43 protein-coding genes (1 of these 43 running past the window's edge) are annotated in these 57,671 nt (G+C 71.2%); 20 read left to right on the plus strand and 23 right to left on the minus strand.

Translation table 11 applies throughout. The features are described 5' to 3' along the window. Position 1: 1 nt before the first annotated feature. The 3 genes from recB to JR065_RS16945 form a co-directional block, all read right to left on the minus strand. Entirely contained in the window at positions 2–3,898 is a 3,897-nt protein-coding gene (gene recB, locus JR065_RS16935) for an exodeoxyribonuclease V subunit beta (RefSeq protein WP_206235490.1), read from the minus strand. Then, positions 3,895–7,308, minus strand: a complete 3,414-nt coding sequence (gene recC, locus JR065_RS16940; RefSeq protein WP_206235491.1) for an exodeoxyribonuclease V subunit gamma — start codon at positions 7,306–7,308, stop codon at positions 3,895–3,897. The genes recB and recC overlap by 4 nt, the downstream gene beginning before the upstream one ends. A gap of 326 nt (positions 7,309–7,634) precedes the next feature. Further along, complete coding sequence (locus JR065_RS16945) at positions 7,635–12,161, minus strand: autotransporter domain-containing protein (RefSeq protein WP_206235492.1); 4,527 nt, start codon at positions 12,159–12,161, stop codon at positions 7,635–7,637. A 259-nt stretch (positions 12,162–12,420) separates the two neighbouring features. Here JR065_RS16945 and JR065_RS16950 point away from each other — a divergent pair, with 259 nt between their 5' ends. Genes JR065_RS16950 through JR065_RS16965 form a run of 4 tightly spaced genes read left to right on the plus strand, consistent with a single transcriptional unit; the run spans position 12,421 to position 14,730 of the window. Then, a complete protein-coding gene (locus tag JR065_RS16950; protein WP_206235493.1) occupies positions 12,421–12,966 on the plus strand; it encodes a phage tail protein in 546 nt (181 codons plus the stop codon). Positions 12,967–13,021: 55 nt separating this feature from the next. Continuing rightward, entirely contained in the window at positions 13,022–13,549 is a 528-nt protein-coding gene (locus tag JR065_RS16955; RefSeq protein ID WP_206235494.1) for a phage tail protein, read from the plus strand. A 58-nt stretch (positions 13,550–13,607) separates the two neighbouring features. Continuing rightward, positions 13,608–14,147: a phage tail protein gene (locus tag JR065_RS16960; protein WP_206235495.1), complete on the plus strand. Its 540-nt coding sequence runs from the start codon at positions 13,608–13,610 to the stop codon at positions 14,145–14,147. Positions 14,148–14,202: 55 nt separating this feature from the next. Continuing rightward, positions 14,203–14,730, plus strand: coding sequence for a GNAT family N-acetyltransferase (locus JR065_RS16965; protein ID WP_206235496.1), 528 nt, complete (start codon positions 14,203–14,205; stop codon positions 14,728–14,730). Here JR065_RS16965 and JR065_RS16970 read toward each other — a convergent pair. Next, on the minus strand, positions 14,723–15,010 hold the full coding sequence (locus tag JR065_RS16970; RefSeq protein WP_206235498.1) for a DUF6916 family protein: 288 nt from the start codon (positions 15,008–15,010) through the stop codon (positions 14,723–14,725). The two genes, JR065_RS16965 and JR065_RS16970, sit on opposite strands and share 8 nt — an antisense overlap. Before the next feature lie 460 nt (positions 15,011–15,470). Here JR065_RS16970 and JR065_RS16975 point away from each other — a divergent pair, with 460 nt between their 5' ends. The 6 genes from JR065_RS16975 (at position 15,471) to JR065_RS17000 (ending at position 19,701) form a co-directional block, all read left to right on the plus strand. Then, positions 15,471–16,262, plus strand: a complete 792-nt coding sequence (locus JR065_RS16975; RefSeq protein ID WP_206235499.1) for an ABC transporter ATP-binding protein — start codon at positions 15,471–15,473, stop codon at positions 16,260–16,262. Beyond that, a complete protein-coding gene (locus JR065_RS16980; RefSeq protein ID WP_206235500.1) occupies positions 16,262–17,011 on the plus strand; it encodes an MlaE family lipid ABC transporter permease subunit in 750 nt (249 codons plus the stop codon). Before JR065_RS16975 ends, JR065_RS16980 begins: the two co-directional genes overlap by 1 nt. A 110-nt stretch (positions 17,012–17,121) precedes the next feature. Continuing rightward, the gene (mlaD, locus tag JR065_RS16985; protein ID WP_206235501.1) at positions 17,122–17,658 is read left to right on the plus strand and encodes an outer membrane lipid asymmetry maintenance protein MlaD; all 537 of its coding nucleotides are present in this window, start codon (positions 17,122–17,124) and stop codon (positions 17,656–17,658) included. Continuing rightward, positions 17,655–18,326 carry an MlaC/ttg2D family ABC transporter substrate-binding protein gene (locus JR065_RS16990; protein WP_206235503.1) on the plus strand — a complete coding sequence of 224 codons (672 nt, stop codon included), beginning with the start codon at positions 17,655–17,657 and terminating at the stop codon, positions 18,324–18,326. The genes mlaD and JR065_RS16990 overlap by 4 nt, the downstream gene beginning before the upstream one ends. Next, positions 18,316–18,630 carry an STAS domain-containing protein gene (locus JR065_RS16995; RefSeq protein ID WP_206235504.1) on the plus strand — a complete coding sequence of 105 codons (315 nt, stop codon included), beginning with the start codon at positions 18,316–18,318 and terminating at the stop codon, positions 18,628–18,630. Before JR065_RS16990 ends, JR065_RS16995 begins: the two co-directional genes overlap by 11 nt. Positions 18,631–18,633: 3 nt before the next feature. Continuing rightward, positions 18,634–19,701, plus strand: coding sequence for an MlaA family lipoprotein (locus tag JR065_RS17000; RefSeq protein WP_206235505.1), 1,068 nt, complete (start codon positions 18,634–18,636; stop codon positions 19,699–19,701). 209 nt (positions 19,702–19,910) lie between these two features. Here JR065_RS17000 and JR065_RS17005 read toward each other — a convergent pair whose 3' ends face one another. The 3 genes from JR065_RS17005 to rmuC all read right to left on the minus strand — a co-directional run bounded on the left by JR065_RS17005 (position 19,911) and on the right by rmuC (position 22,578). After that, positions 19,911–20,453: a glutathione peroxidase gene (locus JR065_RS17005; RefSeq protein ID WP_206235507.1), complete on the minus strand. Its 543-nt coding sequence runs from the start codon at positions 20,451–20,453 to the stop codon at positions 19,911–19,913. A 61-nt stretch (positions 20,454–20,514) separates the two neighbouring features. After that, complete coding sequence (locus JR065_RS17010) at positions 20,515–20,898, minus strand: hypothetical protein (RefSeq protein WP_206235508.1); 384 nt, start codon at positions 20,896–20,898, stop codon at positions 20,515–20,517. A gap of 81 nt (positions 20,899–20,979) precedes the next feature. Continuing rightward, positions 20,980–22,578 carry a DNA recombination protein RmuC gene (gene rmuC / locus JR065_RS17015; RefSeq protein ID WP_206235509.1) on the minus strand — a complete coding sequence of 533 codons (1,599 nt, stop codon included), beginning with the start codon at positions 22,576–22,578 and terminating at the stop codon, positions 20,980–20,982. 209 nt (positions 22,579–22,787) lie between these two features. On the opposite strand from rmuC, the gene JR065_RS17020 reads away from it, so the two are divergent. The 5 genes from JR065_RS17020 to JR065_RS17040 all read left to right on the plus strand — a co-directional run bounded on the left by JR065_RS17020 (position 22,788) and on the right by JR065_RS17040 (position 28,191). Beyond that, positions 22,788–23,411, plus strand: a complete 624-nt coding sequence (locus tag JR065_RS17020; protein ID WP_206235510.1) for a glutathione S-transferase family protein — start codon at positions 22,788–22,790, stop codon at positions 23,409–23,411. A 51-nt stretch (positions 23,412–23,462) separates the two neighbouring features. Continuing rightward, positions 23,463–24,089, plus strand: a complete 627-nt coding sequence (leuE, locus tag JR065_RS17025) for a leucine efflux protein LeuE (RefSeq protein ID WP_206235512.1) — start codon at positions 23,463–23,465, stop codon at positions 24,087–24,089. A 194-nt stretch (positions 24,090–24,283) separates the two neighbouring features. Then, positions 24,284–25,726 (plus strand): amino acid permease, encoded by a 1,443-nt coding sequence (locus tag JR065_RS17030; RefSeq protein WP_206235513.1) that lies wholly within the window; start codon positions 24,284–24,286, stop codon positions 25,724–25,726. Beyond that, positions 25,723–25,878: a hypothetical protein gene (locus tag JR065_RS17035; RefSeq protein WP_206235514.1), complete on the plus strand. Its 156-nt coding sequence runs from the start codon at positions 25,723–25,725 to the stop codon at positions 25,876–25,878. Before JR065_RS17030 ends, JR065_RS17035 begins: the two co-directional genes overlap by 4 nt. A 384-nt stretch (positions 25,879–26,262) precedes the next feature. Then, on the plus strand, positions 26,263–28,191 hold the full coding sequence (locus JR065_RS17040) for an alpha-L-fucosidase (RefSeq protein WP_206235516.1): 1,929 nt from the start codon (positions 26,263–26,265) through the stop codon (positions 28,189–28,191). 768 nt (positions 28,192–28,959) lie between these two features. Here JR065_RS17040 and JR065_RS17045 read toward each other — a convergent pair. The 8 genes from JR065_RS17045 to JR065_RS17080 all read right to left on the minus strand — a co-directional run bounded on the left by JR065_RS17045 (position 28,960) and on the right by JR065_RS17080 (position 38,630). After that, positions 28,960–29,364, minus strand: a complete 405-nt coding sequence (locus JR065_RS17045; RefSeq protein WP_206235517.1) for a DUF2628 domain-containing protein — start codon at positions 29,362–29,364, stop codon at positions 28,960–28,962. An 81-nt stretch (positions 29,365–29,445) separates the two neighbouring features. Next, positions 29,446–31,488: an alpha/beta hydrolase family protein gene (locus JR065_RS17050; protein ID WP_206235518.1), complete on the minus strand. Its 2,043-nt coding sequence runs from the start codon at positions 31,486–31,488 to the stop codon at positions 29,446–29,448. Continuing rightward, complete coding sequence (locus JR065_RS17055; protein ID WP_206235519.1) at positions 31,485–32,486, minus strand: alpha/beta hydrolase; 1,002 nt, start codon at positions 32,484–32,486, stop codon at positions 31,485–31,487. The genes JR065_RS17050 and JR065_RS17055 overlap by 4 nt, the downstream gene beginning before the upstream one ends. Further along, the gene (locus JR065_RS17060; protein ID WP_206235520.1) at positions 32,483–33,130 is read right to left on the minus strand and encodes an FMN-binding negative transcriptional regulator; all 648 of its coding nucleotides are present in this window, start codon (positions 33,128–33,130) and stop codon (positions 32,483–32,485) included. The genes JR065_RS17055 and JR065_RS17060 overlap by 4 nt, the downstream gene beginning before the upstream one ends. After that, the gene (locus tag JR065_RS17065) at positions 33,130–34,581 is read right to left on the minus strand and encodes an amidase family protein (RefSeq protein WP_206235521.1); all 1,452 of its coding nucleotides are present in this window, start codon (positions 34,579–34,581) and stop codon (positions 33,130–33,132) included. The genes JR065_RS17060 and JR065_RS17065 overlap by 1 nt, the downstream gene beginning before the upstream one ends. Further along, positions 34,578–36,140, minus strand: a complete 1,563-nt coding sequence (locus tag JR065_RS17070; protein WP_206235522.1) for an amino acid permease — start codon at positions 36,138–36,140, stop codon at positions 34,578–34,580. Before JR065_RS17070 ends, JR065_RS17065 begins: the two co-directional genes overlap by 4 nt. Continuing rightward, entirely contained in the window at positions 36,137–36,379 is a 243-nt protein-coding gene (locus JR065_RS17075; RefSeq protein WP_206235523.1) for a hypothetical protein, read from the minus strand. The genes JR065_RS17070 and JR065_RS17075 overlap by 4 nt, the downstream gene beginning before the upstream one ends. A gap of 4 nt (positions 36,380–36,383) precedes the next feature. After that, entirely contained in the window at positions 36,384–38,630 is a 2,247-nt protein-coding gene (locus JR065_RS17080; RefSeq protein ID WP_206235524.1) for a TonB-dependent receptor, read from the minus strand. Positions 38,631–38,929: 299 nt separating this feature from the next. Here JR065_RS17080 and JR065_RS17085 point away from each other — a divergent pair, with 299 nt between their 5' ends. Continuing rightward, positions 38,930–39,442 carry an Lrp/AsnC family transcriptional regulator gene (locus tag JR065_RS17085; protein WP_206235525.1) on the plus strand — a complete coding sequence of 171 codons (513 nt, stop codon included), beginning with the start codon at positions 38,930–38,932 and terminating at the stop codon, positions 39,440–39,442. A gap of 66 nt (positions 39,443–39,508) precedes the next feature. Here JR065_RS17085 and JR065_RS17090 read toward each other — a convergent pair whose 3' ends face one another. From JR065_RS17090 to JR065_RS17120, 7 genes are all read right to left on the minus strand, one after another. Continuing rightward, positions 39,509–40,753: a dipeptidase gene (locus JR065_RS17090; protein WP_206235526.1), complete on the minus strand. Its 1,245-nt coding sequence runs from the start codon at positions 40,751–40,753 to the stop codon at positions 39,509–39,511. Between the two features lie 241 nt (positions 40,754–40,994). Continuing rightward, positions 40,995–41,318 carry a hypothetical protein gene (locus tag JR065_RS17095; protein ID WP_206235528.1) on the minus strand — a complete coding sequence of 108 codons (324 nt, stop codon included), beginning with the start codon at positions 41,316–41,318 and terminating at the stop codon, positions 40,995–40,997. Between the two features lie 70 nt (positions 41,319–41,388). Next, the gene (locus JR065_RS17100; RefSeq protein WP_206235529.1) at positions 41,389–42,918 is read right to left on the minus strand and encodes a tryptophan halogenase family protein; all 1,530 of its coding nucleotides are present in this window, start codon (positions 42,916–42,918) and stop codon (positions 41,389–41,391) included. Between the two features lie 49 nt (positions 42,919–42,967). Then, positions 42,968–43,981 carry a cupin-like domain-containing protein gene (locus JR065_RS17105; RefSeq protein WP_206235530.1) on the minus strand — a complete coding sequence of 338 codons (1,014 nt, stop codon included), beginning with the start codon at positions 43,979–43,981 and terminating at the stop codon, positions 42,968–42,970. Then, entirely contained in the window at positions 43,981–44,748 is a 768-nt protein-coding gene (locus JR065_RS17110; protein WP_206235532.1) for a SapC family protein, read from the minus strand. The genes JR065_RS17105 and JR065_RS17110 overlap by 1 nt, the downstream gene beginning before the upstream one ends. 188 nt (positions 44,749–44,936) lie before the next feature. Next, a complete protein-coding gene (locus tag JR065_RS17115) occupies positions 44,937–48,110 on the minus strand; it encodes a TonB-dependent receptor (RefSeq protein ID WP_206235533.1) in 3,174 nt (1,057 codons plus the stop codon). A 991-nt stretch (positions 48,111–49,101) separates the two neighbouring features. After that, the gene (locus tag JR065_RS17120) at positions 49,102–50,283 is read right to left on the minus strand and encodes a class I SAM-dependent rRNA methyltransferase (protein WP_206235535.1); all 1,182 of its coding nucleotides are present in this window, start codon (positions 50,281–50,283) and stop codon (positions 49,102–49,104) included. 256 nt (positions 50,284–50,539) lie between these two features. On the opposite strand from JR065_RS17120, the gene JR065_RS17125 reads away from it, so the two are divergent. The 4 genes from JR065_RS17125 to JR065_RS17140 all read left to right on the plus strand — a co-directional run bounded on the left by JR065_RS17125 (position 50,540) and on the right by JR065_RS17140 (position 54,582). Next, the gene (locus tag JR065_RS17125) at positions 50,540–51,493 is read left to right on the plus strand and encodes a TerC family protein (protein ID WP_206235536.1); all 954 of its coding nucleotides are present in this window, start codon (positions 50,540–50,542) and stop codon (positions 51,491–51,493) included. A 100-nt stretch (positions 51,494–51,593) separates the two neighbouring features. Further along, positions 51,594–52,379, plus strand: a complete 786-nt coding sequence (locus JR065_RS17130) for a rhomboid family intramembrane serine protease (protein ID WP_206235537.1) — start codon at positions 51,594–51,596, stop codon at positions 52,377–52,379. A 323-nt stretch (positions 52,380–52,702) separates the two neighbouring features. Beyond that, the gene (locus JR065_RS17135; protein ID WP_206235539.1) at positions 52,703–53,560 is read left to right on the plus strand and encodes an acid phosphatase; all 858 of its coding nucleotides are present in this window, start codon (positions 52,703–52,705) and stop codon (positions 53,558–53,560) included. Between the two features lie 173 nt (positions 53,561–53,733). Further along, a complete protein-coding gene (locus JR065_RS17140) occupies positions 53,734–54,582 on the plus strand; it encodes an acid phosphatase (RefSeq protein ID WP_206235540.1) in 849 nt (282 codons plus the stop codon). Positions 54,583–54,777: 195 nt separating this feature from the next. On the opposite strand, the gene JR065_RS17145 is transcribed toward JR065_RS17140, so the two are convergent. Further along, positions 54,778–57,671, minus strand: partial view of a TonB-dependent receptor plug domain-containing protein gene (locus JR065_RS17145; RefSeq protein ID WP_206235541.1) — the 3' portion only. It continues 235 nt past the right edge of the window; only the last 2,894 of its 3,129 coding nucleotides appear in the window; its start codon lies beyond the right edge, outside the window — the gene reads right to left on this strand; it ends in the stop codon at positions 54,778–54,780.

Consider the following 57,671-nt stretch of genomic DNA (forward strand, 5'->3'; position numbering starts at 1 on the left):
GTCATGGGGCGGGCGCTCCGTGGTCGGGGGCGCTGTAGGCGGACGTACCCTCACCCCAACCCCTCTCCCGGGGGGAGAGGGGCTCAGGCAGGGCACCGGCGAACAGGGCATCGACGGCTTCGACCAGCTTTGGGTCGAAGCGCCAGGCGTGCACGCCGGGCGACGGGTCGCGGGTGGCGTCCAGGCCGCGGCAGAACAGGTAGCGCACGCCGCCGAAGTCGCGGGCGTAGTCATAGGCCGTGCCCAGGCGGAAACGCAGCCAGCGGTGCAGGGCCACGGTGTAGATCAGCGCCTGCAGTTCGTATTCGCTGTGCGCCATCGCGCGCGCCAGCGCGTCGGCATCGTAGGCGGGCAGCCGATTGGACTTGTAGTCGAGCACGTACCAGCGCCCGTCGTGCTGGTAAGTGAGGTCGATCAGGCCGGTCATCAGGCCTTCCAGGCGCTGGCGCGCGCCGAACGCCTGGCGCTGCCCGACCACGCCGAAGCGGTGCAGCAGCGCCAGCAGCGCATCGACGCGGGTGGGGCGCATGGCGAAGTGGAATTCCATTTCGTTGCGGCGCTGCGGTGCGGGCACCGCGGCCAGACAGGTGCCTTCGGGCAGGGCGACGGTGAGGGTGTGGCCGACCAGCGCGGCGAGCATGGCGGCGCCGTCGTCCAGTTCGTCCTGGGCGTAGCCGCCACGCTGCAACGCTTCAACGATGGCCGCGGTCTGCCCGTCCGGTGCCGGCTGGCCGGGAACCCAATCGCGCCAGGCGGCGAAGTCGCAGCGTTCGAATACGTCGTGCATCGCCACGCCGAAGCGGTTGCCGGCGAAGCGGCGGTCGAAGGCTTCGACGTCCAGCGTCGTGGCGACGGCCTCGCTGGTGGACGGCTCGTCGCTGCCGCCGCTGCCGACGACGGTGGCGCTGGCCATCGGGTCGGTGGCGGCGCCGGCATCGGCATTGGCCAGCTGGGTGAAGCTGTACACCCACCAGTCCGGCGCGATGTGCCGCTGCGGCACGCGCGCCGGCGGCACCTGGATCTCGGCGGCCGGCGGCAGGCGCGGCACGTTGGCCGGCGGCGGCGTGGTGTCGACGACGATCGCGCCGGCGCCGGCGGCGGCCTGCAGCGCGTCCAGGTCGGCGACCATCGCCGCCAGCGCGGTGCGCTCGTGCTGGTGGAACGGCCCGGTGGCGATCCACAGCGCGTGCTCGGCGCGGGTCAGGCCGACGTAGAGCAGGCGCGCGTCCTCGGCGCGCTGTTCCTGTTTCCAGGCGGTCTCGGCCGCGCTCCAGGCCGGGTCGTCGTTGCCCGCGCTCCACTTCGACGTGTTCCAGTGCAGCTGGCGGCCGAGCGGCGGCGCATGCACGGCGCAATGCCGGCCCGCGCCGCGGTCGCTGCGGCCGATGCCGACGTAGGGCAGGAACACCAGCGGATACTCCAGGCCCTTGCTCTTGTGCAGGGTCACGATCTGCACCCGGCGCGCGTCCGATTCCAGGCGCAACTGCTGGGTCTCGTCGCTGTCGTCGGCATTGGCGATGCGCCGCGCCAACCAGTCGACCAGGCCGTGCGGGCCGAGCGCGCGGGTGTCGGCCTCCTGCAGCACCTCGGCCAGCTGCAGGTAGTTGGTCAGCCGGCGCTCGCCGTCGACCAGCGCCAGCAGGCGGTGCGCGTGCGCGGCGCCGAGGTCGCCGATCAGCGCCAGCGGCCCGCCGCGCTGCCAGCGATCGCGCCAGTCCAGCGCCTGTTGCTGCCAACGACGGTGGCGATCGCCGTCGCGCTCCAGCACGGCGATCGCCGCGGCGTCCTCGCCGATCAACACCGTCGCCAGCGCCGCGCGCAGGGGGCTATCGTCGCCCGGGTCGATCAGCGCCTGCAGCAGGGTCAGCAGTTCCAGCGCTTCGTCGGTGGCGAACAGGCTCTGCCGGCCGGCGGCCACCGCGGGAATGCCGACTGCGCCCAGCGCCTGCTGGATGCAGGTGGCCTCGCCATGGCTGCGCACCAGCACCGCGATGTCGCCGGCCTGCACCGCGCGGCCGCCGACCGTGGCGGTACCGGCGCGGCCGCCGGCGAGCCAGTCGCGGATCGCGGCGACGCAGGCGGCGGTGCACAGCGCGCGCGCGCGACCGGCGCTCCAGGGTTTGGGCTTGCCGGCGGATTTGTTTTTGGCCGCAGACGCGGCCGGCGGCGGCGGCGGCTCCGGCGCGCGCCACAGGGTCAGCGCCGGCGCGGTGGCGCCGTCGCGCTGCAGTTCGGCATCGGTTCGTTTGGTGCCCGGCTGCACCGGGTGGAAGGCGATGCCCTCGGTCAGGAACGCCTGCGCATGCCCGGCCTGCGCGTACAGCGCCTCGATCGCCGCCAGCAGCGCCGGTCGCGAGCGGAAATTGTGCCCGAGCGGCGGCGCCGGTTCGGCGGTGGCGGCCGCGGCCAGGTAGGTCTGCACGTCGCCGCCGCGGAAGCCGTAGATCGCTTGCTTGGGATCGCCGATCAGGGCCAGGAAGCGCGCTTGCGCTCCGTCGGGCGGTTCGGTGCCATGCTCGCCGGGCGAAACGCCGCGCTCGCCATGTTCCTTCGCGGACCCGAACACCGTGGAGAAGATCGACCACTGGCGCGCGTCGGTGTCCTGGAATTCGTCCACCAGCGCGATGGCGTACTGCGCGCGCAAGCGCTGCGCCAGCGCCTCGCCCTGCGGGCCTTGCAGCGCGCGCGCCACGCCGTCGACCAGGTCGTCGTAGGTCTGCACGCGGCGCTGGCGCTTGAGCAGGGCCAGGCGTGCGCCGGCATCGTCGCGCAGCGCGTGCAGCAGGCGGATGCGGCGCCGGCCGCGCCATTCCTCCACGCGCGCCAGCGCGGCCAGATAGCCGTCGATGGCGTGGCTCAGCGGCGAGGCCGGGGTGCGGTCGACGGATTTCTTGTTGGTTCCGGCGGCCAGTTCCGCGGCGGTCAGCTTGATCAACTTGGGGTGCGGCGGCAGGCCCGGCGCCGGCGCGGCGGCGAACCCGTCGAACCAATGCCAGAGCGCGGCCAGCCAGTCGGGCTTGTAGCTGACCTTGCTCAGCACGCCGCCGTCGATCGCGGCCATGATGGCGTCGAAGAAGGCGATGCCGTGCGCCTGGAACGCCGCCGCCAAGGCGCTGCCCGCCGCTTGCGCCGCCTGCAGCAACGCGGCGGGATCGTCGGTGGTGGGGGCGACCGCCGGCAGCAGTTGCGGATGCCGCACCAGTTCGCGCAGGTCGCTGGCCAGTGCCTCGGGCCCGCCCGGCCACAGCGCGACCAGGTCCTCGGCCATCGCCGCATCGGCGGCGCGCTGGCGCCACAGGTCGGCGGCGACTTCGGCCAGCAGTTCGCGGTCGTTGGCCAGCAGCTGCGGCGCGGCGAAGGCCTGGCCGCTCTCCAGCGCGTGCTCGCGCAGCACGCGGGCGCAGAAGCCGTGGATGGTGAAGATGGCGGCGAGGTCGATTTCCTCCACCGCCTGCTGCAGGCGGCGGCGCAGGGCGGCGGGCGATTCGCCGCTGGCGGCCAGATGCGCGGCGAGGATGGCGCGGGTGAGAACGGCGTCCGGTGTTTCCTGTAGGAGCGGCTTCAGCCGCGACAGGCCGTCGGCGATCTCGGTTGGCGACAGATCGCTCTGGATATCTGTCGCGGCTGAAGCCGCTCCTACAGAAGCTAGTGACGCATCGGGCATCAGCGTCGCCGCCAGCGCCAGGCGTTCGCGGATGCGCCGGCGCAGTTCCTGGGTGGCGGCCTCGGTGAAGGTGACCGCGAGGATCTGGCCGATGCGCAGGCCGCGCTCGACCACCAGCCGGGTGAATAGCGTGGCCAGGGTGAAGGTCTTGCCGGTGCCGGCGCTGGCCTCGATCAGGCGCACGCCGTGCAGCGGCAGGGTCAGGTACGGGTCGTCGGCGAGGGAGCCGCTCATTCGGCGTCCTCCTGCGCGCCGCGCCACTGCCGCCAGCTCTCGGCCAGCCGCGCCGGATCCAGCGCGCCGCCGGCGTCGCCGCGTTCGAGCAGCGAATACAGCCGGTGGCTGGTGGCGGCGAAGGCCGCGAAGCGCTGCGCATCGGCGAACGGGTCGCGGCCGCGGTGCACCAGGCGCAGTTCCGGGCTCGTCGCCTCGCTCCAGCCGAAGCTGGCCTGCCACTGCGCGGCGGCGTCCTTGATCGCCTTGTCGAGGTCGTCGTTGCGTGCGGCCTGGTGGTATTTCCAGCTGCTGTACGGGGCGAACGCCAGCGGCGCCTGCAGGCCCTGCCGGTACAGCCGCAGCAGCTCGGCCAGCGCCGCCTGCGCCTGTGCCTGCGACAGCGGTTCGGCCGGGTTGGCGTCCATCGGATGCGGGCCGAGACTGTCGTCGTCTTCGAAGAAGCGCACGTAGTCGGCGCGCTCGCCGGCGGCGCGCAGCAGCAGCCATTCCAGGCCGTGGCGGATCGCCGCGCGCCCGCTGACCGCACCGACCTGTACCCGGCCCACGCCGTTGGCGTACCAACCGGGCAGGCGGCCGTGCAGGTCGATGTCGTCGATCCGCACCTGCAGCCGCTGCGAGCGTGCCGGCGCGTCGCCGCGCCACTGCGCGAACGCGTCGGCGTACGGGCGCAGCTGGTGCAGGCGTTCGTCGAGCAGGCGCCGGCCGAGCGGGCCGGACGGCAGCAGCGCGCGCGCGCGCAGGCGCTCGTACAGGCCGTCGGCGGCGTCGGCGAGCACCGCCTCCAGCACCTGTTGCTGCAGGCCGTACTGGTCCAGCCCGCCGCTCGGCGCCAGCAGCGGCTCCAGGTCGCTGTCCTCGCCGGCCGGGTCGGGCAGGCGCATGCCCAGGCGATGGCGCAGGAACTGCCCGGCCGGATCGGCGAACAGCCGGCGCAGGTCGTCGATCGACACGCTCGCCGGCAGCGCCAGGTCGTCGGCCGGCAACGCGCCGTCCACCCACGGCGGCAGCGGGCGGCGCTGCCCGGCCAGGCTGTCCACCGCCGGCCGCCATTGCCGGCGGTAGCTGAAGCGGCGCGGGTCGGCGCCGTCCTCGCCGAGCGCGCCGAACGCGGCGGCGGCGAACGGCTGCAACGGGTGGCGCACCACGAGCCTGTCAATGGCTTTCGGCTCGGCGTGGTACTGCGCGGCGCTGGCCAGCAGTTCGCTGACCAGCACCGACGGCTCGCGCGGCGTGCCGTCGCGCGCATCGGCGCCGAGATAACTGAGGTAGAACACGTCCTGCGCCGAGGCGCACAGCTGCAGGAACAGGAAGCGGTCGTCCTCGCGGGTGGAGCGATCGCCGTGGCGGCGGCGCGCGGTGCCCAGCTCGGCGGTGAGGCGGTTGAGCCCGGCGGCCGGGTCGCGGCGCGGGAAGTCGCCATCGTTCATGCCCAGCAGGCAGATGGCGCGGAACGGCAGCAGCCGCATCGGCACCATGCGGCCGAAGCTGATGCCGCCGGTGAGCAGCGGCGCGCGCGTGTCCGACTCGCCCAGGGCGGCGGCGAAATGCGCGCGCACCACCTCGGCCGGCACCTTGCCGGCGTAGTCGGCGCGCGCGGCGTCGCGCGCGAACTGGTCGATCAGCGTGCGCAACCGCTCCAGCGCGCGCTGCGCGCGCGGCGCCGACGGCGTGGCCGGGATCAACGCATCGAGCAGGCCGAGCAGGCATTCGCGCCAGTGCGCCGGCGTCATCGGTTCGGCCAGCGCCGCCTGGTGGCGGTCGAGCACGCGCAACAGCCGCAGCAGGGTGTCCAGCGCGGCCAGCGCGCTGCCTTCCAGCTGCGGCCACGGCGCCACGCCGCCAATGTCGTCCTCCGCGCCGCTGGCATGGCCGAGCAGCAGCCGGTCCAGCGCGAAGCGCCAGGTGTAGGCGTCGTCGTCCGGCGCCTGGTGCTGGCGCCGGTGCGCCGCGTCCAGCCCCCAGCGCGCGCCGGCGGCATGCAGCCAGCCGCGCAGGCGCTCCAGCGCGGCCTCGTCCAGGCCTGCGGCCTCGGCGATCGGCGCGGTGGCCAGCAGGTCGAGAATCTCGTGCAGGCCGAAGCGCGACAGCGGCAGGCCGAGCAGGGTCAGGAACACCTCGGCCAGCGGCTCGCTGGCCAGCGGGCTGGCGTCGGCCAGCGCATAGGGCAGCGCGTCGTCGCTGCCGCGGCCGCCGAACACCGCGTCCAGGTACGGCACGTAGGGATCGATGTCCGGCGACAGCACCGCGATCTCGCGCGGCTGCAGCGGCGGGTCGAAGCGCGGATCGTCCAGCAGCGCGCGCAACTGGTCGTGCAGCACCTGCAGTTCGCGCAGCCGGGTGTGGCAGGCGTGCACCTGCAGGCTGGGATCGGCCAGGTCCACCGCCGGCAACGGCGCCGGCACGGCCGGCGCGCGGCGGTGGAACAGGTCGCTCTGCATGCGCCGCAGCAGGCTGTCGCCCAGGCCGCCGTCGGCGAGCGCACGCCGGCCGGACTCCAGCGGATCGGCGTAGACCGCGATCTCGGCGAGCGGATGCACCACCTCGTAGTCACCGACCAGCGCCATGAAGTCGCGCCCGGCCGCGCCCCAGGCCTGCAGCAGCGGGTTCTCCTGCACCTGGTCGGCGAACAGGTCCACCGCCCCGCCCTGGCGGCGGCGCTGCCACAGGGTCTGCAGATCGCCCCAGTAGCCGTGCGCCGGCGTGGGCAGGTAGAAGTGCAGCGTGCCCACGCGCGCCTGCGTGGCCAGCACGCGCAGCACGTCCGGGGAGACGTTGAGGATGGCGAAGGCGAACAGCCGCCGCGGCAGCCCCTGCGGCAGCGGGCCGTCGGAGCGCGCGTAGCGGTCCAGGTACTGGCCGATGCGGCGCGCGCGGTACGGGCGACCGCTGGCGATCCGGCGCCACAGCCGCGCCTGCGGGTCGTCCGCATCGGCGCCGCCTTCCCAGCGCAGCAGCCAGTCGCGGCGCCAGGCCTGGTACTTCTCGAACACGCTGCCCAGTTCGCCGGCCAGCGCCCAGGGCTTGAGCGCGTCGCCGTCGGCCAGGTAGCCGGCCAGCGGGGCGAGGGCCGCATCGCCGCCCAGGTCGGCCTGCAGCGCGTCGTACAGGCGCCACTGCGTGGTGGCCAGGTCCAGGTCGTCGGCGGCCGCGCCGAGATTGGCCTCCAGCGCGCGCGCGACGAACTCGCCGGGGGTGAGGAATTCCAGGTTCGCCGCCACGCCGTGCTCGGCGGCCAGCGTGGACTGCAGCCAGCGCCGCATCGCCACCTGCGGGATCAGTACCACTTCCGGCGCCAGCAGCGGCTGCTCCGGCACCGGCCGGCGCAACTCCTCGGCCAGCAGGGCGGCCAGGGTATCCAGCGCGTTGGACGGATACAGGCGGAAGTCGGGCGCGGAAGAGGCGTGCATGCGTGGCGGCATTGTGCCGGATGCGCGCGCGCCGCGTCGTCGCGTGATGCGGGTCGGGTTGACCGGCGCAGGCGTGGGCGGTGCATGCGGCTTCTCCCTTCTCCCGTCGGGAGAAGGTGGCCCGCAGGGCCGGATGAGGGTGCGAGCGAAGCCTCGTGCTCCCAATTCCACGAGGTGCTTCGCGCCGGACCCTCACCCCAACCCCTCTCCCGGCGGGAGAGGGGCTATGTGCGGCTGTTCCTTCTCCCACCGGGAGAAGGTGCCCCGCAGGGGCGGATGAGGGTGCGGCGCCTCGTGCACCGGCTCCGCGAGCGCTTCGCGACGCCTCAGTACTTCTTCTCCACGTTGAAGATCCACGTCTGGTCGCTGCCGCTGTCGCCGTCGGTCACGCCGCGGTATTCGATGCGCGTGGACAGGCCCTGGTCGGTGCTGAACACCGCGCCCAGGCCCAGCATCACGCGGTTGCGGTCGAACACGCTCAGCCCGGTGCGATAGAACGATCCGCCGGTGATGTCGGCATAGCTCAAGGTCGCATCGCCACGGCCCTGGAAGTCGCGCTGGTATTCGGCGCGGAACTGCGGGGTGAACTGGCCCCACGACATCTCGCGGCGCCATTCCACGCGCAGGCCGAGGTTGCCGGTGGTGGTGGCCACGTCCATGTCCTCGTAGCGCAGCGCGAACGGCGCCATCGCGCCTTCGCTGTAGGCATCGAGCGTGGCGCGGGCCATGTCCACCCGCGCGTACGGGGTGATCTGCCAGTCGCCGCGCTGCAGGTCGGCACCGGTGGACACCGATCCGATCCACTGGCTGCCGTCGCGGCCGCCCTCGGCCAGTTCGCCGTTGCCGGTCACGTAGCGGCGCAGGTCGTAGGACAGCAGCTGGTAGCCGACCAGGGTGTCGAAGAAGAAATACTGCCCCGGGTGGAAACTGGCATACAGCGCCAGCGTATAGGCGGTGGCTTCGCTGCGGCTGCCGTTGTCGCCGACATCGCTGTCGTCGCGGCCCCAGCCCACGCCGGCACCGATCGCCAGCGAACGGTTGACCCGATAGTCGGCGCCCATGCTCAGGCCGTCGGACTGGAAGTCCACGCCAGCGCGCTCGGCCTGCTTGTCCAGGCTGCCGGAGCGGATCGCGCCGCCCACCCACAGGCCCAGCTCGCCCTCGACCGCGCCGGTGGAGGCGCGCGCCGACGATGCCGCTATCCGATCGGCGTCGGCCGCATCCGCGTCCGCGTCCCAGGTCGGCTGGCTGCACGGCTGCGCGCCCAGGCCGCGCTCGGCCTGGCGGCAATGCGAGGTGGCCTGGAAGCTCAGGCCGTTGTCGAAGCCGCGCGCGCCGCGATGGGTCGCCTCCAGCCGGCGCTGGAAGTTGTCGATCTGCGCCTTGGCGAAGCGCCGGGTGGACTCGGCCTGCGCATCGATCAGGCCGCGCACTTCCGCATCCAGGGTCGGATCCGGACGCGGCGCGACCACGAACACGATGGCCGCTTCGGCCGAGGTCGCATACGCGTTGGACAGGGTGAAGCGGACCGTGGCCTGGCCGGAGAAGGCCGGGTTCGGCGTGAAGGTCAGCAGGAAGCTCGGCCCGTCACTGGCCGCGGCGGTGGGCACGCCGGCGGCCGAGGCGCCGCCGCTGCGGGCGATGGTCGCGGTGCCGGCGCTGGCCGGCGACAACGCCACCAGCGTGGCGGCCACGAACGGCCCGCCGGTCGCGCCGCTGGTCAGGTCCACGGTCTGCGCTTGGCCGGACACCGCCTGCATCGTGGTCGACACCGCGACCGGGCGCGCATTGACGGTGATGGTCACCGTGGCCGGCGCCGAAGTGCCGCCCGCGCCGGTGGCGGTGTAGCTCAGGCTGTCCACGCCGACGTAGCCGGTTGCCGGCGTGTACACCAGCTGCACGCCGTCCACCACCGCGGTGCCGTGGCTCGGCGCGGTGGCCAGGGCGATCGTGTCGATGCTGCCGGTGTCGTTGCCGGTCACCGCCAGCGTCAGCGCGGTGTCGACCAGCGTGTCGCCGGTGTCGTTCACCGCCACCGGTGCCGGGACCGCCGTGGCGATCGCCACGGTGTAGGCCTGCGCCGCGGCGAAACCGTTCGCGTCGGCGACGCCGAGGGTGAAGGCGGCGCTGCCCGCGGTGGTCGGGGTGCCGGCGAGCACGCCTGCGCTGGTGAGGGTCAACCCGGCCGGCAAGGTGCCGGCGCTGACGCTGTAGCTGTACGGCGCCGTGCCGCCGCTGGCGCTCAGCGCCTGGCTGTAGGGGCTGCCGACCGTGCCCGCCGGCAACGTCGGCGGCGCGATGGCCAGCGTCGGCGAGGCGATGGCCAGCGTGTAGGCCTGTGTCGCGGTGAAGCCGCCGGCGTCGGTGACGGTCGCGGTGAAGGCGAAGCTGCCCGCCACCGTCGGCGTGCCGGCGAGCAGGCCGGCGCCGCTCAAGGTCAGCCCGGCCGGCAACGCACCGGCGCTGATGGCGAAGGCGTACGGCGCGGTGCCGCCACTGGCGCTCAGCGCCTGGCTGTAGGCGCTGCCGGCGGTGCCGCCCGGCAAGGTCGGCGGCGCGATGGTCAGCGTCGGCGACACGATGCTCAGGCTGTAGCTCTGGCTCGCCTGCCCGGCGGTGCCGGTGGTGCTGTCGGTTGCGGTCAGGGCGAAGGCGAAGGTCCCGGCCACGGTGGGAGTGCCGCCGAGCGCACCGGTCGCGCTGTTGACCGTGACGCCGGCCGGCAGTGCGCCGGCGCTGAGCGTATAGGTGTACGGCGCGATGCCGCCGGTCGCCGGGTTGATGGCGGCCGTATACGCCTGGCCCGCAGTACCGCCGGCCAGGGCGGTGGCCGGCAGGGTGAGCGTCGGGCTGGCCACGACCAGCGCGTAGGCGCGGTTGCCGCTGGTGGGGCTGCCGCCGCTGTCGGTGGCGGTCGCGGTGAAGTTGAAGCTGCCGCTGGCGGTCGGCGTGCCGGACAGCACGCCGGCGGCGCTCAAGGTCAATCCGGCCGGCAATGCTCCCGCGCTGATCACGAAGGAGTAAGGCGCGGTGCCGCCGCTGGCGCTCAGGGTCTGGCTGTAGGCCGTGCCCGCGGTCGCCGATGGCAGCGATGCCGGACCGACCGTCACCACCGCATCGTCGTTGGCGATGGTGCCGGTGCCGGTGGCGCGGGCGATGCCCGCGTTGCTGGCGCCGGACAAATCGACGCTGAAGGTCTCGTTCGGCTCGACCGCGGTATCGCCGTTGACGGTGATCGCAACGCCTTGCGCGGTGACGCCGGGCGCGAACGTGAGCGTGCCGGAGCGGGCCACATAGTCGCTGCCCGCGGCGGCGGTGCCGTCGGCCGTGGCGTAGTTGACCGACACGGTCTGGCCGCTGGCCGTGCTCAGACTCACGGTGAAGGTCGCGGTGGTGGTGCCGCCGTTGCCTTCGTTGACGCTGACGTCGTCGATGGACACGGTCGGCACCGCATCGTCGTTGACGACGGTGCCCTGGCCCTGGGCGTCGCCGACGGTGGCGCCGCTGACGTTGGTGACGTTGACGAAGAAGGTCTCGTTGGGTTCGTTGAACGTGTCGCCGTTGACCAGCACGGTGAAAGTGGCGCTGCTGCTGCCGGCGGGGATGGTCTGCCCGGTGAGGCTGGCGTTGGCGTAGTCCACGCCCGCCGTGGCGCTGCCATCGGCGGTGGCGATGTCGAAGGTGACGCCGCCGGCGCCGGCCGGCTGGTTGAGCGAGACGGTGAAGGTGGCGTTGCTGGTGCCGGCATCGCCTTCGTTGAGGCCCACGTCGTTGATGCTCAGCGAGGGCACATCGTCGTTGGCGATGGTGCCGGTCGCGCTATCCGGCGAACCCACGCTGTAGCCGCTGCCCGCGGCCAGGCTGATCACCACGGTTTCGTCGGGTTCGACGGTGCCGTCGACGGTCGGATTGATGGTGATGGTGCCGCTGGCCTGGCCGCCGGCGATCACCAGCGGCGAACTCACGGCCGCGTAGTCGCTGCCGGACGTGGCGCTGCCGCCGACGCTGAAAGCGATCGATGTCGCATTCACCGGGGCCTGGTCGAGCGTGACGGTGTAGACCAGATTGGTGGCGCCGTCCTCGGACACGCTGGCCGGGGCCACCGTGATCGACGCGCTGGGCACATCGTCGTTGAGGATGGTGGCGGTGGCGCTGGACGGGCTGCCGATGCCATAACCGCTGCCGCTGGCCACGCTCATGATCACCGTCTCGTCCGCTTCGACGGTGCCGTCGGCGATCGGGGTGATGGGAAACGTGGCGGTGGTGGTATTGGCCGGGACCACGACGCTGCCCACCGCGCCGTTGTAGTCCACGCCGCTGGTGGCGGTGCCGCTGGACGCGATGTTCACCGTCGTTGCCGAATTGCTGGTCTGGCTCAACGTCACCGTGTAGGTGAAGGCCGCGCCGCTGTCTTCGTTGCGGCTCGCCGGACTCACCGCGATGCTGGCCGATAGCGCGGGAACCACGGTGATGTTGACGGTGATGGTGTTGCCTTCCCCATCCTCCAGCGGAAAGCTGTCGCTGGCGGTGGAAATCCCGTCGTGGGTATAGGTGACGATCTGGGTGCCCTGCGGGCCGCTCGGGTTCGGCACGTCGAGCGTACCGTGCGCCGGCTGCACGCCGTCCCAGCCGACGCCGATGTCGTAGATTCCCGTGCCGTCGCAGGTGGTGACGTCTATCTGCACCGAACCGCCCTGCACGACACTGGTATTTATCGTCGGACAGAACTGGGAAGGCGCCGCTGCAGCCGCTCCGGAATACAGCGTTGCCACCAGCAACAAGGCAAGCATTGTCGGCCAGCGCAAGGCGACGACGCGCATCCAGCCGAAAGAGACGGTGCATTTCGTAGACATATTCCATTCCCCAAAGGTCGCGCCACCCCACTGGCGCCGGCAACGCTCCTGGTGCCTCAGACAGCGCGAATACAGCCTTTGCAAGGCAATCCCCTTCGCACTGCTCCCGCATTTGAACAGTAATTTTTATTGCGGGTAAAGCAACAAATGCGCTGAGACTGTCTCGTTCATTATTATCAAGACTTGCGCGCCGGTAAATCCATGATTAAGTAAGGCGCGCCGGGCAAAATGCCTCGGCATCAAATCGGGGGAGATCCGCATGAGCGAGTTCTTCATCGGTCAGATAATGATGACCGGTTTCGTTTTCGCGCCCAAGTATTTTGCGCAGTGCAACGGACAGTTGTTGCCGGTCAATCAGAACCAGGCGCTGTTCAGCGTGCTCGGCACGCGCTTCGGCGGCAACGGCAACACCACCTTCGCGTTGCCCGACCTGCGCGGACGCACGCCACTCGGCGCTTCGCCGTCGGCGGATCCGTCCTGGCAACCGCCGGCGGCACCGGTTGGGCAAGTGGGCGGTGCCGAGAACGTCTCGCCGCTGCCCGACAATCTGCCTGCGCACAACCATCTGCTGCAGGGCTCGAGCGCCGCGGGCAACAACCGCAACCCGTCCGGGAACCTGTTCGGCAACAACGTCAGCACCACCGGGCCGGCGTCGGCGCTGTATGCGGCAGCGGGGCCATTGGTGGCGCTGAACCAGGCGTCGATCGGCCCCGCGGGCAGCAGCCTGCCGCACCCGAACCTGCAGCCGTACACCGCGCTCAATTTCTGTATCGCGCTGAACGGCATCTTCCCCTCGCGCAGCTGAGCCGCCCTCCATCCGCGCGCCGATGGCGTGCAGCGCACCGACCAGGAAGGACACCATGGCCACTCCATTCATCGGCGAGATCCGCATGTTCGGCTTCGGCCGCACCCCGCAGAACTGGCAGGCGTGCGACGGCAGCCTGCTGGCGATCGCCGAATACGAAACCCTGTTCATGCTGATCGGCACGACCTACGGCGGCGACGGACAGAACACGTTCGCGGTGCCGGACCTGCGCGGACGGCTGCCGCTCCACCAAGGCCAGGGACCGGGCCTGAGCAACTATGTGCTCGGCCAGGTCTCCGGAACCGAAGCCGTCACCCTCATCGGCCCACAGATGCCGGCGCACACGCATACGCTGGTGGCCACGGCGGCCGCGGCGACCGCCACCGCACCGGCCGGGTTGTTGCCCGCCGCGGTCGCCGCCGACGTGTTCTATGCGACCGACATCACCGGCGCCACGGCGGTGACGATGTCCGCGCAGTCGACCACGATCACCGGCGACGGCCTGCCGCACGACAACCTCATGCCGACGCTGACGGTGCAGTACTGCATCTCCACCGCCGGCATCTTTCCGCAGCAGAGCTGACCCATCCGCCGCGCCGCGCTCGCGCGGCGCCTGCCCGTTCCACCGGAGGACCGCGTTCATGACCGAACCCTATCTCGGCGAAATCCAGCTGTTCGGCTTCGATTTCAATCCCGTGGGCTGGGCGCTGTGCAATGGCGCCACGCTGCCGGTGCAGCAGAACAGCGCCTTGTTCTCGTTGCTCGGCACCGCCTACGGCGGCAACGGCAGCACGACGTTCCAGTTGCCGAACTTCTGCGGGCGCGCCGGCTGCGAACAAGGCCAGGGCCCCGGGTTGACCAGCCGGCAGCGCGGCGACACGTTCGGCTCGGCCGGGGTCAGCCTGCAGACCACGCAGATCCCGCCGCACCAGCACACCGCCACGATGTTTGCGCAACCGGACCGGACCAAGAAGAGCGGCACGCCCACCGCGGGCGCGGCGTTGTCGGCGCTTGGCAGCAGCACCGCGCGCCCCTTCGTCGCGGCAGCGGCACCAAACGCGCAGTTCGCACCGACGGCGCTGCAGCCCACCGGCACCGGCGCGCCACACCAGAACCAGCAGCCCTACCTGGCGGTGAACTTTTGCATTGCGCTATCGGGAACCTATCCGTCGTTCGATTGAGGCGACCGGCATGTCCGCACCCGGTGTGCCGGCGCCCAACTTTCCAGACCGGCGCATGCCCATCGCGCAACCGGGCGCCTTGCGCGCCCGCGGCATCGGCTTGCGCGCCGCACGCGATGCGGACCTGGCCTGGCTGCGCGAGCTGTACGCCAGCACCCGCGGCGCGGAGCTGGCCACCGTGCCGTGGCCGGAGCCGGCCAAGCGCGCGTTCCTCGACCAGCAGTTCGCGCTGCAGCATGCGCATTACCTGACGCACTACGCCGACGCCGACTTCCTGATCGTGGAAGCCGCGCAGGCACCGCTGGGCCGGCTCTATCTGCAGCGCGCGGCGGCGCCGCACGTGCTGGTGGACATCAGCCTGCTGCCGGCCTGGCGCGGGCAAGGACTGGGCACCGCGCTGGTCGCGCACGCGCAGGCCTTGGCGGATGCGGCCGGATGCGCGCTGGCGCTGCACGTGCTGCACGCCAATCCCGACGCGCAGCGGCTGTACGCGCGGCTGGGGTTCGTCGCCGCCGGCGCCAGCGACACCCACCTGGCGATGCACTGGCGTGCCGCCTGCGCGGCAGCGGCATCGCTCAGTTGAATATCGCCTGGTACAGGAAGCCATCGCGCTCGCGCGCCACCGGCACCAGGAAAATCCCCAGCTCGCCCAGGCGCGCATGGCGCATGCGGTAGGTCTGCTGCGGGAACAGGAACGCCGAGGCGTTGCGGAACAGCAGCGAGAACGGCGCGCGCTGCATCGCGGACCTGGCCGGCAATGGCCGCGCTTCGACCAGTACGAAATCGACCTCGCCTTCGTTCAGCGCGGCCGAGAACGTCTCGTTCACGCTCCCGGCGAAATGTTCCAAGGTCAGCAACTCCATGGATGACTCCTGTCGTCCGGCGCATCGCCGCCCCGCATCGTCGCGTCTGCGCCGCGAGCGCACAAGCCCGCCGCAGGCGACCGGCCGACTCGCACACCCGCGGGCGGCGGCACGATCCAATGAAGGCGTGCTCCGGCGGTGGCGGCGGCAGCGGCGACGCCGGGGAGAGCCGGTGGCCAGCCGGCGGGCAGCGCGTTCGCCGCCGGCCCGGTCGGCGGGACGCGGCCGTGCCGGTGCCGGGAACCTACGGAGCTATCGCATTCCCGGACCAGCACGCTGTCTGCGCCGCCCGCCCAACCGCACAGGCGGCGGCGATCATCCCAATACACGCTGTTGCATGTACGGCGATATGCGGCATTCGCACAGGCGCCTTGTGAATGCGACAATACTGCACGGTCCAGTTCGGTTAAGTTCAGCCGGGTGGTTCAATCCTGCGTTGTTTTTTCGTTAAAAGGCCGCAATGGCGTCTTCCGAATCCAGCCTGGTGCAGTTGTCCGGCGTCCGCATCGACCGCGGCGGGCGCACCATCCTGCGCGACGTATCGCTGTCGGTGCCGCGCGGCAGCATCACCGCCGTGCTGGGCCCGTCGGGCAGCGGCAAGTCCACGCTGCTGGCGGCGCTGACCGGGGAGCTGGAGCCGGTGGCCGGCACCGTCACCGTGTTCGGCCAGCCGCTGCCGCGCAACAGCCGCGCGCTGCGCGAGACGCGCAAGAGCATCGGCGTGCTGCTGCAGGGCAATGGCCTGCTGACCGACCTGAGCGTGGCCGAGAACGTGGCCCTGCCGCTGCGCGCGCACACCCGCCTGCCCGAGCCGGTGCTGCAACGGCTGGTGGCGATGAAGCTGCACGCGGTCGGCCTGCTGGCCGCGGCCGACGCCTGGCCGCGCGAGCTGTCCGGCGGCATGGCGCGGCGCGTGGCGCTGGCGCGCGCGCTGGCCCTGGACCCGCCGCTGATGATCTACGACGAACCGCTGACCGGGCTGGACCCGATCGCCAGCGGGGTGATCATGAGCCTGATCCAGCGCCTCAACGACACCCTCGGCCTGACCAGCATCATCGTCAGCCACCACGTGCACGAGACCCTGCCGATCTGCGACCAGGCCATCGCCATCGCCAACGGCGGGGTGGTCTTCGCCGGCACCCCGGACGCGCTGCAGGCCAGCGCCGACCCGTTGCTGCAGCAGTTCCTGCACGGCCGCCCGGACGGCCCGATCCCGTTCGACGCCGCCCCGCGCGCCAGGAGCGCCGCCTGATGGCCTTCGCCGAATCGATCCGCTCGCTCGGCCGCGCCGGGCTGTTCTCGCTGACCGTGCTGCGCGGCTCGCTGCCCACCCGCGACTTCCTGGCCGAGCTGACCCGCGAGATCTACAAGGTCGGCGCGCGCTCGCTGCCGATCATCGCCGTCGGCGGCGCCTTCGTCGGCCTGGTGCTGACCCTGCAGGGCTACCGCACGCTGCAGACCTACGGCGCCTCCGACGCGTTGTCCACGCTGCTGGGGCTGTCGCTGTACCGCGAGCTGGCGCCGGTGCTGACCGCGCTGCTGTTCATCGGCCGCGCCGGCAGTTCGATCGCCGCCGAACTGGGGCTGATGCGCGCCACCGACCAGATCAAGGCGCTGGAGCTGATGGCGATCGACCCGGTGGCCAAGGCGGTGGCGCCGCGGTTCTGGGCTGCGGTGCTGACCGTGCCGCTGCTGACCGGCATCTTCTGCTCGCTGGCGATCAGCGCCAGCTATTTCGAAGCGGTGCACGTGCTGGGCCTGGACAAGGGCACGTTCTGGTCGGCGCTGTCGACCAGCGTGGACTTCTGGGACGACTTCGGCGTGGCGATGCTCAAGTCGGCGGTGTTCGGCGGTACCGCGGCGCTGGTGGCCTCGTATGTCGGCTTCCATGCCGAACCGACCATCGAGGGCACCTCGGTGGCCACCACCCGCGCGGTGGTGAACGCCTCGCTGCTGGTGCTGATGTTCAATTTCGTGTTGTCGGCGCTGTTGTTCCAGTAGGCCATGCGCGCATTCCATCGCAGCGCGCCGCGGCGGCGCGCGGTACCCGCAACCCGGCGCACGGTGCCCATGCCGTGCGTCCTGTCGAATCAAACTAGGTAGATACCCCTATGGCTATCCGTGGTCCCCGTCTCGAGTTCGCCGTCGGCGCCTTCCTGCTGCTGGGCCTGGCCTCGCTGCTGGTGCTGGCGCTCGCCTCCACCAACCGCCAATGGGGCTTCGGCGGCGGTCGCTACGAGCTGACCGCGCGCTTCACCCAGATCGGCCAGCTGCGCGAACAGGCGCCGGTGAAGATCGGCGGGGTGATCATCGGCCAGGTGGCGAAGATCCAGCTGGATCCGGCCAAGTTCGATTCCGTCGTCACCCTGGCGATCGACGACACCTACCAGGACCTGCCGGCGGACACCTCGGCCGGCATCCTGACCAGCGGCCTGCTCGGCGAAAGCTACGTCGGCCTGCAGCCGGGCGGCGATCCGGAGACGCTCAAGCCCGGCGAGGAGATCGTGTTCACCCAGCCTGCTGTAGACCTGATCCAGCTGGTCGGCAAGTACATGTTCGGCGGCGGTGGCGGCAGCAGCGCCGCGCCGGCCGGCAGCACCCCCGCTTCTCCTGGCGATGCGTCGCCCTCTACGGAACCCAAGCCATGACCATCAAACTCCTCTCCATCGCTCTTGCCGCCGCGCTGGCCGCGGCGGCGCCCGCCACCGTGCTGGCCCAGGCCGCCGCGCCGGCCGCCGCGGCCCAGCAGGGTTCGGCGAGCAAGGTCGTGCTCGACAACAGCACCCGCATCCTGGCCACGCTGGAACAGCGCCGCGCCGAGTTCAAGAGCAACAACGCCGCGCTCAAGCAGTTCATCGACGGCGAGATGAACAAGTCCTTCGACCGCGACTACGCCGCGCGCCTGGTGCTGGGCGTGCACGGCCGCGGCGCCTCCGATGCCGACGTCAAGCTGTTCGCCGACGCGATGGCCGACAACCTGATGCAGCGCTACGGCTCCTCGCTGCTGACCTTCGAGGGCAAGCCGCGGGTGCGGGTGAAGTCGGAGACCCCGCTGCCGGGCAACCGCGGCGCCAAGGTGTCCACCGAACTGGTGCGCAGCGGCGGCGACCCGATCCCGGTCGACTACCTGGTGCGCAACGTCGGCGGCAGCTGGAAGATCTTCGACGTGATGGTCGAAGGCGTGTCCTATGTGCAGACCTTCCGCAACCAGTTCGATGCGCCGCTGCGGCAGAAGTCGATCGCCCAGGTGGCCGCCGACCTGCGCGCCGGCTCGCTGCAAGTCGCACCGGCCAACGGCAACGGCAGTGGCAACTGACGCCAGCCTGCGACGCGACGGCGACACGCTGGTGCTGGCCGGCGTGCTCGACCGTGCCGCGGCCATCGCGCTGTGGCCGGCCGCCACGCGCGCGCTGGATGGCGCGCGCGCGGTGGACCTGCGCGGCGTGGAACGGGTCGACAGCGCCGGCCTGGCGCTGTTGGCCGAACTGGGCGCGCGCCTGCGCGCACAGGGCCAGGCCGAGGTCGCGCTCGTCGGCGCCCCGGCCGGGCTGACCGAACTGAGCGCGGCCTACCGGCTGGCGCCCACCCTGGATTTCCTATCTCCCCCTGCGGCGAGCTGACACATGAACGTGCTGCGTACCCTTCTTTCCCTGTCCCTGGTCGCGCTGCTGGGCGCCTGTGCCGGCGCTCCCCAGCGCGCGGCCGCGCCGGCGACTCCCACACCGGTCGCCGCGGCCGCCGACCCGGCCGACGCCGGCACAGCCCCTGCGGCCACGGACGCGGAGCAGACGCAGGCCAGCGACGCCCAGGCCGCGATGGTCCCGGCGGCGAGCGGCGATAGCGCCGCCACCGCCACCGCGCCTACCGACGGCGCGCCGTCCACCGCGGCCGAGGGCGACTACGCCGCGCTGTACGGCAGCGATCCGTACAACCCGGTGGCCGACCCGACCCTGCCGGCCGGCATCACCACGCCGCCGAGCTACGACCCGTGGGAGAAGTTCAACCGCAAGGTGCACGGCTTCAACAACGTGGTCGACCGCGCCGTGGCGCGGCCGCTGGCGCGCGCCTACGTCAACGTGGTGCCGCGCCCGGTGCGGCTGGGCGTGACCAACTTCTTCGACAACCTCAGCTCGCCGCTGACCATGGTCAACCAGCTGCTGCAGGGCCGTCCGCTGCAGGCCGGGCAGACCCTGGGCCGGTTCCTGGTCAACAGCACATTGGGCATCGCCGGCATCTTCGACCCGGCCAGCGACGCCAAGCTGCCGCGGCGCAGCGAGGACTTCGGCCAGACCCTCGGCGCCTGGGGCTGGCGCCGTTCGCGCTACGTGGAACTGCCGCTGTTCGGCCCGCGCACGGTGCGCGACGTGTTCGGCCTGGCCGGCGACGCGCCGCTGTCGCCGCTGCGGCAGATCGAGGAAGACACGGTGCGCGTCGGCCTGCAGGGCCTGCAGCTGGTGGACACGCGCGCGCAGCTGCTGTCGCTGGACAGCCTGCGCGACGAGGCGCCGGACGAGTACCAGCTGACCCGCGACGCCTGGCTGCAGCGCCGCACCTACCAGATCGAAGGCGACCTGCGCAGCCACAAGCGCGAGGACAACGATCTGCCGGACTACCTGCGCGAGGAGGAGAACAACCCGACCGTGCCGGTGGACGCGATGCCGATCCCCGAGTGGGGCGGCGGCGGCAAGTAGGCGCTGCCCGTTCCGCTAGGCTCACGAAAACCCGGCGCAGGCCGGGTTTTTCGTTTCCGCAGGATTCGTGTCGTGGCGCGTGCCCATGCGCGCGGCCACGGCGCGGATGCCGGCGCGACCGCGCGCGATCCGCAGGCATGGGCTGACGCAATGCCGTTACCCCTGCGCCTGCGCACGTTCGCCGCAGCGCGCGTGCCGGCGCCGCAGGCCTACGCCAGCGCCGCGTCGATCGCCTGGCGCAGGCGCGCGTCGTCGGCGGCGAGGTTGGGGGCGAAGCGCCCGAGTACCTGGCCGTCGCGGCCGACCAGGAACTTCTCGAAGTTCCACAGCACGCCCGGCGCCGGGTTGGGGTCGATGCCGTAGCCGCGCAGCTCCTCGCGCATCGGGCCCTCGCCTTCGGTCTGCGGCCGTGCGGCAATCAGCGCACGGTACAGCGGATGCGTCGCCTCGCCGGTGACCGCGATCTTGGCGAACATCGGGAAGGTGACGTCGTAGGTGAGCTGGCAGAACTGCTGGATCTCGGCCTCGCTGCCCGGTTCCTGGCCCTTGAAGTCGTTGGCCGGGAAGCCGAGCACTTCCAGCCCGGCGCCGCGCTTTTCGCGGTACAGCGCCTCCAGCCCCTCGTACTGCTGGGTCAACCCGCACTTGGAGGCGACGTTGACGATCAGCAGCACCTTGCCGCGGTACGCGGCCAGCGCCGTGGGCTGGCCTTCGATGCTGGTCAGCGGGATGTCGTGGATCGACTGGCTCATGTGCGCTCGCGCAAGGAAAGGGAGCGCCAGCATAGACCGGCGGCCAGCGCCTGGCGCGCGCTCAGTCGATGCAGATCTGCGAGGCGCCCACGCCGCCGCGCACTTCCTGCCGGCAGCCGAAGTTCTCGCTGATGTCGCGCTGGCAGGTGCCCTGCGCCGGCGTTCCGCTGGCCACCGGCGTGGCGACCAGGCAATCGCCCTGGCACTGGTCGCTGTCGCTGCAGGCCTTGCCGGCGTCGGCGAACGGGACCACGCACCGAAGCAGGCCGCGGCGGCCGAGCGGGCGCATGCTGCCGCCCTGTGCCGCGCAACTGGCCGCGTCCGGCGCCGCGGTGGCGCTACCGCTGTCCGCTTGCGCGGCGGGCACGGCGTGCGCGCCGGGACCATTGCTGCAGGCCGCCAGCAGCAGGCAGGACAACAGGCTCATGCACGCGCGTATCGACATCCGGTTTGTTCCTGGTTGGCTGGCGTAGGCGCGCAGTATCGCAAAGCCGGCGGCGCCGCAGGTGGAGCGCCATGCTGCCGCCTATTCCTGCCCGTCGCGCGGGGGGTCTTCGTCCAGGCCGGTGCCGGTGTCGTCGATGGGAAGGTCCAGATCGAGCAAGGGCACCGGTGGCGCGTCGGGCAGCGTCTCCACGCCGCGCAGGCTGCGCTCGATGGTGCGCGTCTTGCGGCTGGCTTCGCCCAGGCTGCGCCCGACCGTGGTGATCTGCTTCTCGGCCTTTTCGAGGATGCCGGCGAACTTGCCGAACTCGCTCTTGACCGCCGCCAGCACGCCCCACACTTCGCTGGAACGCTTCTCGATGGCCAGCGTGCGGAAGCCCATCTGCAGGCTGTTGAGCAGCGCGGTCACGGTGGTGGGGCCGGCGATGACGATGCGGTGCTCGCGCTGCAGCAGGTCGGCCAGGCCGGGCCGGCGCAGCGTCTCGGCGTACAGGCCCTCGGTGGGCAGGAACATCACCGCGAAGTCGGTGGTGTGCGGCGGGGCGATGTACTTGTCGCTGATCGACTTGGCCTGGACCCGGATCGCGCGTTCCAGCTGCGCGCCCATCAGCAGCACCTGTTCCGGGTCGCCCTGTTCCTGCGCGTCGAGCAGCCGTTCGTAGTCCTCGCGCGGGAACTTGGAATCGATCGGCAGCCACACCGGGGTGTCGTCGTGGCCGCGCCCGGGCAGGCGCACGGCGAAATCCACCGCCTCGTTGCGCTCCGGGCGCACGCGCACGCCGCGCGCGTACTGCTCCTGGGTCAGGGTCTGCTCGAGGATGTTCTCCAGCTGCACCTCGCCCCAGCCGCCGCGGTTCTTGACGTTGCTGAGCACGCGCTTGAGGTCGCCCACGCCGGTGGCCAGCTGCTGCATCTCGCCCAGCCCGCGCTGCACCTGCTCCAGCCGCTCGGACACCAGCTTGAACGAGGAATCCAGGCGCGTGGTGAGCGTGCTCTGCAGCTTCTCGTCGACGGTGGCGCGCATCAGTTCGAGCTTGGCCGAGTTGTCGGCCTGCAGGCCCTTGAGCTGCTGTTCCAGGGTCTCGCGCATCTCGCCGATGCGCTGCTCGTTGCGCTGGGTCAGCTCGTTCAGGCGCTGGACCAGCGTTTCGGTGAAGCGCTGCTGCGACTGCGCGCCTTCCAGCCGGCCCTTGCGCGCGTCCTCCACCAGCGCCTCGCGCAGCCCGTCCAGGTGCGCGTCGATGCGCGCGACCAGCTCCGCCTGCTGCTGGCCGAAGTGCAGCATGCGCGCCTCTTGCTGCTGGCCGAACGCGTCCAGCTGGCCGCGCACCTCGACCAGGCGCTGGTTGAGCAGTTCGGCCATGCGCAGCTGCGCTTGCCCGGCCTCGACCCGGCCGCGGCGCGCGTCCTCGGTCAGCGCCTCGCGCAGCAGGTCCAGGCGCTGGTCGGTGCGGGTGGACAGGTCGGCCAGGTTGCGGCCGAAGCCCTCGATGCGCGTGTCCTGCAGCCGCGCCAGGCTGTCCAGCTGCTCGCGCAGTTCGCCGCGGCCGCTGCGCTGCTCCTCGCGCAGGGCCTGCTCCAGCGGCGCGTGGCTGGAACGGCGCAGCAGCAGCGCCAGCAGCAGCGCGATGACCGCGCACAGCAGGCCGGCCAGGATCAGGAAATGGGGATCGTTTTGCATGCCGCCAGTGTAGCCGGCCGCGTCTCACGCGCTGCGTCCGCGCGCTGCGGTTGCCGCCGCCGCGCGATGGCCCCATGCGCCGCACCCCCATCCGCGCCGAAGCGGCCAGGCGGCCCTGTGCGGGGGATCGCGGCGCCCGCCTGCGCGTGCATTGCGCCGCGCGCCGCGCCCAGGCACGCTCCAGTACCTTTCCTCGGCCGCCTACGACCATGCTCGTGCTGTACGGCAAATCCTCGTCGATCAACGTGCGCAAGGTGCTGTGGCTGTGCGCGGAACTGGAGCTGGCGATCGACCAGCAGCACTACGGCGCCGGCTTCGCCGCGGTGGACACGGCGGCGTTCCGCGCGCTCAATCCCAATGCGCTGGTACCGGTGCTGCGCGACGGCGATTTCGTGCTGTGGGAATCCAACAGCATCTGCCGCTACCTGGCCGCGCGGCAGCGGCGCGCGGACCTGCTGCCGACCGCGCCGCAGGCGCGCGCGCAGGTCGAGCAGTGGATGGACTGGCAGGCGACCGAACTGAACAACGCCTGGCGCTATGCGTTCATGGCGCTGGTCCGTGACAGCCCCGCGCATCGCGACGCCGAGGCGATCGCGCACAGCGTGGAGAACTGGCACCGGCACATGCGGATCCTGGACGCGCAACTGCAGCGCACCGGCGCCTACGCCGCCGGCGCCGCGTTCACCGTGGCCGACATCGTGCTGGGCCTGTCCACGCAACGCTGGATGGCGACGCCGATGGCGCGGCCGTCGCTGCCGGCGGTGGCGGCCTACTACGATCGCCTGTCGACGCGCCCGGGCTTCCTTGCGCACGGTCGCAACGGCCTGCCGTAGCCGGGGCCGGCGGCGTCTATCATGGCCGCCCGTTTCGCGCGAGCGCGTGCCATGCTCTGGATGGGAATCCACGACCTGTGGACCTTCGTCGTCGCGGTGCTGCTGTTCCTGGCCCTGCCCGGTCCGGGCACCTTCGCGCTGCTGACCGCCACCGGCCGCGGCGGCGTGCGCGGCGGCTATACCGCGCTGGCCGGCCTGCTGCTCGGCGACCAGGTGCTGATGTGGCTGGCGGCGGCCGGCGTCGCCGCGCTGCTCCAGGCCAATCCGGTGCTGTTCCACGCGGTGCAGTACCTCGGCGCCGCCTACCTGGTGTGGATCGGCATCGGCCTGCTGCGCGCGCCGCGCGGCGACGGCGCGCTCGGCCCGATCCGCATGCACCCGGGCCACTACTTCCGCCAGGGCCTGCTGATCACCCTGCTCAACCCCAAGGCGATCGTGTTCTACATGGCGTTCTTCCCGTTGTTCATCGACCCGGCCACGCATCGCGGCCTGGCCACCTTCGCGACGATGGCCGGGTTGATCGCGCTGCTCGGCGTGGCCTACTGCTCGCTGCTGATCGGGGTCGGCCACGCGCTGGCGCGTCGCGTGCGCGAGCATCCGCGGCTGGGCCTGTGGCTGCGCCGCGGTGCCGGGGTGTTCCTGATCGGCTTCGGGGTGCGGTTGGGAACGAGCAGCTGAAACGCATCGTCATAGGACACACCACCGGGCCACTACGGCAGCGCCGGGTGCCCGGTCGCCGCGCAGCGGCGCAACCGCGATCGACGCGGCGCCGGCCACGATCATGGCGTAACCCGGTCCCGGCATAGCTTTGCTGCACCGCATTGGGCGACACTCGCGGACCTGTTCCCGCTGCCGCTTCCCGCGAGGCCCGCATGTCGTTCCTGTTCCGGCGCAAATCCCTCGATCTGGTCACCGTGCACGAGGCCGGGCGCCGGCTGGTGCCCACGCTGAGCTGGCCGCACCTGGTGGCGCTGGGCATCGGCGCCATCGTCGGCACCGGCATCTACACCCTGATCGGGGTCGGCGCGGACAAGGCCGGGCCCGCGGTGCTGCTGTCGTTCGCGGTGGCCGGGGCGATCTGCGCCTGCGCCGCGCTGGCCTACGCGGAGATGGCGACGATGATGCCGGCCGCCGGCAGCGCCTACACCTACAGCTACATCGCGCTGGGCGAGAGCATCGCCTGGGTGGTGGGCTGGAGCCTGATCCTGGAGTACTCGCTGGTGGTCAGCACGGTGGCGGTGGGCTGGTCGGGCTACTTCGTCGGCTTCCTGCAATGGGCCAGCGCGCAGTCGGGGATCGACATGACGCTGCCGGCCGCGCTCGCCGCCGGCCCGCACGCCGGCGGCGTGGTCAATCTGCCGGCGGTGCTGATCACCTTCGTGGTGGCCGGGATGCTGATGGCCGGCACCCGGGAAAGCGCCACCCTCAACGCGGTGCTGGTGGTGCTCAAGATCGTGGCGCTGGGCGCGTTCGTCGCCATCGCGCTGCCGGCCTTCGACGGCGACCACCTGCAGCCGTTCATGCCGTACGGATTCTCCAAGGCGCTGGGCGCCGACGGCGTGGAACGCGGGGTGATGGCGGCGGCGGCGATCATCTTCTTCGCCTTCTACGGCTTCGATGCGATTTCCACCGCCGCCGAGGAAACCAAGAACCCCGGGCGCGACCTCTCCATCGGCATCATCGGCTCGATGGTCGGCTGCACGCTGATCTACGTGCTGGTGGCGCTGGCCGCGGTGGGCGCGATGAGCTACACGGTGTTCGGACAAAGCCCCGAGCCGCTGGCGCTGATCCTGCGCGAACTCGGCCACGGCAAGGCCGCCGCGATGATCGGCGTGGTCGCGGTGATCGCGCTGCCGACGGTGCTGCTGGCGTTCCTGTACGGGCAGAGCCGGATCTTCTTCGTGATGTCGCGCGACGGCCTGCTGCCGCGCGGGCTGTCCAAGGTCAGCGCGCGCACCGGCACGCCGGTGGCGACCACCCTGTTCACCGCGGTGCTGGTGGCGGCGCTGGCCGGCGTGGCGCGGCTGGACGAGATCGCCGCGCTGGCCAACGCCGGCACCCTGGCCGCGTTCATCGCGGTGGCCGCGTGCCTGCTGGTGCTGCGCGTGCGCGAGCCCGGCCGCGAGCGCAAGTTCCGCACGCCGCTGGCGTGGGTGGTCGCGCCGCTGGCGATCGGCGGCTGCCTGTACCTGTTCTGGAGCCTGCCGCACACCACGCAGAAGTGGTTCGCGCTATGGAACGCGGTCGGCGTGGTCGCGTACCTGGCCTACGGACGGCGCCACAGCCTGCTGCGGCGCGAGCAGACGCGGCAGTGACGCCACCGTTCCCAGCCGCCTGGGCGCGCCGCATCGGCACCGCCTTCGCTCGCCCGATGGCGCTGGCCGACGCGCTTGGCGAATGCGGCTGGCGCCGGGATCCGGCCGAGGGGATTGCGCAGTTCGGCAACGACCTGCGCGTCGCCGTCTAGCTGCCTGCTAGCGCCGCCGAGGACCGCGCCCGTCGGCGATGGGCCCGGGCCGAACGTCGCCAGCCATCTGCCGGAGAACCTGCCGGTTGCGGCGAACGCACTACGCGAGCGCGGCGACGGTGCGACCGAACCCGCCACGTCGTCGCTTCCATCGGACGACGACCGCCATGCGCCTGACCCTGCTCGCCGCCGCACCGGTCGCGCGTTGCTGCCACCGCGACCGCTCCAGAAGGAAAGCATCAGACACCGCCGCTCTCGTTCGACCTCATCGGGTCCGACAGGCGCCGGCATGGACGCTCAGCGAGTCGTGCACGTCCTGGCGGTGCTGCTTCGCCGCCGCTGGAAAAAGCTAAGATCCGGACTTGTGCGAATTTGGAGAAGTCAATGATCGATCGCCGCACCTTCCTTGCCACCGGTGTAGTGGCCGTCGCCGCCAGCGTTACCGCATCCGCCGCCCAGATCGCAGGCGCGCCTCGCCCTAGGGCGCCTTCGCCCTGGGGCGCGGTGCCCAGCGCGCGGCAGCTGCAATGGCACCGGCTGGAGCAATACGCATTCGTGCATTTCGCGATGAACACCTTCACGGACAAGGAATGGGGCTACGGCGACGAGGATCCGCGCAAGTTCGATCCCAGCGATTTCTCTGCCGATCAGATCGTCGCCGCGGCCAAGGCCGGCAACCTCAAGGGACTGATTTTTACCGCGAAGCACCACGACGGATTCTGCCTTTGGCCGACGCGCCTGACCGAGCATTGCATTCGCAATTCGCCCTACAAGGACGGCAAGGGCGACATCGTCGGCGAAATGGCCGCGGCGTGTCGGCGCGCCGGCCTGGCCTTCGGCCTCTACCTCTCCCCCTGGGACCGCAACCACGCCGAGTATGGCCGCCCGGCATATCTGGACTATTTCCGCAAGCAGATCGTCGAGCTATGCACGCGCTATGGCGAATTGTTCGAGTTCTGGTTCGACGGCGCCAACGGCGGCGACGGCTACTACGGCGGCGCGCGCGAAACGCGCAAGATCGATGCGCCCAGCTACTACAACTGGCCAAGCATGATCGCCCTGGTCCACCAGCACCAGCCGATGGCCTGCACCTTCGATCCTCTTGGCGCCGATATCCGCTGGGTGGGCAACGAGGACGGCGTGGCGGGCGATCCGTGCTGGCCGACCATGCCGGATGCCCCTTATACCCAGGAAAACGGCAATGCCGGCGTGCGGGGCGCGGCGCTGTGGTGGCCGGCCGAAACCAATACCTCCATCCGCCCGGGCTGGTTCTACCATGCCGATGAAGACGGCAAGGTGCGCAGCCCGGAGAATCTGGTGCGCTACTTCGACACGTCTGTCGCGCGGGGCACCACTATGAACCTCAATCTTCCGCCCGACCGACGCGGACGCATTGCCGACCACGACGTCGCGGTGCTGAAGAGCTTTGGCGACGCGATCCGCGCCAGCTTCGCCATCGACCTGGCCAAGGGCGCCAAGGCCAGCGCCAGCGATTCCCGCGGCGTGGGTTTCGAACCGGCACGCGTGCTCGACCGCCAGCCGGACAGCTACTGGTCCACGCCGGACGGCGTCACCACGCCGACGTTGACGCTCGAACTACCGGCGGTGCGCCGCTTCGACCTGATCCGGCTGCGCGAATACCTGCCACTCGGCGTGCGCGTAACCCGCTTCGCCGTCGAGGCCCAGGTCGATGGGCAATGGCGGCGGCTGGCTGAAGCGCAGTGCATTGGCGCACAGCGCATCTTGCGGCTCGATCGCCCGGTTGCCGCGAGCCGCGTGCGCCTGGTCGTGCTCGAGGCGCCGGCATGCCCCGCCATCAGCGAATTCGCGCTGTTCCTCGCCGTTGCGCCGGTCGCCGTCGCCCGGCCGACGGCGAGCGCGGCAGACGTGCTGTCCACCGCTGGCTGGCGGATCGTCGAGGCCAGCGCGCCTGGCGCGGAGAAGCTGCTCGACGATGACGCCGGCACGGTCTGGATCCTGCCCGCTCCCACGCCTGGCCATCCCGCGCAGGTCACGGTCGACATCGGCGCGTTGCGCCAGGTCGCCGGCTTCAGCCTCACGCCCTCGCGCGCGGTCATGAGCGGCTCGGCGCCGCCGAAACGCTATGTCGCAGAAAGCAGCGAGGATGGCCAACGCTGGCAGCCGGCCGGCGCCGGCGAGTTGTCCAACATCGCCTATGCGCTCTCGACCCAGCGCCTGAATTTCCCCGAGGTGCGCCAGATCCGCTACCTGCGGCTGTCGTTCGCCGAAACGGCGGTTCCCGCCGAGCGGCTGGCGATCGCAGGGATCGGCGCCTTCTCGCGCTTGCGCTGACGGCGGCGGTCTCTCATGGCCATGCGGTGATGGAGTGCGCCCCGGGAGGGGCGCAGCTTCGTTGGCGCGGGCTCGCTTGCCCGGATACCGCTGGTTGGTTCTGCCGCGCCTCGCCTGACTGACGAAGCGAACTTCGGTTAGTCACCGGCGCGCGCGGCAACAGTCCGCCGCTGACCTGCCGCTTGCCCGCCATGCCTGATCTGCTTCGTCTGTACCGACCGCTTGCTCGACAGTGCCGCTCTCGATCCTCGCCCTGGGCAGGGATCGCAACAGCGCCGCGAACGGAGCGACAGGTGAAAGGGGCGGTCGCTTACGCTGAAGGGCGAAGCGCGGCAGGCCGAAGAAGCTGCTGGCAGGGCAACTGCTCGAGAACGGCCTGACCCAGGATGCGAAGAAGCGACGAACGCGCCGATGCGGCGTACGCCGGTGCGCGCGCGCATCGGTCGTGGCGCCAGCGAGCGGCGCACCGGCGATGATCGGGATGAAGTGCCCGGGGCTCCGACCCGATCTCTAATCAGGCGGGGGACGCCGCCGCGGCCTCGGCGACGAATTCGTCGCGCAATCCGGGTTCCGGCTTCACGGCGGACATGGCTCGTTTCGACAGGGCCGATCCGGCCCGAGGTACAGAAAGTACATGCCGCGTCATGAGGCGAGACGGCGGTGCGCCACGGTTAGCGTCGCCGCCAGACTCGACTGGCGCCGCCACGACACAGCGTTCGCTGCGCCGTGGCGGCGGCCGCGGACGTCAGCGGCGTCCGCGCGCTGCGCTTACCACCAGCGCATGCCTTCGAACGGGTTCCAGCTGGTGCTGCCCTTCACCCGATCCAGGTAGAACGCGTAGTTGGCGATCATGCCGACCAGCACCGAATAGGCCACGCCCAGGCCGTTGGCGACCATCCGCGGCAGCACGAACGCCAGCACGCCGATCAGCAGCGAGATGCCGATCAGCATGATCGCCTTGCGCCACAGGCCGAGGATGAAGAAGTAGATCCAGCCGAAGAAGAAGGCGAAGAAGTTCATGTTGATCTTCAGGCGGTCGCCGAACGACGGCAGCGCCTTGAACGCCGGCTTGAACTCGGGCGAGGCCGGACCGCCGTGGCGGTCGAAGAAGTCGAAGCGGAACTGCCACTTCGGGCTGAGCGGCGCGCGTTCCGGGAGGTTCTGGGTATTCATTGACGGCAAAAGTCCATTTGTAAACGTTTCCATTGTAGCTGAATAGGCTAGCGGATGATCCATCGCCCGCTGCCGATACCTCTACGGCGCAGGCTCCTCCCCCGCCGGCCGGAGGTGCGCGTCCAGCCATGCCAGCACGCGTTGCTGCACGTCGCGCCCATGCGCCCGCTCGTGGAACCAGTGCGGCGCGCGCGGGTAGCTGACCATCTCCACCGGGGTGCCGTTGAACTTCAGCGCGCGGTACAGCATCTGGCCCTGGCCCAGCGGCACGCGCCGGTCCTGTTCGCCGTGCAGGATCAGCACCGGCACCTTGATCCGGTCGGCATGGCGGATCGGCGAGTGGGCGTCGTATTCGCCGCGGTTGGCCAGCGGGTCGCCGAAGTAGCCCGGCAGGTAGTCCGGGGTGTCGGTGGTCAGCGCCATCGCGCCGATGTCGGTCACGCCGGCGCCGACGATCGCGGTGCGGAAGCGGTCCGACTGCGCCACCGCCCAGGCGGACAGGTAGCCACCGTAGCTCCAGCCGCCGATCGCCAGCCGCTGCGGGTCGACCACGCCCTCGGCCTGGAGCCGGTCGATGCCGTCGAGCACGTCCTGGAAATCGGCGCCGCCCCAGTCGTGGCGGGCCAGTTCGGCGAAGGCGGCGCCCTGGCCCTCCGAGCCGCGCGGATTGGGCAGGAACACCGCGTAGCCGCGGGTGCTGAGCAGCTGCGCCCAGTCGTGCCAGGAGCCCAGCCAGCCCGACCACCAGGCCCAGGCCGGACCGCCGTGGATCTGCACCAGGGTCGGCAGCCGGGTGCGGCCGTCCCAGTCCGGCGGGGTCAGCAACACGCCGGTGATTTGGCGGCCGTCGCGGCTGGAGGCCCAGCTCAGTTCGCGCAGCCGGCCGTGCGCCCACCCGGCGACCTGCGGGTTGCTGTCGCTGCGCGCGCGCAGCCGGCCGTTGTCCAGCGTCCACACCTCGGCCGGCTGGTCGTCGCGGATGCCGATATAGGCGCTGCGGCCGTTGGCGGCAGTGGTGAAGCTCTGGTACGGGATCTGCGGCCGGGCCAGCGTCTTCCATTTGCCGCTGGACGCATCCAGGCGCAGGAACTCGCCGCGCACGCCGCGCTGGCCCTGGCCGATCAACGTGCGCTCGTCCTGCCAGCGCGCCAGCCACAGCGTGCCCGGCCAGTCCGGCGCCAGCGCCACGCGGGTGCCGGCGACCAGGTCGTGCACGTACAGCGTGGCGGTCATGCCGTGCGCGCCGAGTTCGCCGTACAGCAGGCGGCGCCCGTCCGGCGACCACTGCAGCGGGAACGCCGAGCTGCGCGCGCACAGCGGCGTGCCCAGGGTGCCGGCGGCCACGTCCAGCAGCACCACCCGCGAGGCGTACCAGTAGTCGTTGAGGGTGGTGCCATCGGACACGCGCAGCGCCAGCCGGGTGCCGTCCGGCGACCAGGCCAGGTCGTGCACCTGCAGCCCCGGCGGGGTCAGCGCGCGGGTCGCGCCGCTGCCCAGTTCGCGCAGCCACACCCGCGCGAACTGCCGCGGGCGCTCGACTTCGACCGCATCGTCCTTGGCCTCGGCGCGCGCCTTGTCGGCCGGCGACGGCGGGTCGGTGGCCAGGTAGGCGAGCCGGCGGCCATCGGCCGACAGCGCGAATGCGCTAACGTCGCCGGGCGAACGGGTCAGCGGCGTGGCCGCATCGCCGTCCGCGTCCACCTGCCAGACCTGGGTCGCGGCCAATCCTGCGTCCTTGTCCACGCCCGGCAGCGGCCGGTCGGACAGGAAGCCCAGCGTGCGGCCATCGTCGGCCCAGCGCGGGTTGCGGTCGCTGGCCGCATCCGGCGCGGGCAGGGCGACGGCGCCGTCGCGGCCTTGCGCCGGCACCCGCCAGATGCGGGTCAACGCCGGCTTGCCGTCGCCCTGCGGGGTCTCGACGGTGTAGGCGATGCGCGCGCCGTCGCGGCTGATCTGCGGATCGCCGACCTGCGCCAGCTGCATGATCTGCGCCGGGGTCGGCGGCGGCGCGGCGGCGCGCACGGGCGCGGCGAAGGCCAGCGCCAGCGCGCAGGCGACGGCGGCGGCGCGGTGCCCTGGAGCGAGCCGGGCACGCGGAAGGATCGGTCGGAAGACGGCGCTCATGCGCCATTCTCGCGGCAATCGGCGGCGCCGGACCCGGCATGCAGGTGCCGGCGCAGCCAGCCGGCGCCGGCCGCCACCGCGTCGCGCGCCTGCGCCGAGACCGACATCGCCTCCAGGAAGCTATGCGGCGCGCCGGGGTAGACGCGCTGCTCGACGGCCACCCCGGCCGCGGCCAGGCGCTGCGCCATCTGCACGCTCTGCTCGCCCAGCACGTCGCGCTCGCCCCACAGCAGCAGCGCCGGCGGCAGGCCGTGCAGCGCGGCGCGCAGCGGGCGCGCCAGCGGATCGCGGCAGGCGTGCGCGGCCTGGCCGAGGTAGCAGCGCCAGAACTCGTCCATCTCCGCCGCGCTGAGCATCGCGTCGGCGCCGCCGAGCGCGGCGGCGGTGCGCGCGTCGATGTGCGGGTCGAAGGCGCCGTAGTTCAACAGCAGCGCACCCACGCCGCGCAGCGCTTGCCGGTCGCGCAGGCACAGCGCGGTGGCCAGCGCCAGCTGCGCGCCGGCCGAATCGCCGCCCAGCGCCAGCCGCTGCGCGTCCACGCCCAGCGCGTGCGCGTGCGCGCGCAGCCAGGCGACGCTGTGCACGCTCTGCTCCAGCGCGGCCGGGTACGGATGCTCCGGCGCCAGCACGTAGTCGATGCCGACCACCACCACGCCGGCCGCGGCGGCGTACTCGCGCATCAGCCGGTCGTGGGTGTCCACGCTGAACAGGCACCAGCCGCCGCCGTGCAGGTACAGCAGCGCCGGTGCCGAGGCCGGCGCCCGCGCCGGGCGGTACACGCGCAACCGGCAGGCGCCGGCAGGCGCGTCGATCCGGTGCTCTTCGACCGCGGCCATCTGCGGCCCGCCGGCGCGCCACGGCGCGCGCACCGTCTCGGCGATCTGCCGGCGCTGCGGCCAGTCCAGCGCGCGGCCGGCGGCCAGTTGCGCCGAGTGGCGGCACACCGCCTCGACGAAGCCGCGCAGCTGCGGGTCCAGCGCGTCCAGGCTCGCGCTCATGCGTCGGCTCCCGGCGCCGGCGCGTCCGCGGCGAAGGCGCGCATCCAGTCCACCAGCGCATGCGCGCCGGCGCCGCCCAGCCCGGCGAGGATCTGCGCGAAATCCTGCGCGCGTTCGTCCTGGCCCAGCTTGAAGGTGGCGCGCACGTCGACGATCTCGCCGCGCAGCGCGCTGACCCCCACGGCCAGCCGCGCATAGCGCTCGCCCATCTCTTCCAGGCGCCATGCGGCGTCGCGGCCGGCTTCCATCGCGGTCACCAGCGCCTGCAGTTCGGCGGCGATCGCCGCGGCGGAGTCGTCCACCTCCACCCGCAGCGTGAACACCGCCGCGGCGTAGTTCCAGGTCGGCGCCTGGGTGCGGTCGTCCAGCCAGCTCGGCGACACGTAGGCGTGCGGCCCCAGCACCAGCGCCTGCGCCTGCGGATCGCGGCGCAGCCGCGCCACGTGCGGATTGCGCCGCGCCAGGTGCCCGCGCAGCGCGAGCAACCGGCCGTCGGCGGCGCATTCGGCGCGCAGCGGCAGCGGCGTGAACGCGGCATCGTCGCCACCGGCCGAAACCAGCCAGGCCATCGGCTGCGCGCGCAGCAGCGCCAGCAGGTCGTGCGGCGAACGCGCGGCGTAGCGGGCATCGCGTGCATGTCCCATCACGGCGTCTCCTTCGGATCGGCCGCGGCCACCGAGTGCGGCGGCCAGCGCTGCTGCCACGGCGCGGCCGCTTCCAGTTCGTAGGCCAGCGCCAGCAGCACGGCTTCGGCGCCGCGGTCGGCGACGAACTGCACGCCGATCGGCAGGCCGTCGCCGCCGTGCGCCAGCGGCAGCGCGATCGCCGGCGTGCCGGCCAGGTTCTGCAGCGGCGTGTATGCGGCCCAGTCGAAGAAGCCCGGCATCAGTTCCTCGAGCACCCGGTCCGGCGCCAGCTCGCCCAGCGGCGGCGGCGGCGTGCGCACCACCGGGGTCAGCAGCACGTCCACGCGCGTGTGCAGCGCCTGCAGCGCGGCCGGCAGCGCGGCCAGCTGCGCATAGGCCTGCTCGAGTTCGGCGATGCCGCAATGGGCCAGGTTCCATTGCGCCAGCTCGCGCGTCCACGGCTCCAGCGCGCGCTGCGCGACCGCTTCGCCGAGGCTGGCGACGGCCGCGTCGACGCAATCGGCGGCCATGTGCGACCACAGCGTGACCAGCGCGCGCGTGGCCGCGGCGCCGTCGATCGGGTAGGCCATGCGCTCGACCCGATGGCCCAGGCCTTCGCACAGCTGCGCGGCCTGCGCCAGCGCCGCGGCCACCTCGGCCTGCGGCGCCTGCCCGCGCAGGCCGGTGTCGATCACTCCGATGCGCAAGCGCCGCGGCGACGCGGCGGTCACCATCGGCGGCGACTGCGGATGCGCGGCGGCGAACGCCCAGGCGCTGTCGCGCACGCTGCGCGACATCAGCGCATCGCTCACCATCAGGTCTTCCAGCACGTGCCGGCCACGCACCCGCACCACGCCGCCGCGCCCGGGCTTGAGCCCGACCACGCCGCAGCACGCCGCCGGAATGCGGATGGAACCGGCGCCGTCGCTGCCGTGCGCCAGCGGCACGATGCCGGCGGCCAGCGCCGCGCCGGCGCCGCCGCTGGAGCCGCCCGGCGAATGCGCCGGCGACCACGGGTTGCGGGTGACCGGACCGAGCAGCGGCTCGGTCGACGGCAGCAGGCCGAATTCGGGCATCGCGCTCTTGCCCAGCGGCACCAGGCCCTGCGCCTGGAAACGCTGCGCGAACGGATAGGCCTGCGTGGCCAGCACGCCGGTGCGGCTGCGCGAGCCGGCCAGGCTCGGCATGCCGGGGAAGTCCAGCGAGTCCTTCAGCAGGTACGGCACGCCGCCCAGCGGCGGGCGCTGCGCCAGCGCATCCACCGCGCGCGCGTGCTGCCGCGCCAGCGCGAAGGCGCGATGGCTGAGCGCGCCCAGCGACGGGTCCAGCCGCTGCGCGCGCACGATCGCCGCCTCGGTCAGTTCCAGCGCGGTCAGTTCGCCGCGCGCCAGCAGCGCGGCCTGGTCGTGGGCGTCCAGGCGCCCGAGCGCCAGCGCGTCGTCGACGCGCAGCGAAACAGCATCGGTCATGAAGTCGGTCCGTCGCTTGCGTGAGAAAGGTCCGTGGCCTGCGCCGCGCGGCGCGCGCGGCGCAGCCCGTAGCCCAGGTAGATCGCCGCCCCGGCCAGGCAGTAGCCGAGCAGGATCGCGGCCGGCAGCAGGTCGCCGCGGCGCACCTGGATCGCCATGTCGGTCAGCACCGGCGCCATCATCGCCAGGCACAGCACGATGCCCAGCACCGGCACCACGCCCAGCCACCAGCGGCCGACACGGATACCGCCCAGCGGCACGCGGAAGCCGCCGCGCAGTTCGGGCCGGGTGGAGCGCAGCCAGATCACCGACACGCACACCACCAGGAACGCCGAGGCGATGCCCAGGCAGGCCAGGTCGCCGAGCACGCCGATCGGCAGCAGCGCCGCCGACAGCGCGGCGATGCCGCCCAGCACCAGATTGCCCAGCCAGGGCGTGCGCCAGCGCGGGTGCACGCGGGTGAACAGCGGCGGCAGCAGGCCGTCACGCGCCATCGCCAGGGTCATGCGCGAATGGCCGTAGGCATTGGCCAGCAGCACCGAACCCAGGCCGGTGAGCGCGCCGAGCTTGATCAGCACCGCGAACCCCGGCCAGCCGATGCGGTCCACCGCCAGCGCGATCGGGTCGGGCACGCCGAGCTGGCGATACGGCACCAGCCCGGTCAGCACCGCGCCGGCGGCGATGTACAGCACGGTGCACGCCGCCAGCGCGCCGAGAATGCCCACCGGCACGTCGCGGCGCGGATTGCGCGCCTCGGCCGAGGCGGTGGAGACGGTCTCGAAGCCGAGATAGGCGAAGAACAGCATCGCCGCGCCGCGCAGCACGCCCGGCCAGCCGTAGGCGAAGCCGCCTTCGTTGGCCGGGATGAACGGCCGCCAGTTGCCCGGATCGACGAACCACGCGCCGACCGCGACGAAGGCGACCAACACCGCGACCTTGACCGCCACCAGCAGCGCGTTGGCCGCGGCCGAACGGCTGACGCCGAAGATCATGGTCAGCGCCGCGGCGATCGCCGCCAGCGCCGCGACCGCGTTGAACCCGCCGCCGAACTTCAGATCGGTGTGGCCGCCCTGCTGCACCGCCTGCACCAGCGGCGTGGCGAACGCGGCCGGCACCTGCACGCCGAGGTTGCCGAGCAGGCTGACCAGGTAGCCGGAAAAGCCCACCGACACCGCCGCCGCGGCCAGCGTGTATTCCAGCATCACCAGCCACGCCAGCGCCCACGCCGCGCCTTCGCCGAAGGTGACGTAGCAGTAGCTGTAGGCCGAGCCCGGCACCGGGATGGTGGAGGCCAGTTCCGCGTAGCACAGCCCGGTGAACGCGCACGACAGCGCCGCGATCACGAACGACAGCATCACTCCGGGGCCGGCGAATTCGGCCGCCGCCGCGCCGGTCATCACGTACACGCCGGCTCCGAGGATGTTGGCCACGCCCAGCACCAACAGGCTGCCCATGCCGAGCCGGCGCTGCAGCCCGGCGCGGTCGACGTCGGCCACCGCCACGTCGATGGACTTGCGCGTGCAGGCCTGCGCCCAGCGCCCGGGCACCGGCGCGCTCATGCGCCGTTGCCCGCTGCGCGCGCCGGCGCGGCCGCACGGGTAGCGACGGCGCCCGTGCGCATCGCCACCGGCGGCATCGGCTCGGCACGGCACTCCGGCCGCGGCGCAGCGACCGCTGCGTCGTGTTGCCGCAAGCGTCCGCCGCGCGCGCCGATCCAGGGCGCTGCGCAGCCGTCGCCGCCACGCACGCGCCGTGCGCGCGGCGCCGCGCGCCGGATGCCGCTGATGTCCGCCGCCATGCGCTCAGTACCGCCAGTGCGCGGTGATGCCGACGGTGCGCGGGCGCACGAGGCCCTCGCCCGGGCCGTTGGTCTCCAGCACCGAGCGGGTCACGCCGCGCTTGTCGGTCAGGTTGCTGCCGAACAGGGTGATGTCGGTGCTGCCGAAGGTCATGCGCAGGCGCAGGTCGAACAGGTTGTAGTTGCCCTGCCGGTTCGGCGCCACGCCGGGCACGGCCGAGTTCAGGTCGCTGATGCCGCCGGACAGGAACTGGTGCGACAGGCTCAGCATCGGCTGGAAGCGGGTGTCGAAGCGGTAGCTGAGCAGGTTGCTGATCGACCAGTCGGCCGAGCCCGGCAACTGCGCGCCCTTCGGCGCGGTGCCGTAGTAGAGGATGAACAGGTCCTCGTCCAGCCGCGCCTGCTGCCAGGTGACGGTGCTCTGCCAGTCGAAGCTGGACAGCGGCCGCCACGTCGCCGACAGCTCCACGCCGCGGCTGTAGGCCTTGCCGCCGTTGGTGGCGTAGTTGAACAGGTCCGGGGTCTGCAGGCGCAGCTGGATGTCGCTCCAGTCGACGTAGAACAAGGTGGCGTCGAGCAGCAGCGTGCCGTCGGCCCAGCGCGTGCGCGTGCCCAGCTCGTAGTTGATCAGACTGTCGCTGTCCGAGCCGGCCGGCACCGGGTAGGCGCTGAGCCCGGCCACGTTCGGCGTGCCGAAGCGGAAGCCTTCGGAGACCAGGCCGTAGAACATCAGGTCCTCGTTGGCGGTGTAGCTCAGCGACAGCTTGGGGTTGAAGCCGCTTTCCTCGGTGCTGGACGCGGTGACGATCGGCACGCCCGGATAGGTCGAAAACCCCTGCTGGGTGGACACGGTGCGCACCCGGGTGCGGAACAGGCGGCCGCCGGCGGTCAGCTTCCACTGCGGGTTCAGCCACAGCGACGCCTCGCCGAACAACGCCGCTTCCGAACCGGAGGTGTCGCTGTAGAACCCGTTGAAGATGCGCCCGTCCGGCGCGATCACCGCGCCGCTGCCGGGGCCGTACAGCGAGGACGCGTCGAACGCGGCCGCCGCGCCTTCGGCGCCGAGCGCCTCGTACAGCGACTTGTCGGTGTCGAAGTACATGCCGCCCAGCAGCCACTCCACGCGCCCGCCCGACGGCGAGGTCAGCCGCAGCTCGACGCTGCGCCCGGTGCTTTCGCCGCCGGAGTCGATGTACAGCGGATTGCTCAGGTCCAGGTCCAGGTCGGCGTTGTAGGCCGCGCGCACCGGGGTGTAGTCGAAGCGCCAGTCCTGCGATTTCTTCTGGTAGGCCAGCAGCGCGGTGAAGTCGGCCCAGCCCAGCGCCTGGTCCAGGCGCAGGCTGTGCACATCGACCCGGGTGTCGGTGAATTCGGGGATCGCGGTGCTGCGCTGCAGGTCGCCCAGCGCCGGCATCCGGTAGGCGTTGTCGTCCGAATCGGTGTTCTGCAGCAGGCTCAGCCAGGTCAGCGTGGTGCCCTCGGCCGGGGTCAGCACCAGCGAGAAGCGGCCGCCGGCGACGGTGGTGGTGTTGGCGCCGTCCTTGCCGGTGCCCAGGTTGTCCAGGTAGCCCGGATCGTCGCGGTACTGCGCCACCGCGCGCAGCGCCAGCAGGTCCTGCTTGATCGGCAGGTTGACCATCGCCTTGCCGCTGTAGCCCACGTCCGCGTTGCGGGTCTGGCTGAGCGTGGTCTCCGCGGCGGCGTCGAACCCGGACGGATCGGCGACGTTGGCGATGTAGTTGACCGCCCCGCCCATCGACGCCGAGCCGAACAGCGTGCCCTGCGGCCCGCGCAGCACCTCGACCCGGTTGAGGTCGAACGCGTCCACGTCCGGCACCACGATCGTCCAGCCCGGCTCGGTCAGCGGGATCTCGTTGAGGAAGAAGCCGGTGGTGGCCTGGCCCTGCACGTTGCCGGCGCTGGTGGCGATGCCGCGCATCACCACGTGCGACACGCCGGGCTGGTAGCTGTTGAACACCACGCCGGGCGTGCGTTGGATGTAGTCGGCCAGGCTCTGCGCGCCGATGGCCTGCAGTTGTTCGTCGCTGACCGCCGACACCGAGCCGGCCACCTCGCGCACGCTCTGGTTGCGCTTGCCGGCGGTGACCACGATCGCGTCCAGGTCGATGGCCTCGGCGGACGCCGGTGCGGCCGCGGACTGCTGCGCCCAGGCCGGCGTGCAGACCAGGGCGGAACCGAGACAGCCCAGGCGGACGGCACGGCTGAGCGTGGAGAGGGCGAACGACGGCATGGCAGCTTCCCCTGTGTGGCGGCGAGATGGCGGAGCGCAGAACGGCGCAGGACGTGCGGCCGGCCGTTCCCCGGCGACCCCGCACACCTGTGGCGACCCCAGTAATAGGCGAGCGCGGGCGGCGCGTCCAGCGCCCACCGCAGATGCCACTGTCCAGGCAAATCGCTGAAATGGCTGGGAAATGCGACTGGCGCTCCGCAAGGTCGGCGGGCTAGGATGCGAACAACCGCAGGATCTTCGGCCGATGCCGAGCGATTCCGTGGAAATTGCGCCACCGCCCTTCTTGCGAACCTGCGTGGATGTCCAGCAGAACCCCCGACCGCCTCGACCTGAAGATCCTCGACGTGCTGCAGCAGGACGCGCGCATCACCAACCAGGCGCTGGCCGACCGCGTGGCCCTGTCGCCCAGCGCGTGCCTGGCGCGGGTGCGCGCGCTGGAAGCGCGCGGGCTGATCCGCGGCTACCGCGCGCACGTGGCGGTGGACCGGATCCGTTCGGCGACCATCGTGCTGGCGCAGGTGTCGTTCAAGCAGCACGCGCTGCACGAATTCAACGACTTCGACCGCTGCATCCTGGCGATGCCGGAGGTGGTCGAGGCCAGCCGGGTCAGCGGCCCGTTCGACTACCTGCTGCGGGTGATCGTGCACGACGTGCACCACTGGAAGGACATCGCGCGCAACCTGCTCGGCGGGGACTACGGCGTGGAGAAGATCGTCTCGCAGTTCCTGATGGACGAGGTCAAGCCGTTCTCCGGCTATCCGCTGGCGCCGGGCCCATCGCCGCGGCACTGGCGCGACGAGGAGGCGCCGTAGCGCCTCGGTGCGGCGCGCGGCATGCGCGTGGACGCGCCGCCCGCGCCATTGTCGACGCGCTGCCGCTCAGGAAGCCGGGGTGCGCGCCTGCTTGTCCGCGTAGTCCTGCGCCTGCTGCAGCACCCGCAGCACGTTGCCGCCCCAGATGCCGGCGATCTGCCGTTCGCTGTAGCCCTTGCGCAGCAGCCAGGCGGTGATCTTGGGCAGGTCGGACACGTCTTCCATGCCGTCCAGGCCGCCGCCGCCGTCCCAGTCCATGCCGATGCCGACGTGCTCGGGCCCGACCAGCGCCAGCACGTGCTCCAGGTGCGCGAAGAAATCGTCCAGCGTGGCGTGCTTCACCGGATAGCGCGCATCCAGCGCCTTCATCTCCTCAGCCAAACGGGTGCCGTCGGCGATCTTCAGGTGTTCCCCGTCGCCGTACTTGTCGCTCAGCGCCTTTTCCGCGGCGGTGCGCTCGGGACTGGCGTGGGTGTCGATCAGGTAGCCGCCGTAGGAGTTCAGCTGGATCACGCCGCCGTGCCGGGCCAGCACCTTCAGCCGCGCATCGTCCAGGTTGCGCGGATGGTCGCGCAGTGCGCGCGCGCCGCTGTGCGAGAGCAGGATCGGCACCGGCGACATCTCGATCAGCTGGTCGAACACCGCATCGGACGCATGCGACTGGTCGATGACGATGCCCAGCGCCTGCGCTTGCCGCACCAACTGCCGGCCGGCCGGGCTGAGGCCGTGCCATTGCGGGCCCTTCGGATCGGTGGCCGAGTCGGCGAATTCGTTGTTGAGGAAATGCACGGTGCTCAGCAGGCGCAGGCCCTGCTTGTAGTAGAAGCCCAGCAGCGACGGATCGGCGACCAGCGGGCTGGCGTTCTCCATGCTGATGTAGACGATGCGCTTGCCCGTGGCCTTGATCCGCGCCGCATCGGCCGCGGTGGTGGCCGCGGCGAACTGCTGCGGATGCGCCGCCAGCAGCTGGTGGATGCGCATCAGCCGCTGCAGGCCGGCATCGCGGTCGTCCAGGTGCGCCTGCGCGCTGCGGTCGCCCTGGCCGGTGTAGATCGCCCAGAAACCGCCGTCCAGCGCGCCTTCGACCATCCGCGGGTAGTCCACCTGCGCCAACCGGTTGCCGGCGTGCGCGGCCATGATGTCGAAGTCGCCGCGTTCGAAGTTGGCCGGCGTGTCCAGATGCGAATCCAGCGTCACCAGCGTCTGCTGCAGCGCGCGTGCGCGCGCCAGCTCGGCCTGGGTGAACTCGGCGGCCTGCGCCGGCAGCGCGGCCACCAGCGACAGCGAAAGACACAAGGCCTGCAGTTTCATGGCGCCTCTCTGCGAAGGAGTGGCCCGATCATAGCCCGCGCTGGCGCAGCGGCGCTGCGCGGCCGCTGCGTGCGGCGGTCTGCGCGCCCTGGTGCCTCGCCGCATCGTGCGCGCGGCGACTGCGCAAGCGCGTACCCTTATCGATGCGACGCCATTCCGATGCATTCGCGGGTGCCGGCGGCCGTGCGCGGATCCTCGATCGGACGCGCCTGGCGCTGCGGTCCTCGGTGCCGATGTGCGGCTACGGCGAAAGCGTGTAGCGAACCGGCGCGCCGCCGTCGCGGGTGGCGCTCACGATCCGATGCCGCAGGCGCGGTGCGCTCAGCGCCTCGAGCGGATGCGCATGCGCCGAGTCGAACAGCAGCAGCCGGCCGGCGTCGATCCGCCAGCGCCACAGCGGCGCGGCCAGCGGCCCATGCCGGGTGCCGACGATGGCCGCCACCCAGCCATCGGCGTTGAACCGCAGCGTCTGCACCTGTGTCTCGTCGATCAGGTCCAGGGTCCTGCCGGGAAGGTCCAGCGCCTCCCAGGCGGTGGCCAGTCCCTCGTCTGTGTTGCTGTCCATCGGACGTCTCCAAGGCTTCATCGCGGCGGCGGCATGCGACCGGGCGCGGCACCGGCTGCGTGCTGACGGGCTAGGCGCCCGCGCCGGCCGTGCGGCGGCCCCAGACCTCCTCGCCCGCCGCGCAGTAGCGCGCGATGAACGCGTCCTGCGACGGCATCTGCGCCACCGCCTGGTCGATCGGCTGGCGGATCGCGTCGAACAGCCGGCGCAGCTCCCGGTCGGGCAGCGCGCGCGCCAGCAGGTGGTGCTGCCCGGACACGATGCCCTGCCCCAGCAGCACGTGGATCCACGAATCGACGCGGAACAGCTCGTCGCCGCCCTGCCAGGCATGGGCACGTTCGCGCCATGCGCGCAGCCGCAGCTGCAGCGATTCGGGCAGCGCCATCTCGCGGCACGCCCGCCACATCGGCTCCTCGCGCTGGGTGGCGTGGTAGTGCAGGATGATGAAATCGCGCACGTGCTCCATCTCGGCGCGGCTGACGTCGTTGTAGATGTCCACCGTCGCCGGGTCGATGCCGCCGCCGGGCAGCAGGTCGGTCGGGAACAGGTTGATCAGCCGCACCACGGCGGAAATGGTCAGGTGGATGCTGGTCGATTCCAACGGCTCGATGAAGCCGCTGGCCAGGCCCAGCGAGACCACGTTCTTGTTCCACGCCTTGAGCCGGCGCCCGGTGCGGAACGGCACCAGCCACGGCTCCTTGATCGGCGGCGCGCCGACCTCGCGCAGCAGCTTGGCGCGGGCTTCGTCGTCGGACAGGTGCGCGCCGGAGAACACCAGCCCGCAGCCGACCCGGTGCTGCAGCGGGATGTGCCAGCGCCAGCCCGCCTCGTGGGCGATGGCGCGGGTGTAGGGCACCGGCGCGGCCACCGCCTCGGTCTGCACCGCCACCGCGCGGTCGCACGGCAGCCACTGGTTCCAGTCCTCGTAGCCGGTGCGCAGGGTCTGCTCGATCAGCAGGCCGCGGAAGCCGGTGCAGTCGATGAACAGGTCGCCTTCGATGACCTGCCCGTCTTCCAGCACCAGCGCCTCGACGAAGCCGCTGTCGGCATGCTGGCGCACCTGCTGGATCTTGCCTTCCACGCGGGTGAGCCCCTGGCGCTCGGCGCGCTGGCGCAGGAAGCGCGCATACAGGCCCGCGTCCAGGTGGTAGGCGTAGTTGACCGCCGGCTGTTGCGGCAGCGCGAAGCGGTCCACGCGCGAAGCCACGGTTTCCAGGCAGTAGTCGCCCAGTTCGCCGGGCATGCCGCGGCGCAGCCCTTCCAGCCAGAAGTGGTGGAACGCGCACACCAGCGTGCCGTGCCCGGTGATGCCGAACGGATGGATGTAGCGCTCGCCGTCCCGGCGCCAGTTCTCGAAGGAGATGGACAGCTTGAAGGTGCCGGCCACCGCGCGCAGGAACTCCTGCTCGTCGATCTGCAGGAACCGGTGGAAGCTGCGGATCGGCGGCACGGTGGATTCGCCGACGCCGACCGTGCCGATCTGCTCCGATTCGATCAGCGTGACCTGCAGCAGGTCGCGGAACTGGTGGGTCAGCGCGCACGCGGCGATCCATCCCGCCGTGCCGCCGCCGGCGATCACTACCTTGCGTATCTGGGCCATCGTGTCGCTACTCCTTGCAGTGGTGGATGCCGGCTCGGCGGCCGCATCGCTATCGGTTGAGCCTGGCGATCAGCATCGCGCGCAGCTGCCGCGCCAGCGTGTCGTCGATCGGCCCGAGCAAGTGCCGCGCCTGCGCCGGCAGGTGCTCGCCGGCGCGATCGGAGGCGCCGAACACGTAGTAATCGAACACCTCCCGCCACGCCGCCTTCTCCGCGTCGGGCCGGTCGCGGATCGCCCACATGGCGTGGTACAGCGCCTGCATCGGCGCCGGCAGGTGCGCCGGCGCGCTGCTCCACCAGTAGTTGACCAGCACGTTGAACGGCGCCAGCGCTTCGACGTGGTGCCACCACAGGCCCGGGATGAAGATCGCATCGCCCGGTTCGAGCACGGCGCTGCGGCCGTGCGCCAACGCCTGCGCGAAGCGCGGATGGCGCTCCAGGTCCGGCGCGGCGAAGTCCACCACGCTGACCACCTGGCCGCCCGGCGTGGGTTCCAGCGGGCCCGGGTAGAGGTTGGCGATCTGCGCGGGCGGGAACACGCTGAAGCGGCGGCGGCCGACCGCGCAGCAGGCCAGGTTGTTCGGCGCGTCGTAGTGGCACGAGGCGGTGATGCGGTTGCCGATCCAGATGCTCGGCTGCGATGCGACGCCGTGGGCGGCCAGGTCGAGGTCGTTGCCGGCGCGCAACCCCGGCAGGTGTTCGTCCACCGGCAGCGAGGCGAGGTAGTAGGCCGGCGGACGCGGGTCGTCCAGGTGCGCGGCGATCTCGTCCAGCAGGCCGTGCAGGTCGCCGCGGCGCACCTGGAAGTTCAGTTCGGTGAAATCGTCGTTGTAGAACGGCCGGCCGGCGATCTCCGGGCCGCCGTGGGAGTACTGCAGCGGGCGGCCGGTGCCGTGGCCGCGCAGCAGGTCCATCGCCTCGCCGGTGCCGCGCAGGCCGGCCTGGACCAGCGCCCAGTCGCGCGCCACGCCGCGCAGCACCGCCGGCTCGCCGGCGGCGAGCAGCTCCTGCAGCGGCAGCGCGCCCGGCGCGCAGTCGCGCTCGGGGATGGCGGCCAGCGTCATCAGGCCGCCCGCTCCGGCAGCGCCGGCTCGGCGCCGCCCTGCTGCAGCCGCCGCTGCTTCTCGGCCATCAGCCGGCGCACGTTGTGCAGCGACGCCAGCAGCAGGTACGCGCCTTCCAGGTAGCCGGCCTGGTGCAGCCGGTGCAGCGACGGCGCATCGAGCGCGGCCAGGCGCTCGCGGTCGATGCCGTACAGGCCGGCGAGATTCACGTTGTGGGTGTCGTCGAGCTTGACGTCCACGCGCACCGGCTGGATCAGGCCCAGCGCGTCGTAGGCGGCGAACATCGCCGCGCCGCCTTCCACGCCGTCGCGGATGCCGCGCAGCACGGTGACGATGTGCTCCAGGTACGGGCTGTGGCCGCCCTGCGGCAGGAACACCCGCTCGCCCTCCTCCAGGCTCACCCGCGGATGGTCCAGGTCGACATGGATCACCGGCTCGCGGCGCAGCGCGCCGTCGTCGCCGCGCTGTTCCTGGAAACCGATCAGGAACGGGCCTTTGGCGACGATCCCCGGCAGGTACGCGGCGTTCCAGCGCGAACCGTGCAGGAACAGGTTCTCCTGCGGCTCGAAGCCCAGCAGCGCCACCGCCTGGAACTGGCCGCTGTCGGCGTCCTTGCGCAGGAAGATCGGGTACTCGCGCTGCAGCTCGGCGAATTCGGTCGGGAATGCCTGCACCACGCCGGCGGCGTCGCCGAACTCGCGGCCGAAGCGCAGGATCACCCGCAGGTCGGCGTGGGTCACGTTGTTGAGCAGTTCGTAGCGGGGCATCTGCGCTCCAGCAAGGTTCGGTGACGGTGCCGGCGCCCGTCCGGCAGGGCGGCGCGGCGGCGCGCGCCACGGCGACCATTGCAGCAAAGCGCCGCGCCCGCAAGACGCGGCGCGGCGCGAAGGAGGCGATGGCCGCCGCGGCGCGCGGCGGCCTGTCCGGGCCGCCTGCGCCGGACGGCGCGCCGGCGTCAGAAGTTGTAGCGCACGCCCAGCGTGTAGCGCGGGCTCTGGTCGAGCAGGCGGATGACCTGCTTGTCCGAGCGCCCGTGCCAGCGCACGTCCTCGCCGGTGAGGTTGATCGCCTCGAAGCCCACCGACAGGTTCTCGGTGATCGCGTAGCTGACGCTCAGGTCCAGCTGCTGGTACGCCTCGACGTAGTACGGATTGCGGTTGGACCCGTTCTGGTTGGCCGCGATCAGGTACTCGTCGCGCCAGTTCCAGGCCAGGCGCCCGCTCCAGCCGTACTTCTCGTACATCAGCATGGCGTTGGCGGTGTCGCTGAGGCCGAGCAGGGCGAACTGATCGCGCTCCAGCACCGTGTTGTCGAAGCCGACGTCGCCCTCCACCACGGTGTAGTTGGCGTACACGCCGAACCCGGTATCGCCGAAGAAGTACTGCCCGCCCAGCTCCCAGCCATGGATCTTGGCCTTGTTCTGGTTGACCGGGCGCGACACGTCGAACTCGTACAGCGGGTCGTCGGCCTCGCCGACCAGATCGTAGGCGTTCTCCAGCGCCAGGGTCTGCGCCGAGCTGCCGTTGTAGGCGCCCAGCCCGCCGGTGGCCGCGGCATTGCGCAGCATCGCCACCGCCGAGAACAGCGAGGTGTCGTTGGCCGAACACGCCGCCGCCACGTCGTTGCCGGCCGCGCCGACCTGCGCGGCGCAGGCCGCGCTCTGCAGGAACGCCAGCGCCGCCTGCGCGTCCGGCCCGGAGGTCGGATCGGTCAGCCCGTACATGGTTTCGCGGGTCACGCTGGTGCCGATGAAATTGGACACGCGCTTGTCCCAGAACGTCAGCGACACGTAGCTGGCGTCGGCGAAGTACCACTCCAGCGACAGGTCCAGGTTGTCCGATTCCAGCGGGTCCAGGCTCGGGTTCTCGGAATTGCCCGAGGCGCGCGTGGACGGGTTGACCAGGATCGAGCCGGCCGGCGTGTTCGGCGTCGGCCCGGCGAGCAGGTTGGTGTACGGCGCGCGCGCGATGCTCTGCCCGAACGAGGCACGGCCTTTCAGCGCCTCGGTGAAGTTGATGCTGAAGTCCAGGTTCGGCAGGATGTAGCTGTAGCTGTGCTTTTCGCTGAACGGTTGCAGCTCGGTGGAGCGCAGCAGCCGGAAGTCGTTGTTGGCCTGCCACTGCAGCGCGGTCGGGGTCGCCATCTGCGAGGTGGAGACCACGTCGGTCTTCTCGTAGCGCACGCCGATGCGGGTGTTGGTGGTCATGCCGCCGAGTTCGCCGTCGAAGTCCAGCTGCATGTACGCGGCGCGGGTCTTCTCCTCGACCTGGTTGTCGGCGCTGAACTGCGGGTTGTAGCGCGTGGCCGCGCCATAGACGTCGCCCGCCCACAGCGCCAGCTGGTCGGCGTTGCCGCGCCAGGCGCCCGGCGCGGCGCCGGAGGCGTTGAAGTCGTCGAACATGCCGGTGATGCCGACCGGTTGCAGCAACTCGACCATGCCCGGCTCGTTGCCGGCGTTGGCCACGCTCCAGTCGCCCAGCGTCGAGTTGGTGTCGCTGATGCGCCGGTGCATCGTCGTCTTGGCGCTGTTCACGCCGAACTGGAAGCGGCCGTCGTCGAAGTCCCATTGGCCATCGACGCGCCCTTCCTTCACCTCCGTCACCTGGCTCTGGTAGTAGATGCGCAGCACCTGCGAGCCGAGCTCGGCCGGGGTGAAGTCCGGGTTGACCACGCCGTTGGTGCCGGCGATCGAATCGGCCGCGGTCGGGTACCAGGTGCGTGCGCCGATCGGCAGGCTGTTGTTGAACCACAGCTCCTGGCCCCACTGCCCGCCGCAATGCGCGCCGCCGGTGCAGTTGTTGGTGCCGGCCAGGCTGAAGTAGGTGGCGCTGCCGCCGGTGACCGGATCGTTGGGCAGGCTCTCGGTCTTGGAGTTGTGCGCATCGAAGCTCAGGCGCAGGCGGTCGCTGGCCTGCCAGTCGGCGTTGAAGCCCAGCGAGCCGAGCTTGTACTTCTGCATGTTGCGCTGCTGCTCCATGCCGAAGTCCTTGGCGCCGTTGGGCACGTCGCGCAGGTACACCGGCGTGGCCACCGCCTGTCCGGTGTCGAACACCAGGTCGGTGAAGCTGTTGGCGCGCTGCAGCCAGATGCCCTGCTCGCCGCGGTCCTCGCGGATCTCGTTGGCCGAGTAGGTGTAGTCCAGGGTCAGGGTCAGCGCGTCGGTCGGCGCGAACTGCACCACCGCCTGGCCGTTGAGCCGCTCGCGCTCGAAGTCGGCGAAGGCGTAGCGCAGGTCGTTGGGCATGGCGTAGAGCTGGCCGATCTGCGGCGCGTTCTGCACGTTGGCGTCCGGGCGCAGCGCCGGGTCGGTGCCGGTCCAGCGCTGGATGTTCCAGGCGTTCTCGGTGGCCTGCACCGAGCCGCCGCGGCGCTTCTGGTAGCTGCCGCTCAGGCCGATGCCCCAGGTCTTGTCCGGGTTGGTGTAGCTGAAGATGCCGGACACCTCCGGCGTGATCTTGTTGTCGAACGGCTGCGATTCGTCGTACGCGGCCTTGGCGCCGGCGCTGGCCACCAGGCCCTGGTGGTTGAACGGGCGGTCGGTGAGGATGTTGATGGTGGCGCCGATGCCGCCGCTGGGCGCGTTGGCGCGGCTGGTCTTGTACACCTCGATGCCGGTGATCGCCTCGGCCGCGAGCTGGGCGAAGTTGAACGCGCGGGTGCCGCCGTCCACGCCGCCGATCGGCACCTGGCCGGGCGCGCCGAAGGCGTCGGCACCGGGAATCAGGCGGCCGTTGAGGGTGACCGAGTTGAACTGCGGGCCGAAGCCGCGCGCGGTGACCTGCGCACCTTCGCCGTCGCGGCGCTCGATCGAGATGCCGGTGATGCGTTGCAGCGACTCGGCCAGGTTGGTGTCGGGGAACTTGCCGATGTCCTCGGCGCTGATCGCATCGACCACGCCGGCGGCATCGCGCTTGATCCCCATCGACTGGTTGAGGCTGCTGCGGATGCCGGTGACGGTGACCGTGTCGAGCGTGGTGGCCTGGTCGGAAGCGCTGGAGGTCTGCGGCGCCTGTTGCGCCTGCGTTTGCGGCGCCTGCGCGTCCTGGGCGAACGCCGGGTTGATGACCAGCACCCCGCCGACGAAGGTGAACATGGCCCTGGACCTGAAACTCCTAAACGGATGACGCATCAGAATGCCCTCGGTGCTGGAATCGAACGGACAACGCATGCGGCGTGCGACGCGGCTGTCGCCGTCGCCGAGGCCGTCCCTGGTACGTGACGCGGAAAGCTGCAAGCCTTCATGTGATCCCCTTCACTTGATCGATGGATGAAACGCGCCTTCCCCCGAGGGCGCCGGGCGGGCGACCAGCGCCCGCTTGCAACCGGACGCTGGCGACAGCGAGCCGTTAACGCGAATGTCGATGCACAACCCGGATCGGAAGGCCGTGCGGCGAGGTTGCCCGCGCCCGGCCGCGAGGCTGGCGCAGGTCGCCACGCGACCCGAATTGATAGCGCTACCAAAACAGCGACACAAACCTAATACCGTATGACAGCGCTTGTCACCGTGCGCCGCAGCAATCCGGCCCAGCCATAGATACGGCGGGAAAAACCGCGTTTCGCTGTAAGCGTTATCAGGCTGCGCATCGCGCGAAAACGGATGGCGTGGCGGCGCCATTCACGCAAAAGGCAGCGCGATTATCCGTATCGGATGTATCGATTCGCCGCCGTAGACAAATGCAGCGTGGCCGGCTTCGCGGCGCTGGCTACGAAGCGATCGCGTCGTCTCTCGCGATACCCCCGCCGGCATCTGCAGCGCAGCCGCAACCACGCGGCGCGCGGGATCCTTCGCCCATGGCGGCACGGGTTGCGGCAGTGCCCGCATCGGCGCGGGCCAACGGCAGGCGGCCACGCGCCGCACCGCGGTCGCCGCGCGGCGCGGCAGCGGCGCATCCGCGCACATCGGCCGGCATGCGCGGCACGGCGGATGCTGGTTATCCAGGCATGGATGCGGCGCGTGCGCGGCAGTGCAGTGGAAGGACTGCCGCGCGGATCGGGCACGCCGCAGCCGGCTACGGCTACGGCTCGCGCGATCGCGCGGCAGGCGGGTCAGGCGCCCGGCCGCGGCGAACGCGGCCGGTTTCCAGGCGTGGAGGCCTGCGGTGCCGAACGCCGGTGCCAGCTCAGTCCAGCACGCGGCAGAACACCGCCTTCAGGTAGCGCGATTCCTGCACGTGGGCCATGAACGGGTGGTCGGCGCCGGCGCCGGCCACCTTCAGGATCTGGATGGTGCGCCCGGAGAAGTACGCGGCGCGGCGCAGCATGTCCAGGAACTCCTGCTCGGCGACCAGCCCGGTGCAGGAGAAGGTGGCGAACAGGCCGCCGGGCTTGACCACGCCCAGCGCCAGCTTGTTCATGTCCAGGTACTTCTTCAGCGCCGGGATCACCTGCTCGCGGTCGCGGGTCATCTTCGCCGGGTCCAGGATCACCACGTCGTACAGGTCCCCGCGCGCGGCGGCGTCGCGCAGGTACGGGAAGATGTCGGCCTGCACGAACTTCAGCTTCACGTCGTTGAGCTTGGCGTTGCCCTTGGCGATGCTGAGCACGTCCTCGTCGATGTCCACGCCGACCACCTCCTCGGCGCCGCGCACCTTGGCGTAGACGCCGAAGCCGCCGGTGTTGCAGCACAGGTCGAGCACGCGCTTGCCGGCCACCTGCCGGCTCAGCCATTCGCGGTTCTCGCGCTGGTCGGCGAAGAAGCCGGTCTTGTGCGCGCCGGCCGGATCGGCGCGGAAGCGCACGCCGTACTCGCTGATGATCGCAGGCTCCGGCGTGTCGCCCTGGCTGGATACCGGCCGGTAGTCGAAGCTCTCCTGCTTCTGCACGTGCTCCTCGGCGAAGCTGTAGAAACGCGCGCCGGGGAACTGCGCGCGCAGCGCGGCGTAGATCCATTCGCGGTGGCGGAACATGCCGGCGCTGAAGAACTCCACCACCAGCAGGTCGCCGTAGCGGTCCACGACCAGCCCGGACAGGCCGTCGCCTTCGGCATGCACCACGCGCCAGGCGTCGGACACCGCGTCGAGCTTCAGCACGTCGCGGCGCAGCGAAGTCGCCGCGGCGATCTTGCGCGCGAACCAGGCCTCGTCCACCGCGATGTCCGGATGGGTCTCGAGGATGCGCACGGCGATGCGCGAATGGCCGTTGTAGAAACCGCGGCCGATCCACTCGCCGTCCACGCCGACCACGTCGACCAGGCTGCCCGGCTTGGGCTTGGCGGCGGGCTTTTCGACCAGTTTCTGGAAGATCCACGGATGGCTGGAGCGCCAGGCGTTCTTGAGGCGTACTACGGGCAGGGGGGTATTCATGAACGCCATTGTATCCGCCCGGATTGACGGCACCGCCGCTTGCCGCAAGAATGGCCCCCAGAAGGGGAGTAGCTCCCAACGTTGTCGCCGTCATTTCGAGCCCGCAGGCTCCGGTGCAACGGCAGCCGGTCCGCCGGCTGCGAGCGAGACCTTCGCCGCAGCGGCGAAGGCACCCTATCGGAACGATCACTCGTTTCCTCCCGGATACCTCCGCCGCCTGCGGCCCGAGGTTCAACTTTCACTGACGGGAACAACAATGGAAACGATAGGCAACGTCTGGTTGTGGACCGGCTTCGCGGTCGTGGTGGTGGTGGCGCTGCTCGCCGACCTGGTGCTGATGCGCCACGGCGGGCCGCACAAGGTCACCTTCAGGGAAGCGCTGTGGTGGAGCCTGGGCTGGATCGCGCTGGCGCTGGCGTTCAACGCCGGGCTGTGGTGGTACCTGCGCGAGACCGCCGGCGTGGTCGCCGGCAACCAGTACGCGCTGGAGTTCCTGACCGGCTACCTGGTGGAGAAGTCGCTGGCGGTCGACAACATCTTCGTGTTCCTGATGATCATGGGCTACTTCGCCGTGCCCGAGGAGCAGCGCCAGCGCGTGCTGGTGATCGGCGTGCTCGGCGCCATCGTGCTGCGCGCGATCATGATCTTCGCCGGCTCGGTGCTGCTGACCAAGTTCCACTGGCTGCTGTACGTGTTCGGCGCGTTCCTGCTGCTGACCGGCATCAAGATGTGGTTCTCCGCGGGCAAGGAGCCGGACCTGGAAGCCAACCCGGTGCTGCGCTTCATGCGCCGGCACCTGCGCCTGACCCCGCAGTACCACGGCAACGCGCTGAGCGTGGTGCAGGAAGGCAGGCGCTGGTACACGCCGCTGTTCGCGGTGCTGATGCTGATCGCCATCACCGACGTGATCTTCGCGGTGGACAGCATCCCGGCGATCTTCGCGATCACCACCGACCCGTTCATCGTGCTGACCTCCAACGTGTTCGCGGTGCTCGGCCTGCGCGCGATGTTCTTCCTGCTGGCCGGCATGGCCGACCGCTTCCACCTGCTGCCGTACGGGCTGGCGATCGTGCTGGTGTTCATCGGCATCAAGATGCTGATCGTGGACCTGTACAAGATCCCGGTGCTGGTGTCGCTGGCGGCGGTGGCGCTGGTGATCGGCGCGACCGTGGCGCTGAGCCTGATGCGCCCGGCCAAGCCGGCGCACTGAGCGGGCGGACCCCGCGCACGCGGATTGTCCCGCGTGCGTGGCCAGTCCCTCCCATCGGTCATGCCTTGCCAAAGCCGCAAGGCGTCGCCATCCAGGCGGTATGGACACTTCTTCCCTGCCGCTGCCCCCGCCTGCCGACGACGCGCAGGCGCAGGGGCGCTTCGACCGCGCGCGGATCCTGCGCGCCTTCAACGTCAGCCTGGGGTTCGTGCTGCTGCTGGTGGCGGTGTTCGCCAGCCAGGGCCAGTTCGACTGGCGCCTGTGGTCGGTGGGGCCGCTGGAGAGCGGCGGCCTGCCGGGGTTGCTGACCGCGCCGCTGCTGCACGGTTCGCTGGAGCACCTGGCGGCCAACGCCGGCGCGCTGCTGATCCTGGGCACGCTGGCCGGCAGCGTGTACCCGCGCGCCACGGCCATGGGGCTGCCGCTGCTGTGGCTGGGCTCGGGGCTGGGCGCATGGCTGCTCGGCGACATCGGCAGCCACCACCTGGGCGCCAGCGGCGTCGCCCACGGGCTGCTGTTCCTGGTGTTCGTGCTCGGCCTGCTGCGCCGCGACCGCGCGGCGATCGCCGCGAGCATGATCGCGTTCCTGTTCTACGGCGGCATGCTGCTGACCGTGCTGCCGCACGAGGCCGGGGTGTCCTGGCAATCGCACCTGGGCGGCGCGCTGGGCGGGGTGGTCGCCGCGCTGCTGCTGCGCCACCGCGATCCGCTGCCGCCGCGCAAGCGCTACAGCTGGGAGGACGAGGACGACGCGGAGCTGCTGCCGCTGGACCAGGAACTGGAACCGCCGCCGCCGGCGCAGGTGCCGGTGCTGTGGCAGCCGCCGTCGCCGCAGCACGGCGTGGTGCTGCGCTTTCGGCCGCGGCCCGAGCGCGACGAGGGCTGACGCCGGCGCGGGTCCGCATCGCCTTCGCGCAGCGCGGGCTGACCCGCGACGTGTTCGGATCCGGCTGCGGAACGGCTTGCCGGAGCGCTTGAACCCAAGGGCCGCAGGGGTCGCGGGAGCGCCCCTGGCGGGCCCAGGGCAGCCGTCGCGTCAGGCCCTACTGATGACGTCCGTCGTGACCGAGGCCGCTCTCGCTGTCCAGCGCCCGGGGAAGGCATGCGGTGTCCGTCCCTGGCTATGCGTGCGGCCGGGCCACCGCAGGGTCTGGCCTGGCGCAGCGCGCGCTTACACTGGCCGATCCGTCGCCGCCGCCCCGAGCTCGCATGTCCGCGCCACCCGGCTTCCGCTTCCGTCCCGCCGCCCTTGCCCTGCTGGCGCTCGCCCTGGCCGCGTGCAGCACGCCGGCCGCGCGCGATCCGGCAGTGCCGGCCACGGCAATGGCCGCGGCCGAGCCGGACAAGGCGATCGGCTACCTCGCCCCGGCCGCGGTACCGGCCAGCCTGTCGCTGCTCCCGCCGCCGCCGGCCGACGGCAGCGCCGGCTTCGCCCTCGACCAGGCGGTCAGCCGCCAGGCGCTGGCATTGCGCGGCAGCGCGCGCTGGCAGCAGGCCGCGCGCGACGCCGACCTGAGCTTTCCCGCCGGCGCCGGCCAGTTCGCCTGCGCGCTGGGCGTGGCGCCCAGCGCGCAGCGCACCCCGCATCTGTATGCGCTGCTCGAGCGCAGCCGCATCGACGCCAGCGCCGCGACCAGGGCGGCCAAGCGCCACTACGCGCGCGCGCGGCCGTTCATGCGCAACCAGCAGCCCACCTGCACGCCCGACGACGAGCCCGGCCTGCGCGACAGCGGGTCCTATCCCTCCGGGCACAGCGCGATCGGCTGGGCCTGGGCGCTGATCCTGAGCGAAATCGCGCCGGACCGCGCCGATGCGTTGATCGCGCGCGGCCGCAACTACGGCGAGAGCCGGCTGGTCTGCAACGTGCACTGGCACAGCGACGTGCTCGCCGGCCGCTTCATGGGCGCGGCCGCCGTGGCGCGGCTGCACGACGACCCCGCCTTCCGCGCCGACCTGCAGGCCGCGCGCGGCGAGATCGCGCGCGCACGCGTGCAGGGACCGGTGCCTGCGCAGGGCTGCGCGGCACAGGCGCAGGTGCTGGCGGTGCGCCCGGCCGAGGCGCTTTGAGCGGGGATTGGGGGATTGGGGATTCGCGGGCGCCGCCCGCGCCGGACCCGCAACACCGCCCAGGTTCATGGCGAGGCATGCCGTACGCCCGCTGTACGCGCCGCGGGCGGTGGTGCGAACTGTCATGTCGCAGGATTCAGATGCGCACTCCCCCGCTGCGCACTGGATTCCCCATGGTTGGTTCCCGTTCCGTTCTCCGCCGTCCCCTGCGCGCCGCGATGCTTGTGGCGCTGTCTGCCGCCGTGGCCACGCCGCTGCTGGCGGGCGCCCGATCGGCGGCGCCCGCGATGGCCGGCGATGCCGTGCGCGGCTACCTGGCGCCGGCGCAGCTACCGGACAGCGTGTCGCTGGTGCCGCCGCCGCCGGCGAAGGGCTCGGCCGGGCGCACACTGGACGAGACGGTCGATCGCGAGGCGCTGGCCCTGCGCGGCACGCCACGCTTCGCGCTGGCGGCGCAGGACGCGGAACTGGGCTTCCCCGCCGCCGCCAACCATTTCAGCTGCCCGCTCGGCATCGAGATCAGCGCGCAGCGCACCCCGCACCTGTACCGGCTGCTGCAGCGCGTGGCGGTCGATGCCGGCGACGCCGCGGAAGCGGCCAAGGCCCATTACCACCTGCCGCGTCCGTTCATGGACAACGGCCAGCCCACCTGCACGCCCGGCGACGAAGCCGCGTTGCGCCCGAACGGCTCGTATCCGTCCGGCCACACCGCGATCGGCTGGGCCTGGGCGCAGGTGCTCGGCGAGGCCGATCCCGCGCGCAGCGATGCGCTGATCGCGCGCGGGCGCAGCTACGGCGAAAGCCGCATCGTCTGCAACGTGCACTGGCAGAGCGACGTGCTCGCCAGCTACCCGGTCGCCGCGGCGACGGTGGCCAGGCTGCATGGCAACCCGCAGTTCCGCGCCGACCTGGACGCCGCGCGCCGCGACATCGCCGACGCCCGCGCGCACGGCCTGACGCCCCGAAAGGACTGCGCCGCCGAAGCGCAGACGTTGAAGGTGCGTCCGGGCAGTGCGCTTTGAGCGGGGATGGGGGAGTCGGGATTGCGGATTTGGAACAGCGCCTCGGCTGCCATACCGGCGTCCAGCCGCTCTGGCCCTGGCGCTAGGCCTGCGCGGCGGGACTGCGGCGCCACGCGCGACCGACCCAATCACGCCGCAAAAAAAGAGCCCGGCCAAGCCGGGCTCCTTGTTCGTACTGCGGCTCCAGCCACCGCATCAATCGAACCGGTACACGACCTCCGCCGCCACTTCGCGGCCCACCGGATTGGCCACGCAATAGGCGAAGCCACCGCACCACTTGTCCTGGTAGTGATCGTCGAGGATGTTGTTGACGTAGAAGTTCAGGCGCAACGCGTCCGTGGCCTGGTAGCCCAGGCTGGCATTCCAATAGAACCTGTCCTGGTTGTAGTACTCCACCAGTTCGCTCTGCTGCCCGTAACTGATGCTGCGCTCGCCTGCCGCGTTCGTGCGCAGGTCCGTGCAATCGGTGGCCACATCCGGGCGGAAACCGTTGGGCAGCGCGGTGCAACCGCCGAAGCGGTCGCTGCGGGTACCTGCGGTCCAATCCACGTACAGCACCGCGGTCCAGGGATCCAGGGTCCAGGTCGCGCTGGCGCGGCCGCGATAGCGGATCTGGCGCTCCCGGTCGCGGGTGTTCTCGAACAGATCGCCCGGGAACTGGGCGACCTTGTAGGTCAGCTGCTGGGTATAGTTCAGCGCGAAATCGAACGTGCCCCAGCGCCCGGTCTGCAGGCTGTAACGCGAAGCCAGGTCCACGCCGCTCACGCTTTGCCTGGCGCGATTGATCGGGCCGATCTCGACGCGGGTGACCACGCCGTTGGCGTCGCGCGTCACGCGGCTGAGCTGCAGTTCGCACAGCGCCTGGCTGGGCGGCGTCCGCGCCGGCTTGTCGGCGGGCTGCTGCCCGGTGATGCAATAGGCCTCGTCCAGCAACACCTGGTCGGGGCCGACGTCGTCGATCGCATCCTCGAGGCTGATCCGCCAGTAATCGACGCCGACCGAGAAGTTCTCGAACGCATCCCAGACGAAGCCGTAGGTGAGCGAGTCGCCGGTTTCGTACAACAGGTTTTCGGAGCCCTGCCGCGCGATCAGCGGATTATCGATGTGGTACGGGTCGCCATCGCCACCGGGGCAGTTGCTGGTCTGACGATTGGGATCCGTCAGGCAGGTCCGGTAGTCGACCTGGTCGGCCACGCTTTCGCTGGGATCGGCATAGACGTAGTGCATGTCCGGCGCGCGGAAGCTGGTGGCGTAGCTGCCGCGCAGCAGCAAGGTGGAGAACGGGCGCCACTCCAGACCCACGTTGTAGGTGTTGGCGGCATCGTCGGCAACGGCGTCGTAGCGGTCGTAGCGGCCGGCGGCCGACAACGTCAGGCTCTTGAGCAACGGGATCTTGAACTCCACGCCCGCCGCATAGCGCTTGCGCTCGCCGCCGCCCGTCTCGACGTTGCCGAACGGCGTTTCGTACACGGGGTTGAGGCCCATGGTGTTGGGATCGGGGCTCAGCTTGTAGCCCTGCTCCGCCGCTTCCAGCACGCCAGCGAAGCCGATCGGGCCCGCCCAGCCTTCGAACAGATCGCCGCTGAGTACGGCGCTCGCCTGGGTGAGCCAGGTGCGCGACTTCTTGTCGCCGACGGCGCGGACACCTTCATAGTCGCTGGGGGACATCGGATTCCATAGCCGGTTGTAGTCGGGGGCATGGATCTGCAGGCCGCTCGCCGCATCGGTGCCCAGTGACGGGCCCAGGAAGAATTCCGTGGCACGCGTGTTGTGGATGATCGGGAAAAGCTCCTGGATCTCGTATTCGGCGCGACCGGCCATCACTTCCCAGTCGAAGCGATCACTGAAGACGGTGCCACGCAGGCCGACGCTGAAATCCCAGTTCGTCTCCTTGGACTTGGTCAGCGCATGGTCTTCGCCGCCGATCTCGCCCGGTATGAAGTAGCGCAGCAGGTTGCGTCGCTGGCCGCTGTCGCGGTCGATGTAATCCTGGCTGGCCCAGGCCGGCATGAAGGTATTGCTCTTGCCGGTCGAATCCCAGTACCCGTAGGTCGCCCAGGCTTCGACGCTGCCGAACTGCTTGGTGCCGTACAGATAGAGCGAGAGGTCCTTGCTGGCATTGCGCAGCGTCCAGTGCTGGAACGCGGAACGGTTGGCGCACTGCCAGCCGGTGTCGGTCTGCGCACCGTTGAAATCGTTGTACGTGATGCGGTTGTGCTCGTAGAAGTCGCCGCCGAACTGGTCGCAGGCGCCGGTCGGCGGCCTGAGCCGTACATTGTTGGTCACGTCGAGCAGACGGATGCCGGCTTGCGGTGTGTTCGTCGCGGCATTCTGCTGCACGCCGCCGTAGGTCCAGTTGCGGCGCGGCGAATCGGACTCCTCGTCCATGAAGGGCCGTTCGTGCGACCACAGCGGCTTGCGGTCGAAGTACTGCATCGTGTAGGCGATGCTCCAGTCCTCGCCGTGCCGGCCGCCGGACCAGGAGACATCGCGTACGTCGCGTCCGCCCTCGGTGGTGGTGCCGTAGCGCGCGCGCAGGGTGTCGCCCTCGATGTCCTTCTTCAGGATGACGTTGACCACGCCGGCCACCGCGTCGGAACCGTAGATCGCCGAGGCGCCGCTGGAGAGCACCTCGATGCGATCGACGATGCCGGTGGGGATGTTGTTGTAGTTGGCGAAGTTGCTCTTGCCCTGGTACGGCATCGGGTAGTCGGCCACGCGGTGGCCGTTGATCAGCAGCAAGCTGCGGCCGGGGCCGAGGTTGCGCAGGTTGAGCGGGCTGGCATTGACCGAGCTCTGGCCCCAGTCGTAGTCGTTCTGCACGTTGCCGGTGACCTCGGTGAGCGAGCCGAGCGCTTCGTAGACCGTGGTGAAGCCTTCCTTCATGATCTGGGCGCCGGTGATGATCGTCACCGGCGCCGGGCCTTCGACTTCCGCGCGCTTGATGCGCGAACCGGTGACCGTGACCGCATCGAGCGTCCTCGCGTTTCCATCGGAACCGGCCGGGGCGGACGGGTCGGCCTGTTCTGCGGGTGGCGGTTGCGGCGCGTCCTGCGCTTGGGCCAGCGCGGTCAACGGCGAAAACAGCG

It is taken from the genome of Xanthomonas sp. (assembly GCF_017163755.1).
Lineage (GTDB): Bacteria > Pseudomonadota > Gammaproteobacteria > Xanthomonadales > Xanthomonadaceae > Xanthomonas_A.

Coding starts and splice junctions, on each gene's coding strand:
- recB (WP_206235490.1), bottom strand. CDS start 3,898: ATGAGCGGCTCCCTCGCCGACGACCCGTACCTGACCCTGCCGCTGCAC.
- recC (WP_206235491.1), bottom strand. CDS start 7,308: ATGCACGCCTCTTCCGCGCCCGACTTCCGCCTGTATCCGTCCAACGCG.
- JR065_RS16945 (WP_206235492.1), bottom strand. CDS start 12,161: ATGTCTACGAAATGCACCGTCTCTTTCGGCTGGATGCGCGTCGTCGCC.
- JR065_RS16950 (WP_206235493.1), top strand. CDS start 12,421: ATGAGCGAGTTCTTCATCGGTCAGATAATGATGACCGGTTTCGTTTTC.
- JR065_RS16955 (WP_206235494.1), top strand. CDS start 13,022: ATGGCCACTCCATTCATCGGCGAGATCCGCATGTTCGGCTTCGGCCGC.
- JR065_RS16960 (WP_206235495.1), top strand. CDS start 13,608: ATGACCGAACCCTATCTCGGCGAAATCCAGCTGTTCGGCTTCGATTTC.
- JR065_RS16965 (WP_206235496.1), top strand. CDS start 14,203: ATGCCCATCGCGCAACCGGGCGCCTTGCGCGCCCGCGGCATCGGCTTG.
- JR065_RS16970 (WP_206235498.1), bottom strand. CDS start 15,010: ATGGAGTTGCTGACCTTGGAACATTTCGCCGGGAGCGTGAACGAGACG.
- JR065_RS16975 (WP_206235499.1), top strand. CDS start 15,471: ATGGCGTCTTCCGAATCCAGCCTGGTGCAGTTGTCCGGCGTCCGCATC.
- JR065_RS16980 (WP_206235500.1), top strand. CDS start 16,262: ATGGCCTTCGCCGAATCGATCCGCTCGCTCGGCCGCGCCGGGCTGTTC.
- mlaD (WP_206235501.1), top strand. CDS start 17,122: ATGGCTATCCGTGGTCCCCGTCTCGAGTTCGCCGTCGGCGCCTTCCTG.
- JR065_RS16990 (WP_206235503.1), top strand. CDS start 17,655: ATGACCATCAAACTCCTCTCCATCGCTCTTGCCGCCGCGCTGGCCGCG.
- JR065_RS17000 (WP_206235505.1), top strand. CDS start 18,634: ATGAACGTGCTGCGTACCCTTCTTTCCCTGTCCCTGGTCGCGCTGCTG.
- JR065_RS17005 (WP_206235507.1), bottom strand. CDS start 20,453: ATGAGCCAGTCGATCCACGACATCCCGCTGACCAGCATCGAAGGCCAG.
- JR065_RS17010 (WP_206235508.1), bottom strand. CDS start 20,898: ATGTCGATACGCGCGTGCATGAGCCTGTTGTCCTGCCTGCTGCTGGCG.
- rmuC (WP_206235509.1), bottom strand. CDS start 22,578: ATGCAAAACGATCCCCATTTCCTGATCCTGGCCGGCCTGCTGTGCGCG.
- JR065_RS17020 (WP_206235510.1), top strand. CDS start 22,788: ATGCTCGTGCTGTACGGCAAATCCTCGTCGATCAACGTGCGCAAGGTG.
- leuE (WP_206235512.1), top strand. CDS start 23,463: ATGCTCTGGATGGGAATCCACGACCTGTGGACCTTCGTCGTCGCGGTG.
- JR065_RS17030 (WP_206235513.1), top strand. CDS start 24,284: ATGTCGTTCCTGTTCCGGCGCAAATCCCTCGATCTGGTCACCGTGCAC.
- JR065_RS17040 (WP_206235516.1), top strand. CDS start 26,263: ATGATCGATCGCCGCACCTTCCTTGCCACCGGTGTAGTGGCCGTCGCC.
- JR065_RS17045 (WP_206235517.1), bottom strand. CDS start 29,364: ATGAATACCCAGAACCTCCCGGAACGCGCGCCGCTCAGCCCGAAGTGG.
- JR065_RS17050 (WP_206235518.1), bottom strand. CDS start 31,488: ATGAGCGCCGTCTTCCGACCGATCCTTCCGCGTGCCCGGCTCGCTCCA.
- JR065_RS17055 (WP_206235519.1), bottom strand. CDS start 32,486: ATGAGCGCGAGCCTGGACGCGCTGGACCCGCAGCTGCGCGGCTTCGTC.
- JR065_RS17060 (WP_206235520.1), bottom strand. CDS start 33,130: ATGGGACATGCACGCGATGCCCGCTACGCCGCGCGTTCGCCGCACGAC.
- JR065_RS17065 (WP_206235521.1), bottom strand. CDS start 34,581: ATGACCGATGCTGTTTCGCTGCGCGTCGACGACGCGCTGGCGCTCGGG.
- JR065_RS17070 (WP_206235522.1), bottom strand. CDS start 36,140: ATGAGCGCGCCGGTGCCCGGGCGCTGGGCGCAGGCCTGCACGCGCAAG.
- JR065_RS17075 (WP_206235523.1), bottom strand. CDS start 36,379: ATGGCGGCGGACATCAGCGGCATCCGGCGCGCGGCGCCGCGCGCACGG.
- JR065_RS17080 (WP_206235524.1), bottom strand. CDS start 38,630: ATGCCGTCGTTCGCCCTCTCCACGCTCAGCCGTGCCGTCCGCCTGGGC.
- JR065_RS17085 (WP_206235525.1), top strand. CDS start 38,930: ATGTCCAGCAGAACCCCCGACCGCCTCGACCTGAAGATCCTCGACGTG.
- JR065_RS17090 (WP_206235526.1), bottom strand. CDS start 40,753: ATGAAACTGCAGGCCTTGTGTCTTTCGCTGTCGCTGGTGGCCGCGCTG.
- JR065_RS17095 (WP_206235528.1), bottom strand. CDS start 41,318: ATGGACAGCAACACAGACGAGGGACTGGCCACCGCCTGGGAGGCGCTG.
- JR065_RS17100 (WP_206235529.1), bottom strand. CDS start 42,918: ATGGCCCAGATACGCAAGGTAGTGATCGCCGGCGGCGGCACGGCGGGA.
- JR065_RS17105 (WP_206235530.1), bottom strand. CDS start 43,981: ATGACGCTGGCCGCCATCCCCGAGCGCGACTGCGCGCCGGGCGCGCTG.
- JR065_RS17110 (WP_206235532.1), bottom strand. CDS start 44,748: ATGCCCCGCTACGAACTGCTCAACAACGTGACCCACGCCGACCTGCGG.
- JR065_RS17115 (WP_206235533.1), bottom strand. CDS start 48,110: ATGCGTCATCCGTTTAGGAGTTTCAGGTCCAGGGCCATGTTCACCTTC.
- JR065_RS17120 (WP_206235535.1), bottom strand. CDS start 50,283: ATGAATACCCCCCTGCCCGTAGTACGCCTCAAGAACGCCTGGCGCTCC.
- JR065_RS17125 (WP_206235536.1), top strand. CDS start 50,540: ATGGAAACGATAGGCAACGTCTGGTTGTGGACCGGCTTCGCGGTCGTG.
- JR065_RS17130 (WP_206235537.1), top strand. CDS start 51,594: ATGGACACTTCTTCCCTGCCGCTGCCCCCGCCTGCCGACGACGCGCAG.
- JR065_RS17135 (WP_206235539.1), top strand. CDS start 52,703: ATGTCCGCGCCACCCGGCTTCCGCTTCCGTCCCGCCGCCCTTGCCCTG.
- JR065_RS17140 (WP_206235540.1), top strand. CDS start 53,734: ATGGTTGGTTCCCGTTCCGTTCTCCGCCGTCCCCTGCGCGCCGCGATG.